This window comes from Spiroplasma endosymbiont of Phycita roborella (assembly GCF_964031195.1).
Taxonomy (GTDB): Bacteria; Bacillota_I; Bacilli_A; order Mycoplasmatales; family VBWQ01; genus Spiroplasma_E; species Spiroplasma_E ixodetis_A.
Genome location: NZ_CAXIQJ010000005.1, coordinates 230,686 through 288,356 on the forward strand (window position 1 = coordinate 230,686; position 57,671 = coordinate 288,356).

Sequence of the window (57,671 nt, forward strand, 5' to 3'; positions counted from 1 at the left end):
TATTTGGCAGTATGTGATAATGGAAAAATAATTATTCAGCCGCAATTAGTAGATGAAAATGCTAAAATTGGTATTATTAGTGATTTACTAGATTATAAAATAATTGAAAATTTAGAAAAGTGTAATATTGTGGAAAATTTTCAAAAGTTGTCATCATATTTTATCGAAGTAAAAAAAATGGAAGATTTGCAACCATATTATATTAATGATCCATTTTCATCACATAATTAAAAAATAATAATATTTAAATATTTTACATTAGTTTAAAAAGGAGTTTTTACATGCTTATCAATGATAATTTTTGATCTAGAGTATCAAAGGAAGAAAATAATTTCACAAAAAAAGAAAAAGTTCTTATTAACTATATTAATAAGAATAGTCAAAAAATGGATCAAGTTACTATTAGTTCTTTGGCTAAAGAAAATACTGTTGGTTATAGTGTTGTTTATAATTTAATTAAGAAGTTGGGATTTAAAGGTTATCGTGAATTTATCATTAGTTTAGCTGCGCAAGAAACTACTTTCAAAGCTTTAAATCGTGAGTTTTTTGGTGATCGTAGTGTTTTAAAAGAACATTATAAAAAACTGATGGATTTAAATGATTCAACAATTAATTATGAGGAATTACAAAGATTTATTAATTGAATAGATGATAATCGTAAAGCTTGTATTTATTTAGCAGGCATTGGTCATTCTGGTTTAGGTGCGGAGGATTTATCAAATAAATTATATCGGTTTGGTTTACGATCAATCTGTTTAAATAAAGATGATGATAGTATTTTAATGCATGCTTCTTTAATTATTCCAGAAGATGTAATAATTCTTTTTTCATTATCAGGTAAAACCACTACTATTGTTGAAGCAGCTAAACTTGCTAAAAAGAATAATGCTAAAATTGCAGTTGTTACATCACAAGATAAAACTGAATTAGTGACTTATGCTGATTGAACATTTAATATTGTTTCTTCAGGACTTTATGAAGCACAAGAAATATTTATTTCTCCATTATTTGCTATTACTTATTTTAATGATTTAGTAACAACATATTTATTAAAATCAAAGCATAAAGATTGATATTTAGAAAATAGAATTAAAACTAATAAAGTAATTAAAAAATTTTTGGGAGCGTGTCGAAGATGTCGATAACTAAAAAGTTTTAAAAATAGCTCCTTTCTTTTTTAAACCCTTGAATTAAAAATAAATGACAAAAGACGAGAATAAAATTCTTGTCTTTTTTTTGTAATTGTAAAATTTTAAAATTTTTATTTGGAATGGCAACCCTTTTTAGGACTATTTTTTGGTAGACATTTGTTTTTGATAACTAATTGGAGTTAGGTAGTTTAGAGTACTGTGAATTCTTATGTTGTTATATCAATTGATGTAATCAAATAATTCTAATTTTAATTGGATTAATGATGTAAAATTTTTATCATTAATAAATTCAATTTTGAAAGTTTTAAAAGTTGCTTCAGCAACAGCATTGTCATAAGGACATCCTTTTTTGCTTAAAGATCGAGTTATGTTGAAAGCTAATAAAAGTTTATCAATAGTTTTATTATTGAATTCATTACCGCGATCAGTATGAAATATTTCAATATCTTTTAAACAGTGATTTGATTGCATAAATGCTTGATATACTAATGATGCATCTTTTTTAACTCCAACACTATGTCCAATAATTTCGCGGTTAAATAGGTCGATTAATAGGCAAATATAGTTTCATTTACCATTAACTTGAACATAAGTTAAATCACTAACAATAACTTCATTTTTAATTCTATTATTAAAGTTTCTATTAACAAGATTGGTTATTTGACTATCATTGACTTTATTATGATAATTTTTGAATGATAATTTAGTGTATTTTGATATTAAATTATGCTTATTCATAATTTCTTTAATTTTTCTGCGTGATAAATAAATTTCTTGGTTTGCTAGTATGACTTTTAATCTTCTAGTACCATAAACTTCTTTATTTTCTTTAAAAGCACTAATAACAGCTTGTTCATAAATATTATTTTGAATTTTATTTTTTTTCTTTAAATTAAAATAATATGTTGATTTAGAGAGTTTTAAAAAATGACACATTGTGCGAATTTTATATTTAGATTTATTATTTGCAATAATCTCTACTTTCTGCCTATTATTAGTGCTGCTTGCTTTAAAATATCAATTTCCATTCGTAACTGTTTTAATTCTTTATTTGCTTGAATTAATTGTTTTTCTAAATCTGAAAGATTATCTTTAGTTTTAAAACTACCTGAATTAGTAAATTGCTTAATTCAATTGTAAGTAGCTGCTCTTGTAACATTGTATTCTTTAACAAGGCAAGATACTGATTTGCCACTTTGATATAAAGCTACTATTTGTTTTTTAAATTCATCTGAATATGAGTTAATAGTGACCATAATTATAATTCCTTTCTTTTAACTAATTTGTTCACTTGTCTATGTAATTAGTGTCCAATAAAGTGTAACCCATCCAAGTGACTATATAATTAATTGACAAATCATTATGGTTATATGGATTATTTAGTTTAAAACCTTTTCTGTTTTCTTCTCATGTAACATTATATTTAAAACAAGGATTAGTAATCTTTGTTTTACTATCAGTTATTTCACCAATAAATCAACTATTATGCTGTTCATAAAATGTTAATGGTTCAAGTTTTATATCATTAAGATAATATTCTTTGGGTGTTTCTGGTTTATTAACAGTTATTTTCTGTTCAGAAATATATGGTTCTAATAATTTTGTTAATTCATCACCATTTAATTCTCTTTTAATATTTTCAGAATTAAAAACCCAATATGTGTAATTATTATCAACAATAAAAGAATTATTTTTAATCATTCATTTTGGAAGTGATTGGATGACTTATAAAGAACAAATACAAAATAAAAATATTTTAAATATTGGAACTATTTACTATGACAATAGAAATAAAAAATTTAGTGGTGGAGGTAATTCCTATCCTGAACGTGGAAAAATTAATTTAATTGGTGATATACAAGAAATATATCAATATCAAGGAATAGATACACCAACTGAATTTATAACAGAAGAAAGTACTGAACATGATTATTACACAAAACTAGAAACTAATAATTTATTAGATAAAAAGCAAAATATCAATGATGATGCTTTACAAACAGTTTCTAAACAAATCGTTCCTGCAATTAATGAAATCAATAATAAAATTCCTAATTTATCTGATTATTATAAAAAAGAAGAAGTAGATAAAAAATTAGAAGATGTAAAATCACAATTTCCTATTGCATTTCAAATAAATGCTATTAGTGCAGAAATTCCTAATTTAGAAACTACTGATAAAACTATTGCCGGTGCTATTAATGAATTAAAAGAAAAAATAAAAGATAAAAAATTTTCAAATGATTATTTTAAATATAAAACTGAAACAAATGAAATTGCATTAAATGATGAAGAAAATTCATTACTTTGTAAAGATTTATTAGAAAATAATGAATATAAATTATTAAAAACTCAAAATAAAAAATTATTACAAGCAATTAATGAAATATTAGAAAAACAACCACAACCCAGTCCAAGTGGTTCAAATTGAAAAGAAGTAGGTAAAGTCGTAGTAGATAAAAATAATATTACACATATAGAATATATATTTAAAGATAAAACACATTATAGAATATATTATAGTTTTGGTGATTATACTAGTAAAGAAAATAATAAAAATTATAGTGTCAATATCGAGTGAAAATTTCCCAAAAATATTTTTTAAAAAATAAATTATTTTGAAAAGTTATACTGTTAAATAAACATAAATTCCAAATAAATTCTTTTCTAGATAAAAATAGAAATAAAGTTTTTTAATTTTTTAAAATTTTTTGTATAATTAATTTATACAAAAAATTATATAAGTTTTTAACTCATTTATTTTAAGATAAAATAAATGAGTTTTTTTATTATTTATTCAAAGGAGAAAATAAAAAATGTTTAAAGTTAAACCTAATTCACCAGTTTATGAATTTTATTATTCTGAAATAAAAAAATTAGAGGGTAAAATTAAAGATAATAAAGAATTAGATAATATAATAAATACTGAAAAAAATCTTAAAGAAGAAATAGAAAAACTAGAAATATATCTAAAAACATTAAATGAAAATTTAAAAAAGAAATATAAAATAATTCCATATATTGAAAAATTAAATATATATGATTTAGAAGATAAAATCGAATCAAAAGGACAAAAAAGGGTTGATAATGTAGGAAAATATTTAAAATTAAAATCAAGTTTAGATTATGATTTTGATTCAATTTTTGAACAATGAAAACGCAGTGCAAACAGTGAAAATCAACCTTTAACAAGTGGATATAAACCAAGCTCACCACAGATGTAAAAGGGGAAGATATTGCATTTGCAATATCTTTATATCTTTAAAATTGATTTTAAGACACCAAATTTGCTCATATACAAATGTTTTAAAATTTTATATGGTTTAGTATTAATAAAATAAATCTCTTCTAAAATATGTTTTTTTACTTTTAATTAAAAATTATTGATATCCATATCTTCAAGGATGGTCTTTATTTGGTATATAAACTTTTTTAGTTTTTATCAAATCTTCTTTAATAATTGGTTTTAATGCTATTTCTTTTAGTTCATATATTTTATTATTATAACTAAGATAGAATTCATTAATAAATGATTTAAGTACAATTACATCAGTTCTAGGTTGTATATATTGAACTTTGTTATTTTTATAAGGAAAATATTTTTTACCATAATATGTTATAGTTGAACCACTATCTGTTTTTCTTTTACAAAATCTTGAAAGATAAACATTTATTTCATTTTGTGTAGGAGCTTTAACCATAGCAGATTTATTATCATCAATAGGAAAAGCAAACTGATTATTAAAAATGTTTATATATGTTTTAAGAAATTTATTACCATCTTCTAAATTTTTAATTTTATTAAGTCGTAATTCACTAATTAAACGACTTTGAAGTGTTCCAAATAATCGTTCAATTCTGCCTTTAGCTTGTGGAATTGAGGTTCTAATTACTTCAACACCTAAATCATTACAGCATTTTTGAAATTGAGTATAAGTGTCATTTTCTGTGTTTATTTTACCTGAATCAATTTTTTTCTTATATCCAAAAACTGTTCTATTATCAGTATAAAATATCTTTGGTATGCCATATTTAGTTAAAATTTGATAAAAAACATTATAATAACCATCTAATGTCTCTTGGTGATCAAATCATAGTCCAACAATATTTCCTGTAGCATCATCAATTGCAGCATGTAAAAATGCTTTTGGTTTATCGTTACCAAATCAATGATGATTACTTGCATCCATTTGAATTAATTCACCAAAATTTGTTCTACGATTTCTTGTGGGATGCAAGTTATTTTTTTTATTCTTATGTCTTTTTGGTGAAGTGATTTTTTCTTGAATTAATAGATTATAAACTGTACTATATGCAATTTTAGTGTTTTCTTCATTAATTAATTTTTCCTGAAAATGTTGAAAATTAAAATTATAATATTTTGTTTTATATAAGTTTATAATTTTATTTTTAATTTCTATTTTTGTTGCCTTATTAGAAATTTTATTGCGAGATTTATGAATAAAACCAACTTTACCTTCTTTATTAAAAATTTGAATTAATTGGTTAATTCTTCTAATAGTTAGGTTAAGTTTATTTTTGGCTTGATGTTTAGATAATTTATTAATAACAATGTCATTTATAATTTTGTATTTATATTTTTCTTTCATAGTCATGCTTCTTTCCATTTTTATCACCAAGTATATTTAACTTCACTTTTTGAGAAATTTTCACTCGATAACTAATAGGAAATTATCACTAAATAATGACAAAAATAAAAATTATAGTTGACAAATAATTAATTTTTATTATCAATTAGATACAAATGTTTTAAAAAGTAGTTTATGAATATCAAATAATAATGTTAATGCGGATACTGAAATTAATATTTATAATAATAGAATAATGTGGGGTATGGGTAGAGATTATATTTTTAAAAAATTAGAAGAATTACAGGAATAATATTATGTTTTTTAAAATTATAAAAATTATTTTAGGTTTAATAGGAGTAATTTTATCATCAGCAACAGCAGGTTTAATTATATTTATTATTATAAAAATTGTATTAAAAATTAATCAAATATTTTAAAAAAAGGTGGTGAATATTATGTTAAGTCTATTTAAAAGAAAAGAAAAAAGTAATATTAGTGATAATCAAAATGAAAAAGTAAAATTTTTAACTAATAAAAATAAAAGTACTCATGCTTCAATTTTAAATTATTTTGGTTTTAATGATTTTAACCATGAAACTTATTTCACTGATTTTGTAGCAGAAAATAATGCTAATTTATATAATGCTCCATTAGATATTAATAATGAAACTATTAAACAATATTTAATTCAACAAGAATTTTACAGAAAAAATTGAAATTCAATTTTTAAATTAAGTAAATTAGGAATTAGTGCTTATTTAATTTATATTGCTAATGATGACTTATATTTTCAAGTAGTAGATATACAACAAAGAGTTTATGATATTAGTGGTAAATTAATTGAATGTACTATTTTTTATGATAGTTATGAACAAAATGCACAAATGGTAAGATTATTTGAAGTTTATACATTAAATAATGAACAAATAACTATTAATCGTGCAATTTATAGTATTAGTGATAATAAAAAACAATTTCCATTAGATTTTAAATCATTCATTAATAACCCTAATTTAGCACAAGAACAAACACTAAATATTAACTATATACCAATAGCAATTATGAGAAATAAAGCAAATGAGCTAGCAGATTGTAATAAAGTAATGGATAAAATTAAAGCATTAGATGTTATTTATGAACAAATTGTTTTAGATACTATTTTAAACTCACCTAAATTTATATTTAGTCAAACTTATGGCAATGTTCAATCTTTAATAGAAGACGCAGTAAGAACATTAGTTACTAAAAATTACATATTTAAAAGCGGTAGAGATAATAATGAACAAAACGAAAATATCAATATGACAAATAGTAATTTTAAAGGTAAAAATTTAACTGATATATATGATTGAAATGTTAATGAAATATTTAAACGTTGTGGTATTCATATACCAAGTCAAAAGAAATCAGCACAACAATCAGTTCCCGAAAGTACAGCAGTAAATATTTCAACTATTAATTATATTGAACAAAAATTATGACAATTTAATATTGATATTCTTAAATTTATTCAAATATTAGTAAGTGTAGATAAAGATTTATTAAATAGTAAAACATTTAATATTAATGATGATCAAGAAATTAATAATTTAACAGTTAAATTAAAATTATTTAATCCCGAAAATAACCAATTAATAGGAGAGAACAATGGAAAACAACAACAAACCACAAACGAAATTTCCACAGAAACAAACTAAACTTAATCAAGCAGAATTAGAAAATGATTATTTAATTGATAACATTCCTTATGACTTTACTAATATGATGCGTGCTACTAGTGACCCAGATATTAATAGAGCATATGATGAATTTAAAAAAAGAACGATATATATTTATGAAATTGAACGTTTATTTAAAAATAATGAAAATAATAGTTTAAAATTTTCAGCAAATACTATTAAAATAGGTTTTATTGATATTGATAAAGTATTAAAAACTACTGCTGTTGAAACATCTGATTTTACTATGCAATTAAATCAAAGAGCAAGTACTAATATTAATGATAATACAATTGAATATAGTATGACTGATATTAAAAATTTAATATTTCAAGAAATAAATTTATTAAATCAATTTAAGTTATATGCTGTATCTATTAATGAACCTTTAACTGAAAATAATATTGATAATTTATATATCATTAATAATTATTCACAACCTTATCAAAATCCAAAAACAAGAAGTACTAAAAGTATAACTATTATTAAAATTAAAGATTTTAAAACAAGAGATGGTTATCCAATTATTATTAAATTACAAAAACCATTAGATAAAGATACCAAAGTAACTGGTTTAAAAATTAAAGCACCTAGAAGCATGATTTTTGGCAATATAAAGGTACTTGGTGAAGTTGACAATATGGAAGTATACCCAAAGTTATTTGTTAAAGATAAGATAGCATTTCCGCTATTATCAATGCCTATTGAAACTCAACCAAAAGTTAGAATATTACAACAATGATTTAGTGAACAAATATTACCTTGAAACTTAGCAAAACAATTTATTGGAGAAGAAAAATCAGTTTTAGATTTAATTGCTATTGGTGGAGGGACTGAAACAAGAAAAGAAATTATTAATAATGCAAGAGTAACAAATGCTAAATTAGGTTATGATGTTTCTAAAAATTTAAAAGTATGACCATTATCAGATGAAATAGAATTAAAAGATAAAAAATTAGAGTCATGATTTTTAGTAGGTAACTATAATTTATTTATTTCTACAACAAATAAATTTTATGATGTAGAAATTGAAATAAATGATAAACCACCAATTGATAGTTTACAACAGTTATTATTAGATATGCTAAGTTACACATATAACTATAATAGAAATTTTGATGGCGCAGATTATGATGATAAAAATGAAATAGCAAAATTACGTAATAAATTCTCAGGTCAAAAACCTGATGAAGTTATTACTAATTTATTTAGAAAATGAGAACTTGATTATCCAAATTACATAAATTTGCAACAAGTTAAAATATTTAAACAAGTATTTATTATGTTATCAAAGTATATTTATTCAACATTATCAATAAATAAAGGTCTAAATGATGATAATAAAATTTTATTACCTTATTATTTTGAATTAAAATCAAATCCTATACATTCTAATAAGGATAATAGTTGAAAATATAAAGATGTAAAAGTAATACTAAAATCTGAATATTTTGATTTTACAGATATGAATAATATTAAATTAAAAAATAATGATATTAGTCAAAATGAATTATTTAAACTTGATGATAATCAATTTAATTGATTATCTATTACAAATGAATTAGAAAGCAATAATATTCCGTCATTAATTCCAGCAGATTGAACATTAGGAAATGGCGAATATGGAAAATACTTTACAAGAGTAATTATTAGTAACAATAAAATTGAGAATGCTTTAAATTTATATGGTTCAAATAAATCTCAATTATTTTCTAAATTAGAATTTTATGAAGAGATATTACAAATTGATAATAAAAATGAATTTGAATTGCAAATTAAAAATCCAATTAATAATTTAAATCGGATTGAAATTAGTGGAATATTTGGTGCTGGTAATTATTATTTAATTTTAATAACTGACAAACAAGAAATAAACTTAACTAATATTAATTTATTTGACAAATATAATGAAAATATTTCTTATATTAATTTAGAAATTTAAATGTTATTTATTAAAATAACCATATGGATAATTGCCATCTCATGGTATATCTATTCTTTCAATAGTATCTCCACCATTATAAAATTTTGTTTTTTTAGGATTATCAGCAAAGTATATTTTAAATTCACTTTTTATAGAAACTGAAATACCATGAATGTCAGACATTCATATTTTCTGAACACCCATTATAGGTTTTTTATATGAATTTAAATAATATTTAAGTCCACTAAGATTATGGGTAAGCACCCCCCCATGATTAATCCTATTGTTCCAGTTGTAGCACCAGTTAGTGCTAATGCTAATGTTATTTTACTTAAATTTGCTTTTATTCATGTTTTCATATTAAATTACTCCTTTTTTCCTTGATTTTACTTATAAATTGTACTATTTTTGATTATTTTTACAAGTACGTTTTTAAACGCAAAATAACGCCTAAATAAAAGGCGTTTATTTTGTGATACCTATACTATTAATGATATTGTAGTTGTTTATTATATGGCAAATGTGAAGATGCTTTTTTTTCACAGTAGCATTATTTTTACCCCTAATTACATTTTTATATGGATACAATGCATAAAATAATCCATCATACGGGTCTTGATACATATTTTTATTAGGAATGTTAGTTTTGGTTTGGTCATAACGTAATTCTTCTAAACATTGAGTAGTCTTTGGTAAATCATCTTTATTTGCATAAAAGTTTCCATAACTCATAATGTTTCTCATTCAAACTACTCTATTAGTTAATCTTGCTTCTTGATTTAAATTTGAAGCATGTTTAATAGCAGTTTGTGTGATTAAAATAGTATTATGTTCATCTATTAATTTTTGATTTAATCAATCAATGGCAGTTCGTGCTTTATCATCATAAAAATAAATTGCTTGTTCAAAATTTTCAAAATTATCAATTAATCCTAAAATTTCATTAACATAAGCATTAATTTTTTCATTTTCATTTATAAAATCATTTGGAGTAACTACTAATTCACAAATAATATAAGCATCATAATAACCAGTATTATTATATTCTTTAAAACCCACTACTATAAATACAGTATGGTCTTTATGACCAGTTGCTCAATCCACACCAACTGAATAAAAATCAAATTTATACATATCTTTTTTTGAATTATAAAATTCTTTTAAATCATATGGTTGTCAGCACTTTACAGTTTTTTGAAATGGGAAAATTGTTGCATCACTATCTAAAAATTCAAAACCATAAAAAACAGTATTAAATTCATCAGGATTACTTTTTTTCATTTCTAATAATGTTCTTTTTTGAATATCTGGTAATTTATTTCAAAATGGTTGAATAGTAAATCTTAAAACAAATAAACCTAAACCACTAAACATATCTTGATTTTCATAATAAATTTTGCCATTTTTTTTAAGATTTTCCATCACTTTATCATTTAATGGTAAAAATGGCGTACAGTATTTTAAATAAAATGGATGATATTTATCATAAGGATTACATGTAAAAGTAATAAAGAAACTTTTATAAAAATAGCGAGTAATTTTTTTTCCAAAATTAGGACTATATATATTTTTATCAATAAACGTTCAACTTCATTCTTTAATAGGTTCTTTTGATACTTTAATACGATTACTTCTAAACATAGAGTTTTGTAAACGTTCATATCGATATGTTAATTGCTTTTCTGTTAGTGTTTCTTTTTCTTCTGCCATAATAATTTCATCTGTTCTTGAACCTAAAAAACTTGAACCACCGGCTTCTTTTCCAAAAATCTTATTACCATTAGCATAACCAATAAAGTCAATTTGTTGATTATTAGGAAAAATAATACATCCACCATCCTTAGTTATTTTTCATTTAATACCATGTGGATTATTAGGTAATAAATTAATATTATATGTATCTAATAAAACTTGACAAACATTCATTAAAGCACCAATTGTAGTTTCACTATGAGTATTTTCATATCTTCTTACTTCTTGAACACTACTATCACTAAAATTACAACATATAAATAAATCAAATGCTAAACAATTTCAAGTTTTTCTTGTTCCACGTGCTGTTGGTACAAAACGATAAAAACAATTGGTAGTAAAATATTCTGCTCATTCATCACCAACAAATTCTTTAAAAATATCCCAACTAAAACCATAATTATTATCACTAAAATTAAGATTATATTTTTTATTTAATTGTACATAACTAGTGATAAAAGCCATATTTACTCCTTATTTTTAAAAAAAATTAAACTTAAATTATTAACAAATAAAATTTTGAAAGGAACATTAAAAATGTTTATATTACCATTTGTAAATCATTTTGATTGAGACAAACACAATTTTAATCAAGATAAATTAAATTTACAACAAACAGAAGAATTATTTAAAAAAATAGATGATTATTTATGAAATGCATGTGATAAATCTGTATATAAGTCATATAGATTTAGAAAAAGAAAATTAAAAACAAAAAAAGGTTTATTAACTTATAAACGACGTATTTGTACATATTATAACCCAAAAACACAAAAAATGGAATTTCTTTCATTGTTAGATAATTATCTTGGTGTTAAAAAATATAGTAAACTTGCACCTAATGTTATTAAACAAATTTTGAAATATTTTGCAGATGGTAAAAAGTATCATGATGTTTGTGATACTTTTATTGAAGGTTTAATTGGATGGGTTACACTTTATTGAACACTAATTACATAGACAAGTGAACAAATTAGTTAAAAGAAAGGAATTATAATTATGGTCACTATTAACTCATATTCAGATGAATTTAAAAAACAAATAGTAGCTTTATATCAAAGTGGCAAATCAGTATCTTGCCTTGCTAAAGAATACAATGTTACAAGAGCAGCTACTTACAATTGAATTAAGCAATTTACTAATTCAGGTAGTTTTAAAACTAAAGATAATCTTTCAGATTTAGAAAAACAATTAATTCAAGCAAATAAAGAATTAAAACAGTTACGAATGGAAATTGATATTTTAAAGCAAGCAGCACTAATAATAGGCAGAAAGTAGAGATTATTGCAAATAATAAATCTAAATATAAAATGCGCACAATGTGTCATTTTTTAAAACTCTCTAAATCAACATATTATTTTAATTTAAAGAAAAAAAATAAAATTCAAAATAATATTTATGAACAAGCTGTTATTAGTGCTTTTAAAGAAAATAAAGAAGTTTATGGTACTAGAAGATTAAAAGTCATACTAGCAAACCAAGAAATTTATTTATCACGCAGAAAAATTAAAGAAATTATGAATAAGCATAATTTAATATCAAAATACACTAAATTATCATTCAAAAATCATAATAATAAAGTCAATGATAGTCAAATAACCAATCTTGTTAATAGAAACTTTAATAATAGAATTAAAAATGAAGTTATTGTTAGTGATTTAACTTATGTTCAAGTTAATGGTAAATGAAACTATATTTGCCTATTAATCGACCTATTTAACCGCGAAATTATTGGACATAGTGTTGGAGTTAAAAAAGATGCATCATTAGTATATCAAGCATTTATGCAATCAAATCACTGTTTAAAAGATATTGAAATATTTCATACTGATCGCGGTAATGAATTCAATAATAAAACTATTGATAAACTTTTATTAGCTTTCAACATAACTCGATCTTTAAGCAAAAAAGGATGTCCTTATGACAATGCTGTTGCTGAAGCAACTTTTAAAACTTTCAAAATTGAATTTATTAATGATAAAAATTTTACATCATTAATCCAATTAAAATTAGAATTATTTGATTACATCAATTGATATAACAACATAAGAATTCACAGTACTCTAAACTACCTAACTCCAATTAGTTATCAAAAACAAATGTCTACCAAAAAATAGTCCTAAAAAGGGTTGCCATTCCACTACCTAACTCCAATTAGTTATCAAAAACAAATGTCTACCAAAAAATAGTCCTAAAAAGGGTTGCCATTCCAATTTTTAGTATTATGTTTTTCATTAAACTTAAATTTTCTATGTCCATCATCAATATTTACATATAAATTTTGATATGGTTGTAATGGTATTTTGAGGATATTGGCTTTTGGTAATTGAAACTTTTTATATGTTCTACAAACTGTACTATTACTTATTTGGAATGGCAACCCTTTTTAGGACTATTTTTTGGTAGACATTTGTTTTTGATAACTAATTGGAGTTAGGTAGTTTAGAGTACTGTGAATTCTTATGTTGTTATATCAATTGATGTAATCAAATAATTCTAATTTTAATTGGATTAATGATGTAAAATTTTTATCATTAATAAATTCAATTTTGAAAGTTTTAAAAGTTGCTTCAGCAACAGCATTGTCATAAGGACATCCTTTTTTGCTTAAAGATCGAGTTATGTTGAAAGCTAATAAAAGTTTATCAATAGTTTTATTATTGAATTCATTACCGCGATCAGTATGAAATATTTCAATATCTTTTAAACAGTGATTTGATTGCATAAATGCTTGATATACTAATGATGCATCTTTTTTAACTCCAACACTATGTCCAATAATTTCGCGGTTAAATAGGTCGATTAATAGGCAAATATAGTTTCATTTACCATTAACTTGAACATAAGTTAAATCACTAACAATAACTTCATTTTTAATTCTATTATTAAAGTTTCTATTAACAAGATTGGTTATTTGACTATCATTGACTTTATTATTATGATTTTTGAATGATAATTTAGTGTATTTTGATATTAAATTATGCTTATTCATAATTTCTTTAATTTTTCTGCGTGATAAATAAATTTCTTGGTTTGCTAGTATGACTTTTAATCTTCTAGTACCATAAACTTCTTTATTTTCTTTAAAAGCACTAATAACAGCTTGTTCATAAATATTATTTTGAATTTTATTTTTTTTCTTTAAATTAAAATAATATGTTGATTTAGAGAGTTTTAAAAAATGACACATTGTGCGCATTTTATATTTAGATTTATTATTTGCAATAATCTCTACTTTCTGCCTATTATTAGTGCTGCTTGCTTTAAAATATCAATTTCCATTCGTAACTGTTTTAATTCTTTATTTGCTTGAATTAATTGTTTTTCTAAATCTGAAAGATTATCTTTAGTTTTAAAACTACCTGAATTAGTAAATTGCTTAATTCAATTGTAAGTAGCTGCTCTTGTAACATTGTATTCTTTAGCAAGGCAAGATACTGATTTGCCACTTTGATATAAAGCTACTATTTGTTTTTTAAATTCATCTGAATATGAGTTAATAGTGACCATAATTATAATTCCTTTCTTTTAACTAATTTGTTCACTTGTCTATGTAATTAGTGTTCAATAAAGTGTAACCCATCCAAATTGTAAAAAATGTTCAATGAGATTATTAGTATTTTGTACTGGTAAAAAGAAGAATGGAAAATTAATTAATAAAAGAGCTGTATGTAAAATTAGAGTATCAAAAACAGAAATTGGTGCTGAAAAAACTGCCAAATTAATTGAAAAATATGGTAATTTATTTTTTCAAAATTTTGACCAAGCAAATTTAATAGTTTGTGGAGATAGTTCAAAATGAATTAGAAAAACTGCTACAATTTTAAATGCTAAATTTATTTTAGATAAATTCCATGCTTTTCATGTTTTATTTCTTGGCATAATGGCTGGAAGAAGAAAAAATAAAATTGCTAAATTACACTATCAAAATGCAATAAATTTATTTTCCAAAGGTCAATATTATGAATTAATTGATTTTTTACAATCATTGACTTTACAATATAAAAAATTAAAAGTTGGTTATTTTGTTAATGCAAAAGATGGCTTATTAAATCAAGCATTAGTTGAAAATATTGGTTGCTTTACTGAAACTAATATTAAACAAATTTTAAAGCATATGATTGGTGATAGAACTTATAACATTGATATGTATACCAAAATGGTTAATTTTAAATGTTATCAAATAAATACAGCAATACAATTATTATAAATTAACCATTTCAATTTAAAGATAACTAAAAATAAAATAAAACTTATTAAAGTAAAATTTAATAAGAATTTTTGAGTTATAAAAGTAAGTATTATTGTGTCAATATCGAGTGAAAATTTCCCAAAAATATTTTTTAAAAAATAAATTATTTTGAAAAGTTATACTGTTAAATAAACATAAATTCCAAATAAATTCTTTTCTAGATAAAAATAGAAATAAAGTTTTTTAATTTTTTAAAATTTTTTGTATAATTAATTTATACAAAAAATTATATAAGTTTTTAACTCATTTATTTTAAGATAAAATAAATGAGTTTTTTTATTATTTATTCAAAGGAGAAAATAAAAAATGTTTAAAGTTAAACCTAATTCACCAGTTTATGAATTTTATTATTCTGAAATAAAAAAATTAGAGGGTAAAATTAAAGATAATAAAGAATTAGATAATATAATAAATACTGAAAAAAATCTTAAAGAAGAAATAGAAAAACTAGAAATATATCTAAAAACATTAAATGAAAATTTAAAAAAGAAATATAAAATAATTCCATATATTGAAAAATTAAATATATATGATTTAGAAGATAAAATCGAATCAAAAGGACAAAAAAGGGTTGATAATGTAGGAAAATATTTAAAATTAAAATCAAGTTTAGATTATGATTTTGATTCAATTTTTGAACAATGAAAACGCAGTGCAAACAGTGAAAATCAACCTTTAACAAGTGGATATAAACCAAGCTCACCACAGATGTAAAAGGGGAAGATATTGCATTTGCAATATCTTTATATCTTTAAAATTGATTTTAAGACACCAAATTTGCTGATATACAAATGTTTTAAAATTTTATATGGTTTAGTATTAATAAAATAAATCTCTTCTAAAATATGTTTTTTTACTTTTAATTAAAAATTATTGATATCCATATCTTCAAGGATGGTCTTTATTTGGTATATAAACTTTTTTAGTTTTTATCAAATCTTCTTTAATAATTGGTTTTAATGCTATTTCTTTTAGTTCATATATTTTATTATTATAACTAAGATAGAATTCATTAATAAATGATTTAAGTACAATTACATCAGTTCTAGGTTGTATATATTGAACTTTGTTATTTTTATAAGGAAAATATTTTTTACCATAATATGTTATAGTTGAACCACTATCTGTTTTTATTTTACAAAATCTTGAAAGATAAACATTTATTTCATTTTGTGTAGGAGCTTTAACCATAGCAGATTTATTATCATCAATAGGAAAAGCAAACTGATTATTAAAAATGTTTATATATGTTTTAAGAAATTTATTACCATCTTCTAAATTTTTAATTTTATTAAGTCGTAATTCACTAATTAAGCGACTTTGAAGTGTTCCAAATAATCGTTCAATTCTGCCTTTAGCTTGTGGAATTGAGGTTCTAATTACTTCAACACCTAAATCATTACAGCATTTTTGAAATTGAGTATAAGTGTCATTTTCTGTGTTTATTTTACCTGAATCAATTTTTTTCTTATATCCAAAAACTGTTCTATTATCAGTATAAAATATCTTTGGTATGCCATATTTAGTTAAAATTTGATAAAAAACATTATAATAACCATCTAATGTCTCTTGGTGATCAAATCATAGTCCAACAATATTTCCTGTAGCATCATCAATTGCAGCATGTAAAAATGCTTTTGGTTTATCGTTACCAAATCAATGATGATTACTTGCATCCATTTGAATTAATTCACCAAAATTTGTTCTACGATTTCTTGTGGGATGCAAGTTATTTTTTTTATTCTTATGTCTTTTTGGTGAAGTGATTTTTTCTTGAATTAATAGATTATAAACTGTACTATATGCAATTTTAGTGTTTTCTTCATTAATTAATTTTTCCTGAAAATGTTGAAAATTAAAATTATAATATTTTGTTTTATATAAGTTTATAATTTTATTTTTAATTTCTATTTTTGTTGCCTTATTAGAAATTTTATTGCGAGATTTATGAATAAAACCAACTTTACCTTCTTTATTAAAAATTTGAATTAATTGGTTAATTCTTCTAATAGTTAGGTTAAGTTTATTTTTGGCTTGATGTTTAGATAATTTATTAATAACAATGTCATTTATAATTTTGTATTTATATTTTTCTTTCATAGTCATGCTTCTTTCCATTTTTATCACCAAGTATATTTAACTTCACTTTTTGAGAAATTTTCACTCGATAACTAATAGGAAATTATCACTAAATAATGACAAAAGTATTATTGTTGACTAATATTTTACAAGTGTTAAGATTAACATACAATTGCATATTGAAGTCTAAATTATTCTCGTCTAATCTTATAATTTAAAGACAAATTTGAATATTATTGACAACATCGGTACGCTCCCAATTTTTTAAATAAAAAAACTGTTTTTTTAAAAATAATAATTTAATATTATGTCATGAATATTTATTAAGTAAGGAGATGAAGTATGGTGTCTAAACAAGATGATATTTTGATAGTAGAACATGTTTTTCTTGAATCTGATTGTAAAACACAAGCAGAAGCTTTTCAAGAAATAGCAACTTCTGCTAAAAAATTAGGTTTTTTGAAAAAAAATATTAGTGAAAAATCACTAGTTAATAGTTTTCTACAAAGAGAAGGAGAAGGAACTACTGGTTTTGGTGATGGTGTTGCTGTGCCGCATGCCCGTAATGAAGATATTGTTAAATCAGGAATTTTTATTATGCGTTTTAAACAGCCAATTCCTTGGAAAGCACTAGATGAACAACCCGTTAAAGCAATAATTGCTTTAATTGTGCCACTAAAAAGTGCTGGTAATGAACACTTGGAAATTTTATCAAAAGTGGCACAAAGATTAACAAAACCGGAATTTCAATCAATATTATTTAATTCAAAAGATAAAAAAGCAATTATTCAATCACTAAATATTAATAATAAACCTAATGTTGAAACTAGTAGTAAAACTATTAGTGAAGATATGAAAGGTTCTTCAAAAAAAACTAAAAATATTATAGCAATTACTGCTTGTCCAGTTGGGGTAGCACATACTTATATTGCACAAGATAAATTAGAAATTGCTGCAAAAAATTTAGGCTATAATATTAAAGTTGAAACTCATGGTAGTATTGGTATTAAAGGTGCTTTTACAGCAACTGATATTGCCAATGCTGATTTAGTTATTATTGCAGTATCAGCCGGTGTTGCAGATTTAAAATTAGAACGTTTTAATAATAAACCATTATATAAAGTAGAAATTAGCAAAGTTATTAAAAATCCTGAAAGTATTGTTAATGATGCTTTTGCTAACGCAAAACCTTATGAAATAAACAAGTCAGAATCGGGACAAAAAGCGGAAAAAGAAAATAAATCAAATGATTTATTTACTACTGATAAACAAGGAATTATGAAACATATTATGGCTGGTGTTGGCTATATGGTTCCATTTGTTGTTTTTGGTGGAATTATGTTAGCATTATCAATTGGTATTGCTAAAGCAGTTTATGGTGCTGACTTTGATATTTCCAAGTTACCACACAATCATTTTCTTTATTTTATGAATCAAGCCGGAAGTATTGCTTTTACATTAATGATTCCAATTTTAGCTGGTTTTATCGCTAATTCAATTGCAGGACGTGCTGCCTTGGTTCCGGCAATGGTAAGTGCATATGTTGCTAATACAGCAGGATTAGTTTATCCAATTGCTGGTTTAGAGCCAAAGGTTTCTGCTGGATTTTTAGGAGCATTATTAATTGGTCCAAGTGTTGGATATTTAGTAAGATGAATTATTACTTGAAAAGTACCAAAGACTATTGCTCCAATTATGCCAATTTTCTTTATTCCTATTGTAGTAACATTTTTAATTAGTTTCACTTTTATTTATGCAATTGGAGCTCCAATTGGTTGAATAATGGAACAATTTCAAAATGGGTTAACCCACATGCCACGTGAAGCAATGGCAGCAATTGGAATGTTGCTAGGAGCAATGGTTGGATTTGATATGGGTGGTCCAATTAACAAAGTTGCTTTTTTAGCAGCTTCAACAACGATAACTGCTGATCCTAGTTCACAATTATTTATGGGAGCAGTAGCTGCAGCTATTCCTGTTGCACCACTTGGAATGGGTTTAACAACTTTGATTTTTCGTAAATTCTTTAATGAAAGTGAACGTACATTAGGTTTAACAGCTATGTTAATGGGGTGTATTGGTATTTCTGAAGGTGCGATTCCTTTTGCAGTAAGAGATCCAAAACGTGCTATTATTAGTAATATTATTGGTAGTGCTGTTGCTGGTAGTATTGCTGGTACTTTCTTATTAACTGATGCTGCGGGTCATGGTGGTCCTATTGTTGCTATCTTAGGTGCAGTTAGTTCAGTTAATTATGTGCTTTGGGTAAGTATTCTTTTATTCTTTTTAGCCATTATTGTTGGAAGTATTGTTACTTGTTTAGTATATGGTGGATTATTAATTATTCAATCACGTAATATTAAGGTTTTTAAATTAATGAATGAAAGAATCATGAAAATATTTAATAGTAAAAAATCTAAATCTAAAAATAGTAAAAATAAAGTTTAATTGAACAAATAATCAAAGTTTAGGAGAATGAATATGAATAATAGCACATCACAAATAATTTTTTTAAAACCTGCTTTTATTCGCAAATTATGAGGTAGTCAAAAATTAGCACACAAATTTAATTTTGATTTACCTAAAAATACACCAATTGGTGAAGCATGATTAGTTAGTGCTCATCCCAATGGAATGAGTTATGTTTTAAATGGCGAGTATAAGGGATTAAGTTTAGCAGAATTGTTTAAACAGCAACCCAGTTTATTTGCTAATCTTGATAGTTCAGGTAATGTGATTAATAAAGAATATCCGTTGTTAACAAAAATTTTAGACGCAAATGATAGTTTAAGCGTTCAAATTCACCCTGATGATAAATTCGCAGAAAAAAATCATCAATGTTTAGGAAAAACTGAATGTTGGTATATATTAGAATGTTTACCCAAAGGTAAAGTTATCTTGGGTCATAATGCTAAAACCAAAGATCAGTTTAATCAATGATTGGTAAAACAACAATGACATAAACTATTAAAATATATTCCAATTAAAAAAGATCAATTTATTTATGTTCCTTCTCTAAAAATTCATGGCTTATTGGCACATACTATGGTTTTTGAACTACAACAATCATCAGATATTACATATCGTTTATATGATTATGGTCGTAAAGATGAACTTGGTAATTTACGAAATTTGCATTTGAAAGAAGCATCAACTATTGTTTTAGCTCCTGATTTAAATAGTAGTGAAGCTAATGCTCATGATAATTATTTAGTTGATAATAAGTTTTTTAAGTTAATTAAATTAATTAATGAGGGAATTAAGCATTATAGTTATCGTAATACTAGATGATTGCAAATCTCAGTATTGGATGGTAATGGTATAATTGATGATACTAGTATTAAAAAAGGTGACTCATTTATTTTACCAAATGGTTATACTGATTTTTGTTTAAGTGGAAACATGTTATTGATGGTTGCATATTGCTAATAATTTATAATTTATTTTTAAAGTTAAGATTTATTTAGAATGTATTTTATTATTGTTTTAAGTATAAAATATTTAGAATTTTGAGAAAAGTGTGAAATTGTAGTAAGAATATTAAATTGGAAAGTGTAGTAATGTATCATTAAAAATGATATTAGTTCATTTTACTAATATCATTATTATATGAATAAAACTTTTTAAATTTTAAAGTACTTTTTCTAAATAAATCTTGATTTAATTTTATAGTTAAAAATTTATATATGCAATAAAAAAATAAAATTAGAAAAATTATTTTAAATAAGCAATTGCTTCAATTTCAATTAATGCATCTTTGGGAATTCTAGCAACTTGAACTGCTGCTCTTGCTGGAGCGTGTGCACCAAATATTTCTCCATAAACTTTATTCATTTCAACAAAGTGATTTAAGTCTTTTAAGAAAATATTAACTTTTACAATATTATTTAAAGTAATATTAGCAGCTTCACAAATTGCTTTAATATTTAATAAACTTTGTTTAGTTTGTGAAGAAATGTCAGTGCCAATAAATTCACCTGTTTTACTATTAATTGGTAATTGCCCAGAAATATATAAAAAGTCACCTGCAATTATTGCTTGACTATATGGCCCAATGGCAGCAGGAGCATTAGGAGTATGAATAATATTTTTCATAGTTTATCACTCTTTCTAAAATTATTATGTTTTGCATCATTGAATATATTAGTAAAATGTAGCGTTATTTTTAAGTTATTTAGGTGATATTAAATAATTAATAGTAATATAAAATTAGCATCATTAATTATTAAAACTTGAACAACTATAAATATATTTTACATGATTTTCTTTTCTTTTTTTTAATTAATTATTTTTCACTTTAATAATTTTTTTCATTTTAATTTTAATAAAATATTTATTTAATATTTTATTATCAGTATTGAAAATTAAATTTTATTTTTATTTTTTAACCTTTATAAGTGTAAAAAAATATTATTTAAAGTAATTTTATCATTTTTTTAGAAAAAAAATATATTTTATGGTTCACTTTATAAAATGTTACTATATAATTTGATTACAGACCAGTAACATTTTTAAATTGGTTTGAAGATAACGTAGTTATAATAATATCTATAATAGACATTATAATTATAATTCTTAAAACATTAGGAGGAAATCTTTTATGGCAAAAAGTAATTCTAAAACAAAGACAGAAATTATTAAGATAGTGGCGCAAAAGTCTGACGTCACAATTGCCTTAGCGACTAATATTATTGATTTATTTTTTGAAGAGATAAAAGTTGAAGTTGCAAATGGTGGTAAAATTAATATACCAAAATTTGGAATATTTGAAACTATTATTCGTGAAGCAAGAACAGGTCGTAATCCCCAAACTGGTGAATCTATTGTAATTAGTGCTTCTAAAGCACCTAAATTTAAAGCTAGTTCTGAATTTAAAAAACATACTAATCAACAAACAGAAACTTTAGTTTCTTAAATTAAAAATTTTAAAAAATCAAGATAAAATGGATATATAATTTCTAATTTATATCCATTTTGTTCTATTTTTTTATATGTCAGTGCTTTTTTTGAACTTTTAAAAATTTTAATTTTTCTCAAAAAACTAAGAAAAAGGCATTATGTTGTGAAAAATAAATAATAACAAAACTAATAGCATTAAGATAAAAAGCATTTTCTAAGTATTCAAGTTGATATTTTTTAAAATTATTTCATGGTAATGTTAAAGACTTAGTACTTTTTGCTTCAAAACACAAATATTTACCATGATAAACTCCATGATAATCAACATTACTTTTTTCTTTAAAAATTTTATTGTTTTGATATAAACTTGGTGGATTTTGTTTAAAAATTAGTGCTTGTTTTTCATTATTTATAATTTCAATAGTATAATTAATTATAGTTTCAAGAAACATTCCGCGGTTAGCATAAAACATTATTTTAATTCCCCCTTACATATAGAATATTACTAACTTTGGAATAGTTTTCCTTTTAATTAAAGGAGGTATAAATATGAATATTTGTAAAAAGGATATTATAGATAAAGAATTTACTGTTGATTATAAAGGCTATGATTCTAAAGAAGTAGATTTATTTCTTGATTTAGTAGCTACTAATTATGAAATACTAGAAGAATTTGTAAATAAACTAAAAAAGCAAAATGCAATTTTAGAAAATAATAATTACAAGTTACTTAAAGAAATTGATATTTTAAAAACACAAATTTTAGTTTTAAAACAAGAAAAACAAAAATTAGAAGAAAAAGGTGTAGAAAATGTTGATATTATTACGAGATTAAGCAAATTAGAAAGTATTGTACATGAAGAATAAATATGTTATAATTTTCTTCTAAAAGAATAAAAAATGAGCTAATCGCTGCATTAGTATGTAGAGGAAAGTCCACGCTCGCACTTTCTGTGATGAAAGTAATGTTTGTGTTAGAGAAAACGATAACTCTAAGCAGTAATTCTGACGGCTGACAAAAACCTAAGTTTTTTATTAAATAAGGTTCTAGTCTATAAAAGTGTCATAGAGACGAGTTTTAAGGAAACTTAAAAGCTGGAACGAGATAAACCCCACAAGCGAGAAACCCAAATTTAGGTAGGGGCATTGGTTTATTAGAAATGAATAATAAACCGAACTATTGTTTACAATAGTAGATAAATGGTTAGCACTTGCAAGAAGCAAGAACAGAACGTGGCTTATGATTTTTTTATTCTTTTTTTGTATTGTAAATTATTTGATTGAAGGTTTGAAAATGACTGAACTTTTAGTTTTATTAGATAAATTTAATTTTAGAATTAGTTGTTGTGAAAGTATTACTGGTGGACTTTTTGCTCAAGAGATTACTAGTATTGCTGGTGCTTCTAAATATTTTAGTGGTGGTTTTATAACGTATACTAATGAATCAAAAATCAATATTGTTAAAATTAAAAAAACAACCATTGAAAAATATGGTGTAATAAGTAAACAATGTGCTATAGAAATGGCTTTAAATACACAAAAAATTTTAAAAACAAATATTGCTATTAGTTTTACTGGAAATGCAGGACCTAATGCTCTAGAAAATAAACCGGTTGGTTTAGTATATGTAGGTATTGTTATCAATGATAATGTTTGATGTGAAGTGTTAAATATTTCAGGTAATAGAAACGAAATTAGATCAACTATAGTAGCAAAAGCAGTAGTTATTTTAAAAAAAATTTTATTAAGTTTTTAAAATTTAAAAAGGAATTATCTTACAGAGTTATTAATATTTTGTAGGGTGATTTTATGGAAATAAACATTAAAGAAAAAGAGCAATTATTAGAAAAGGCCATTAAGCAAATTGAAAAAGAATTTGGCAAAGGTGCTATTATGTTACTAAGTGATAGTGGTATTGGCGATATTGAAGTTATTAGTTCAGGAAGTATATTATTAGATGATATTTTAGGTGTTAAAGGTTTTCCAAAAGGTCGTATTATTGAAGTTTATGGACCAGAATCTGCAGGTAAAACTACATTAGCATTAATGGCTTTAGCAGAAGTTCAAAAACAAAATGGTAGAATAGCATTTATAGATGCTGAACATGCATTAGATCGTCAATATAGTCAAAAATTAGGTGTTGATATTAGTCGTTTATTAATTACACAACCAGATTCAGGAGAACAAGCATTAGAAATACTAGATATTCTTGTTAAATCAGAGGCTTTAGATATGATTGTTGTTGATTCAGTAACTGCATTAGTTCCACAAATTGAACTTGATGGTGATATGAATGATCAAACAATTGGTGCTCAAGCGCGATTAATGTCTAAGGCATTACGAAAAATTAGTGGAAATATCGCAAAAACTAATTGTATTGTTTTATTTATTAATCAAATTCGAGAAAAAGTTGGTATTATATATGGTAATCCTGAAATAACACCCGGAGGAAAAGCATTACATTTTTATAGTACAATTAGACTAGAAGTACGTAAAGGTGAACAATTAATCAAAAGTAATCAAATAATTGGTCATAAAATAAAAATAAAAGTTGTAAAAAATAAAGTAGCACCACCATTTAAAACAACAAGTCTTGATTTTTGTTTTGAAGAAGGATTTTCAAAAATTAGTGAAATCATTACAATTGCTGTTGAGAAAGAAGTTATTAATAAATCTGGTGGCTGATACACTTATGAAGATGTAAAATTACGACAAGGAAAAATAAAAGCAAAAGAAAGTTTAGAAGCAAATACTTTTCTTTTAGAACAAATTAAGGAACGAATCAAGTTTTAAATATTAATATTTAAAACATGCTAAAATTAATGTAGGATTATTATCCTACTTATTTGTGTGTAGATATTAAAGAAGAAAAATATAAAATTTTAATTTTATTTAAGTTTTTGAGTGTAATGATTCTTTTTCTTGTAGGTGTTTTACAGCAAGGAGAGAAATATAAATGGAAAAAAATATGTTAGCTATATTATCAAATATAAGTAGTCAACAGTTTGGAATGTGAGTAGGTATATCAATTTTTCTAGCAATGATAGTAGGGATAATTGCTGGATTTCTAATTAGAAAAATGTATTTAAAAATTAAAGAACAACAAAGTTTTACTAATATTTTAAAGAGAAAAAAAGAATCTCAAAAATTAATTCAATCCTCAAGAGCCGATGCAAAAATTGAAATAAGTAAAATGAAAAAAGATTTGTATTTAGAGATTGAATATCGTAAAGAACAAAATTTAGAATATGAGAAACTTTTAAATAAAAGAGAACGCAAATTAAGTGAACGTGAAGAAATAATTGAAACACAAACACAAAATCTTTATCATCAACGTGAAATTGTAAAAAATGTTAAATTAGAATATCATCAAAAAATTGATCAAATTATTATGGAATTAGAAAAAATTTCTGGTATGAGTCGAAATGAAGCAAAAGATGAATTGTTTAGTAAATTAAAAGAAAAATTATCATTAGAATTTAATAAAATTATTAAAAATCATGAATATAATATTAAACTTCAATCTAAAGAGTTAGCCAATAATATTGTTAGTGAAGCAATAGAACGTTATGCAAGTAATTTTATTGTTGATAAGTCAGTATCATACGTTAAGTTGCCTAATGAAGAAATGAAAGGCAGAATTATTGGTAAAGAGGGTAGAAATATTAAATCTTTTGAGTTAACAGCAGGTGTAGATATTATCATTGATGATACGCCAGAAACAATTCAAATTTCTTCATTTAATCCGATCAGAAGAGAAATTGCAACTAGAGCTTTAGAAGATTTAGTTAAAGATGGAAGAATTCATCCAATTAGAATTGAAGAAATCTTGAGATTTCATGAGCAGGAATTAAATGAAGGTTTTAAAGTTGATGGTAAAAAAATTATTGATGAGTTAAAATTAACTGGTTTTGAACCAGAGTTAGTATCTTATATTGGAAGATTAAAATATCGTACAAGTTATGGTCAAAATGTTTTATTGCATTCCTTTGAAGTTGCCAAACTTGCAGGAGCAATGGCAGCTGAATTGGGTTTAGATGTTAATATTGCAAAACGTGCTGGTTTATTACATGATATTGGTAAAGCCGCTGATTATGAATTAGAAGGTTCACATGTTTATAATGGTGTGATTTTAGCAAAAAAATATGGTGAAAGTGATATTATTATTAATGCTATTCATTCTCATCATGCTGATGTTGCAAAAGATAATGTTTACTCTTCTTTAGTTTCAGCTGCTGATACATTATCAGCAGCTAGACCTGGTTCAAGAAATAATTCATTAGAAGAATTTATAACTAGAATTAAAGAAATTGAAGATTTGTGTAAATCTGTTAAAGGCGTAGAAAAAGCATATGCTGTTCAGGCCGGAAGACAAATTAGAGTTATTGTTGATCCTAAAGTTATTAATGATTTTGATGCTCATATATTAGCAAGAAACTTAAAACAAAAATTAGAACAAATGATTACAATACCAGGCGATATTCATATTACTGTTATTCGTGAAGTAAGAGCAACAGAATTAATTAATTAAAAAATTAATTAATTGTTTTTTAGAGAACCCTTAGGTTCTCTTTTAACTTTATAAAATATATAATTTGTTAATTCAAATATTTATTTTTTATGCTTAATTTATTTTTTCATTATTATTTTAGTGTTAAAATAATATAGTCTTAAAAATAGAGGAGAATATAAATATGAGTTTTGCTGACATTATGTCAAAAAAAGTACAAAAAACATTAGAAAAAAATTTAAGTAAAAAAACTTTAACCATGGAAAATATGGAAGCAACAATTAAAGAATTCAGATTAATTTTGTTAGAGGCTGATGTTAATTTTAGGGTGGTTAAAACTTTAACTAATGAAATTATTAATAAAGCAAAAGGTGAATTTATTAAAGAAGGCTTAGATCAAAAAGAAATGTTAATTAAAATTATTCATGATGAATTAACAAAGATTATGGGTACTAAGAATGTTGAATTAGATTTATCTACTAATCCTACTGTTATTATGATAGTTGGTTTACAAGGTTCTGGTAAAACAACAACAATATCTAAACTAGCAAAGTTGTTAACAGATAAATATCAAAAAAAATGTTTACTAGTTGCAGGAGATATTTATCGTCCAGCTGCTGTTGAACAATTAAAAGTTTTAGGAAAACAATTGAATATTGAAGTTTTTTCCCAAAAAAATGAAACTCCTACTAATATTGTTAAAAATGCTCAAATATATGCTAATAAAAATAAGTTTGATGTAATATTAATTGATACAGCTGGAAGATTACACATTGATGAAAAATTAATGCAAGAACTAGCAGAAATAAGAAAAATTACTTCACCAAAAGAAGTTTTACTTGTTTGTGATGGTATGGCAGGACAAGATATAATTAATGTTGCTATTGAGTTTAATAATACTATTCCTATTACTGGAAGCATAATCACTAAATTAGATGGTACTGCTAAGGGTGGTTCAGCTCTTTCAATTTCTTATTTAACAAAGATTCCTGTTAAGTTCTTAGGAATGGGTGAAAAGGTAACTGATTTAGAGGTTTTTTATCCAGAAAGAATGGCAGAACGTATTTTAGGAATGGGTGATCTTACTACATTAATGGAGAAGGCCGAAAGTATAGTTTCAACTCGTGATGTTGAAGAAACTATGAATAGAATGATGTTAGGTCAATTTGATTTGAATGACCTTGTTAATCAAATGAAGCAAATTCAAAAAATGGGTAAATTGGGATCACTTGTAAAAATGATTCCTGGTATGTCTGCTAAAATTAGTGATGCTAAAATTAGTGATACTGAAACTGATTTAAAAATAGCAGAATATATTATTGCTTCAACAACTGCTCAAGAACGTGAAAAGCCACAAATTTTACGTTATCCAACTAGAAAAGCAAGAGTATTAAAAGGCTCAGGTCGTTCAGAAAAAGAATTAAATAAAGTTTTAAACCAATTTGAAAAAACTAAAAAAGTTATGGATCAAATTGCTGGTCAGATTAAAAAAGGAGAAATGCCAAATATTCCAGGATTAGATAAGTTAATAAAAAGTTAGAAAAATAAAAAAAATTTGTTATTTTTTGTTAATTTGTTAAAATTTATTTAACTCAAGAAATGTATAAAACTTTGATTTCTTGAGTTTTTATAGATATTATTTTATTAAAATTTTTTTAAATTTTCTTCTTTGTTTTTAAAAATTTAATTTATTTTTTAAAGTAAAACTAGATTTTAAAAAGAAAATAGTGTTTAAATAGTGGGTTATTTTAAATTAAAAATATAACAAAAATTTATTTTTTCTTTTTCAGTTGCTTAATAATATTTAGGGAACAAGATAACTTTGAATTGTGTTTAGTAAACAAATTAAATTCAGTTAGGAGACAATGATTATGAAAGATACGTATACATCTGTTCGATTAGCTCAAAAGCCACAAAATTCTTTTGCTTGCTATCGATGTGGTAGAGTAATTTTGATAGCTGATTACTTAGAAGGAATAAATATTCAAGTTAATTGCAGTCGTTGTGGCTTTAAGAAGCGTGTTAATAGTATAAAGATAGAGAAAATAAACAGTAAACCAAATTCAGCGCTAAATTCTAATGAAATTTCAAAAGAAAAGATAAATGAAATTTTTAATTCCTAAAACTATTAAATTTGTAAAATTACAAATTTGGAGAAGTGTTGGTTTAATTGATTTATTAATTATTTTAATGGTAGTTGGATTTGCTTCAATTATTATTTTATTGTTGCAAATTGATATTATTTTTAAAATATTAGCTGTTATTTTAGTTGGTTGTGCTACTATTTCGCTTACTTTTTATTGACAGACAAGAAAAAAAGGATGAGAAATTATTTTATTATGATTTAAATTTCATAGTAAAAATCGTTATTATAAATCTGAAAAAAATTCACAAATATTAGTACCATTTAAAAAAATTATTAGTAAGAATGTGATGCAATTAAATGTGAAAAATACAAATTATACTAGAGCTTTATTATTGGAGGGTTTTAATATTACATTATTATCTAATGAAGAAGCCTCAAATAAAATTAAAGATTTAGCTGCAGCTTTTAAAATTATTAATATTTCTATGTCTTTAATAAAGATTGATATGCCTTTAGATGTAACTGTACAAACTAATTTTTATAAAGAACAACTCGAAAAAATTGATTTAGAAAATATTAGTGAAAAAGCAAAATTAGCAAGAAAATTTCAAATGATATCAGCAATTAATGCTAATAATGAAATTCAAAATCAAAATGAAATGACGCAACCATTTTTTTACTTATTTTTTTATTCATCAAATCAAGAAAAATTAAAAGAAGAAGTAAATGCTTTTAAAAATTATATCAGTCGTAGTGGTGTTAAAGCTAGTGATATTAATTGTTTTGAAATGATGGTTGTTTATAGTAAATTAATAAATTCTAATGAAAATGCTTCCTTAGAAGAAATGTTTACTACAAAAAAAGAAGAAACTGTTAAAAGTAAAGATTTAACTAATAATTTGGCGATTAAAGAATTATTAGTTCATAAGAATAATTTAGAATTTGCTAATTGTTTTCAAACTGTTTATAACATATATGATTATCCATTTGAAGTTTCAGCAGTCTGATTAGCAAATTTAGTAAATATTCCTAATACTAGTTTAATCTTTACTTTTAATAGTATCAGTGAAGAAAGTGCTAAAAAACAATTGAATAAAGCTATGCAAAATTTAGCAACTTTAAATTTTATGACAAAATCATTATCAGAACGAAGAGATTATGATTATCATTATCAATCATTAAATGAATTATTAGATCAAATTGCTGGTGGTGGTGAAAAAATATTTAATACTAATATGTATTTGTTAATTAATGGTGCTGATCGTAAGCAACTTAAACAAAATATTAGTACTGCCGAATACGAAATAAAAAATAATAATATGAAGTTTGATAAATTATATTATCGTCAATTAGAAGCTTTTTTATCAGTAATGCCAGATAGTGCTGATTGATTTAAAGAAACAGGTCACGAAATGCCATGTTTAACAATAGGTGCTAGTTTTCCTTTTTTAAATCAAGAATTAAATGATAAACAAGGATTATTTCTTGGATTTAATGAAAGTGGTAATAAAGTATTTTTTGATCAAAGAACTAAAAGTAGTACTCGTAAAAATCATAATCAACTAATTATTGGTACTAGTGGTTCAGGAAAATCTTATACTTCTAAAAAAGAAGTAAATTATCAAATTATGCTTGGTCATAAAGTAATTGTTATTGATCCTGAACGTGAATATCGCGATTTATGTAATTATCATGATGGAAGTTGAATTGATGTTGGTGATGGTTCTTGTGGCAATATTAATCCATTTCAAATTACATTGGCACTGAGTGATGATAATACTAATGATAATAATACTCGTGATATTTTAGCACCACATATGCAATTCTTAGAACAATTTTTAAACGTTGCTACTGGTGGATTAACGAGAAATGAATCAAGTTTATTAATGATTTATGTAAATTTAATGTATGAAAAATTTGGTATTACTTCTCGAACAAAAATTCATTTATTAAAACCAAATCAATTTCCAATTTTTCAAGATTTATATGATATTATTGAATCTGATATGGTTAAAGAAGAAGAGATTAGAAGTAAAAATGAATTAAAAAATTTACTAATTATATTATCAAGATTTGCAACTGGTGGTACTGATGCTAATTTATGAAATGCTCATACTAATATTAATAGCAGTAGTTTATTACAAGTTTATGATTTATATACTTTAACGCAATCAGGGAATAAACGTTTAGTTAACGCTCAAATGTTTTTAATTTTGAAATATATTGAAAATGAAGTACGAAAGAATAAAAATGATAATGAAATTAATAATAAACAACAATGAATTTCAATTACTATTGATGAAGCCCATTTACTTATTGATAAAGAATTTCCAGCAGCATTATTATTTATGTATCAAATTGTTAAGAGAATTCGTAAGTATACAGGTATGATAAATATTATTACACAAAATATTAACGATTTTCTTGGTTCTGAAGAAATTAAAAAATATACTACTGCTATTATTAACTCAAGTCAATATTTAAAAGTATTAAACTTACAACCTCATGATTTAGCAGCATTAAATGAATTGTATTCTTCATATGGTGGCATTTCTGCTAATGAAACTGATTTTATTGCTCGTGCTAAAGTTGGTGAATGTCTTTTTGCTATTTCTAGTTTATATCGTATGTGTTTAAATATTAATGTTAGTGATGCTGAAAAACAAGCAATTAAAAATATAAAAAATAAAGAAATTGAAAATTAGTATATTTTTTATACATTATCGATTTCATCAATAATTGTTAATTTATTTTTAAATTAAATAAAGATACTTTCATATTAATAAAACTTATAAGTTTTATTAATATGATTTTATTTAAATAATAAATTTTATAAAATAATAAAAAATAAGTTGATAAAATTGAAAATTTTTATTTACTTTATTTTAAAACCAACTATAATTAATGTGTATCAACATTATTTATAACATATGAATTTGACTGTAAGTCCTAATTTATCTCTTTAAGGAGTAAAATAGGGTTTATTATATTATTAGATAAATTCATGCTTTATAAGCAATTTTGATTAGTAAATAATTTTATTTTTTTATTATTTAAGGAGAAAAAACTTATGATTTTTAATTATCTATCAGATGGACCTGATATAAATAAAATCATTGATGTAGCAAAACCTTATGTTTCGGCAGTTGCAGGATTGCTAATTGCTGCTTTAATTGCATTTAGTGTTTTTAAAATAATTATATTGGCAAAAGATTTAGCGGCTGCTGGTGATGATCCACAACGTAGAAGTGAGATTAAAAAAGCGTTTATGTATACATTAATTGCACCAATTATTGGTATTACTGCATCAGCAATAATAATTGCTCTTGTGCAAGCCTTTGGTGGTAATCCAAATATTCTTCCTACTAACTAAAGAAAGTTATATATTAACTTGATATTAAGTTATGAAGAGAAAAGAGATGAAAATATGGATTGACTAACAGATATTATACTAGGAGCTTTATTATTTATACCTTGACTTATTTTCATTCAAGGACCATTATATTTAATTGACATTTTATTGAGATCACCTAATCATGGTCATGGCGGCATATTTGATTATTTAACAACTGATGCGATAACTAATTTAGTTTTTGGAGATTTTACTAAAAACCCACTTAATAGTAAAAATTTACCAGTATTTTTTTCAGCATTAGCAATTGTTTCAATTGGCGTAATACTTATTATGTTTATTATGCAATTAATTATTATCCAATTTACTGAAACACATACAATTAGAGAAAAATTAGGTAAGGCTATAAAAAATACATTTTTAGCTTTTTTAGTAATTGTTTTCATTCCATTTTTTATGAGTACTATAAATTATTTAATAACAGGATTATTGGCAGTTTTACAAATTACAGCTTTAGGAAAAAATGCTAGTTTAGCTGATTTATTATGAGGTATTGGTGCACCCGATGCTAATGCTGCTCAGCATGATCCTAGTGTTTATTCAATGCCATCTATTTCTCAATTAAAACATTGAAACTTTATTCTTGAAATTATTGCGGTGTGATTTACTTTATATGTATTATTTGTTGCATCAATGACATTGGTTGAAAGAATTATTGATTTATTACTTTTATTTTCAATATCACCAATTGTTGCTTCTATGATGCCTGTTGATCAAGGAAAAAGATTGGGTGTTTGAAAAGAAATGGTAATAGGTAAGTTTATTATTGGTCCAGGAACGATGTTACCTATTTATATATTCCTTGAAATATTACCAAAAGCAATAGTAGATATTACTAATAATACTAATTTTAGTTGACTTGAAAAACAAGTTTTATATACATTATTTTGTACAGCCGGTGCTATTAGTTGTTTAAGAACTCAAAAAATTATTAATCACTTAGTAACACAAAACTTAGGTGTACAAAGTGCTATTGATTCTAATGGAGCAGCTATTGCTGGAAATATTATGGGTAAAGCTCGGACTTTTGCTAGCCTTGCAGCCGGTGGTGCTGGTGCATTAAAACTTGGAAAACAAATTGCATTTGGTGGTGCTAAAGATGGAAGAAATCCTGATGGTAGCGAAAAGAAAGCAAATGGACTATTAAAAAATGGTATCGCGGGTTATTTAGGTAAAGGTACTAAAGGAGTTGCTAAAGGAATTGGTAAATTTCAAAATTCTAATGATCATGGTACTAAATGACAAGATACAAAAAATAATTTAAAAAGTCCTTTCGTTGGATTAAAAAATATGGCTAATGCTGCTTTTAAGGAACCTGTTGTAAATTTAAATAATATTAGAAAGAATGCAAGAAGAGGAGATTCTGATGAATAAAAAAGTAAAATATTAAAATCTTGGAGAAATAATCATGAAATTTAAAAAAACAAAAAATGAATTTAAAAAGAAAAAAAGTTATCGTTGAAGACGTAATGTAACTATTGGTATTTTATTATTAATAATATCAGGTATTGCTGGTGTTATTTCCCAATATGGGTAAAATATAAATTATTATAAAATATATAAAAAATAAAGGAACATAAAAATGAAATTTATTCGTCAAAAAAAATGAGTACTACCAGCAGTAATTATAATTGTTATAGCCTTTTTAGTATTAATAAATACTTTATTAGTTTATGCTTTAGTCTTTGTTCGTAACATGTTTTCTCATAGTGGGGATAATCAACAACCATTTACACTTAAATTTTTAATACAGGATGTTATTAATTATTGATTAATATTTTTAATTCTATTTCTTATTGAATTTTCAGTTTTATTATCTTACTTTATGATTCATAAATATAAAATTTATCGTGAAACTCATAATAAAAGTCGCTTTTTACGTGATTCAAAAAATAAAGTGTATGGATCTGCTGCTTGATTAACACCCACTGAAATTGCTAATACCTTTCCTTTATCAAAAACTGTTGAAAATGATTACGGTATTGTTGTTCAAACAACAAAGACTAAAATTGGTGGTGTCCAATTTAATATTAAGTCTGATGCTCATAATATTGTAATTGGGGGAACAGGAAGTGGTAAAACTCAAAAATTAGTTATTCCAACTATATATTTAAATGCCCAATCAAAAATTAAACCATCAATGGTTATTACTGACCCAAAAGGAGAATTATTTCAAAATCATTCTAAAATATTAAAAGATAATGGTTACGATGTTTATGTTATTAATTTACGTGATACATCAGTATCTAATTCATGAAATCCTTTTGTTAAAGTATATGATTTTTATGTAGAATCAATGCGTTTAAAAAAAGAAAATAATCCTTTAAATGAATCAATTACTTATGAATCAATGGCATTATCATGAATTAATGATATTGTTGAAGCCTTATTTCCTGAATCAGATCCAAAACAAAAATTTTGAAATCAATCAGCGATGCAAGTTGTTAAATCAATTATGTTATTTATGCTAGAACAACTTGAAGATCAACCTGATGTTCCGTTAAAATACTTTAGTATGTCAAATGCTGCTATTGTTGCTACTAATCGTCAACGATATGTTGAAATTCTAAAAAAAATGCCAACTCATAGTTTAGCTCGTCAAATTGGTTTAGGTGCATTAGAAGGTGCTGAAGAAACTGCGGGATCAATTAGTCAAATGGTTGCTAATGGATTACGTTTATTTACTGATCCAGTGACACGAAATATTAGTTGTAGTAATGATATAAATTTAGATGAAATTGTAAAAAAACCAAGTGCTGTTTTCTTAGTTGTACCTGATGAAAGTAATGAACGTAATGCTTTTGTATCAATGTTTATTGCACAGTTATATAAAAATACAATTCGTTATGCAAGTACTTTGCCTGATATTAAATTACCACGTCCTTTATACTTTTTATTTGATGAGTTTGGTAATATACCAACGATTGCTAGTATGGCACAAATGATTACTGTTGCACGAAGTCGTAATATTTTTTTCATGATGATTATGCAAGATTTACAACAATTAACACAAAAATATGGTAAAGAAACAGCAGAAACTATTTTTAATAACTGTATTTTGCATACTTTTTTGCAAACTATGGATTTACAAACTGCTAATAAATATTCAGATATGTTCGGTGAAAAAACAATTATTAATTATAGCCATTCTGGTAATAAAGATAAAAAAGCTGATAATATTAATTCATCATTACAAGGTAAAAAATTAATTACAGGTAGTGAGTTAATGAAATTAGATTTTGATACTGCTGTTATTTTTTTAGCAAAACATAATCCAGCAAAAACACGTTTAATTCCGTTTTATGAATGAGGAAGTAAACCGGCAGGACAAGCAACTGTTACAAATGTTTCACGTTTAATTGATTTTAATAAAGATTATTATTTAAGTTATATTGGCTTATTCTATTATATTGAGAAAAGAAAAAATCCACAAGCTGCTGCCGAAAGAGAAAAATCAGAAAAATAAAAAACAAACAATAGTTAAGAAATTGTATATAAAAGAATATTTATTTTAATATATAAATGTATATTATTGATAGATATAGAAAATAACGATATACTTATTTCATGAATAGATCAAAAATATAAGTTTTACTTTTTATAAATTATGCTAAAAAAGGTAAGTACATAATAATGTTAAATATTATAAATAAACTTATATGAAAGGATTTTAAATATGAATGTTCCCAATATTATTTCTTTAATAAGATTAATATTAGTTCCAATTATTGTTAGTTTAATGATTATCGGTCCAATAGATAATGATAATTTTTATCATCTTTGAATAACAAGTATTAATATTAATAATTATAGTTTACCAATTAGTTGGTTAATAGCAGCAATTTTATTTATTATTGCTGCCATTAGTGATTTTATTGATGGATGATGAGCAAGAAAATTTAATCAGGTAACAACTTTTGGTAAATTTTTTGATGCAATTGCAGATAAACTTTTAACTAATGGTGTTTTAATTGTAATGGCATGTGGTACTATAATTCCGGTTTGAATGGTAGTTATTTTGGTATTACGTGATTTTATTATTGATGTAGTTCGTCAAATTTTGGCTACTAAAGGCACAGTAATGGCTGCTGATAAATATGGTAGAATAAAGGCAGCAGTACAAATGTTAGGAATTACAATTTTATTTTTTATTAATTGACGATTTTTAAATGGTAGTGTTAATGGTCATAGTAATAATGATCAATATGATTTAATTAATCAATTAGTAATGATACCAATGTACGTTGCTACAGTATTAAGTATTTTTAGTGCTTATAATTATATTAGTTCAAATAGTAAAAAAATGTTTAATATCTAAAAATAAAAGGAGTATTAATATAAATGATAAATAAAGTAATTGTTTTGAATCAGTGAGCAGTAGTTACAGGAGCGTCTAAAGGATTGGGATATTATTACTGTCAAGCATTATTAGCACAAGGTTATCACGTATTAGGGGTATCACGTGATAGTAAAAAAATATTAGAATTAGCAGATAAGTATCCACACTTACAAGTTAAAAATTATGATTTAGATTTATCTGATTTAAAAAATATTTATAAATTATTTGAGTTATCAAAAGAATTAAATGTAACAGTAGTTATTAATAATGCTGGTTATGGTGTTTGAGGAACATTTGCAGATAGCATGTTAGAACAAGAATTAAATATGATTAATTTAAATATTTCTTGTTTACATATTTTAACAAAGTTATTTGTTCAACGTTTTAGTAAAAATAATTATGGTCGTGTTATTAATATTGGAAGTATGGCAGCTTTTAGTCCAGGGCCTGTTTTTGCTAGTTATTATGCTTCTAAATCATATGTTTGAAGTTTAGGTGTTGCAGTTAATTATGAATTAAAAAGAGCAAAAAGTAAAGTAAGAGTAATTACAATTTGTCCAGGTCCATTAAAAACTGAATTTTGAAATCGTAGTAGTAATGGTAAAGGAAATAAAGAACATTATAGTTCATTATTACCAGTTTTAGATACTGAAACTTATGCTAAAAAGTCTTTACAAACAGCCTTAAAAACAAAAAGAAAAAGTTTTATTATTACAGGAATTTCTAATAAAATTACAAGAACTATTATTAGAATATTACCTTTAAAAACAGTACTTAAATTAGTATATAATTATCAAAAAAATCGCTAATAATGAATTTCATTTTTTATTTTAATCGTAAAAATTATTAAAAAACATTTATAATAAATGTTTTTTATTGTTTTTTTAAAAGAAAGGTTTATGATGTATCCAACTTCTTAAGATTTTAAGAAGTTATTAAAAAAGAGGTGTTATTTATGAAAAAATATTTATCAATGTTAACAACAGCAGCATTATCAGCAGCATCAATATTTTCAACTTCTTCGATATTAAATTCATATGTAAAAAATTCCAATTTAATAAATGTTGATAATTTACATGATGTAATACAACAAATTGATATTGTTGAATACCCTATTTTTGCTGATAATGGAGAAACTACAACTAAAACTTTTGAAAAAAATGTTATTGTTCTTTTTAGTGATCCTTCAAAATTAAAATATATAGAATTAACTGATATAAAAAGTCATGTCGATTTTCATATAAATGGAAAAGATTATTATTATAATGATCAAAGTAAGAATTCAGTTATTGTATCTAGTGATACAAAGTTTATTGATAATAGTATTTCACATGAAGGAAATATGAATAAAGTTCAACAAACAGTTAGTTACGATTATGATTGAAATCAAAAAGCATTTATTTTTAAATTTGTTAGTGTTGAAACAGTTACAGCAAATAATGAAAAAGATACTCAGTTTGTAAGAGGTTATTTTACTACTAGTTTAAAGTTAAATTTGCATGAATTTTAATTTATAGTTTAAAATATTATTTTTTTAACTTAATTAGAGAAATTATATTATAAAAGTAGTACTTAAGTACTACTTTTATTTATTTTTTTGTTTTTTAAAATAAAATAATTATAATAAAATAAATAATATTTATATTATAAAATTAATTAAAGCATTAATAATAATTTATAATAATGATTAATCAAAATATATTATATACAGTATGAGATTCTATTGTAATTTGGTTTAAATTTGTTATTATTATATTTGTCCTAAAACTTTAGGACAAAACATCAGTTTAATTAATTTAAAATTGTAAATTTGGCTTTATGCCCTTATATGAGTAATTTTCATGTAAGGGTTTTGTATTTTAATTTATTGATATGAGTCTTTAATTTAGTTTAAAAACTCAATTTAATATCTATTCCAATTTCATAAATTAATATTCCCACTTACCCTTAAACCAAAATTTATACAGACTAATAATTAAAAACATTTTAAAATTTATATAATTATAATTTAAAAGTATTAAGTTTAAAGTCAAATTTACTCTTTTATGGTAATTAAGTTTGTTTATAGTAAAAGTATTATTAAAACTTTAGAAAATGAGGTTTATTAAATGCATAATATTATAAATTGTGGCATTTATTTTGCCAATGTGCCATTAACAAAAACAACTAACGAAACTAGATGTGAAAATATAAATTGTAATTATCAATATTGTAATGGTTGCAAACTTGAAACGGTTATCATTTGAACACAAACTCCTGATCAAAAATGTTTAATAATTCCTATTATTAGAAATTCAATTGAACAACATGAGCAAAGCCTAGGCTTATTAGGTGATAACTTATCTATTATTAAATTGAAAAAATCTAATAATAATTCTATTTTAAGTTTTCGCGAGGAAGATATTAGTTATGCTGATCTTAATCGTGCAACTTGAATTAAAAACTTTAGAATTGGTGATGAATACTTAATCAATGGAGAACTTCGTGTCTTAAATGAAACTGAAATTCATGATTTATCTTTTAGAGTAAAAACATTACCAATATCAAGTATTAATACAATTGCCAATATTGGTATTAATAAAAATTTAAATTTAAATAATAAAATTGTAAGTTATAGTGACAATACTTTGAAAGAATAATTTCTTAAAACAATTAAAAATATAAAAATTCTTAATATTAAATTTCTCTCTCTTTTAAAATTAAAAAATAATAAAGAATTGTCTAAAGTATTTTAAAATTCAAAAATTAGATAAATATTCTTTATTTTTTTATTTTTACATTATTTCATTGGTTGGTCTAATAATAATTTCATTTCAAGTAGCATCAGCAGGTAATTCAATTGCTTGTTTTATTGTTAGTGCTATTCGTTCGGCAGATATGCTATAAGTTTTATAATATTCTTTAAATTCAGAACTAAATTCTTTATCAGTTACTCTATTCAATAATTCAGTATTGATTGCTCCAGGTGAAATTACTGTAATTCTAATATTAGTTTTATCCTTTGCTACTTCTTCTCTTAATGATTCACTAATTGCTCTAACTGCTCATTTTGTTGCTGAGTAAACTGCTTCACCAGCATGAGCAAAATGACCAGCAATTGATGAAATATTAATGATATGACCTGAATTTTGTTGATACATTAATGGTAATGATGCAGCAATACCATAAAGTGTTCCTTTAATATTGACATCAATTGTTTCATCTCAGTCTTTAATGTTTTTTTGTTTTAAAGATGTTAGTATCATAATTCCTGCATTATTAATTCAAACATCAATTTTATTAAATGTTTTAATTGCAAATTGTGCTAGTTTTTCTACCTCATGATGTTTGGTGACATCAGTTACTAAATAATTTGCTTCACCATTTTTATTTTTAATACTAGTAACTAATGCCTTAAGTTTTTCTTCTCTTCTTGCAGCTAAAATTAATTTATGACCGGCGCTTGCTAATAACTTAGCTGTTTCCATACCAATACCACTAGAAGCCCCCTGTGATTACGATAACTTTTGATTTCATGTGTATTCACCTCTAAACTATTGATCAACAATGATCATTTTTTTTATTTTTAATAATTAATGCAATTAAAATTGTTTTTAACAGAAATGTTTAATAAATGTATGTATAATTAATGAATATTAAATTAAAGAAAAAATAATGATTTACAAAACTAAGTAATTGTAAATTCTCTGCTTAAGAAAATAAAAAAGAAACGGTGGTAAAAAATGGTAAATTATAAAAAAATTAATTGATTTATTTTAGCAATTATTATTCTTGGGTTTTTATTTATGATAATTGGATTAAGTTTACTTACTAGCAAAGTGTTAATAGGAAGTCATACAGAATTAGTCACTAATGGTTTTGGATTAATCGCAGGAAAATATAAAGAGTATTCTCATTTAAATGGAATTTTAGATGTATTTAATAATAATTTAAATGATTGATTTAACATTTCAAATGTAAGATGTGGTGTTGTTTTTACAATATTTTTAACTCCTATATTTTTATCTATAAGTATAATTTGTTTTTTATATAATTATTATATTTTTAAATTTCCTAAAAAGTAAAATAACAATAACATTATTTTTGATAAATATTTATTAGAATTTATGTATTTTTATTTAGTTAATTAATGAATCTAATCATTATTATTAAAATCAGCAATTTTGACAGTATATTCAAAAGTTTCACTTGAAGTTACATCAACAACTTTGCCTTCAATCATTACCTTTATTGTTATTGGATAATTCATTTTGTAGTTTAAAAATTGATCACCTACTGAAATTGCTTCTATTCTGCATTTTTCTAAATGTTCTTTAAATGAATTTGTTAAATTTGGAATAGTAACATTGTTTAAATCATTAATGAATCATTCTCAGGTTTTATTAATACTGGCTTGGTTATAAGCTGCTTGAAACAAATTACGCATATAATCTAATGTTACTTGTTCGGCGATAATGTTATATTTTTTTCTGTTGTTTTTCTATCCCTTACTGCAAACATTCCACTTGGATAGTCATTATTTTTTAATAAGAATATTCTAGTGAGTGGTGATAAGTCTAAAAGTTGAGTAATATAAATAGTCATACTATTTAAGTTTTCTTTAATTTGATTAACATCATTAAAATCAAAAACAGGTACTTTATATCTTACCGTTTCATAATTATTATTAGTGTTATTTTTATTTTTATTTTTTTCTTCGTTATTGGTTATTTTTGTTTTCATTATAATTTTAATTTTTTCATTGATATTTTTATTGTTCATTAGTACTTCTCCTTTTATTTAATAATATAACCTAGGTTATTTAGTAATACTAAATTGACCTAGGTACTAAGAAAATATAAAAAATATTATATTTTATGAATTACTAAAATTATTTAATTACGCTTTTTTAACTGCTTTAACAGTAAAGTGGAATTTAACTGATGAACTAGCAGTTACTTGTGGCGCATTAGGTACGGTTGCTACAACTTTATAAATGAAATCCATTTTATAATCTAGTTCATCTCCTGAAGCTATATATGCATTTAAACATTTTTTTGTATGTTCTTCAAATTGATTTTCTAAATCGTTAATAGAAACATCTGTTTGACTAGCAATTGATCATCCTCATTGTTGACCTTGTGCTAATATATATGCTTTTGGAGCTGTTTCTTGAAGTCTAGTAAGTAAATATTGTGGTACAATTGGTGTTATACCAGCACTTGTTACTAATACGAATGTTCCATTTGGATATTGTTCATCTTTTAAAAACGCAACTTTTTCTGTAGCTGGTAAAGCTTCTAATATTTGATTAATATATGGAACCATACTGTTTAAGTTAGCTTGCACACTAATAGGATCAACGTTATCTAGTACATTAATATTATTACTATCAGTATTTCCAGTAGTAGTTGTATGTTCAATTTTTAAATGCCCTAAAATAAATGTAGTTTTTTGCATATTTTATTCTCCTTTGTTACTAAAATAAATTATTATTTTTAGTTTTAGTTTATTTTAAGATTAAGATTTACCTAATGTAATATTTTTTTATTTTTAATATCGATAATAGTAAGATATTTATAATAATGTGAAAGTGATATTAGATAAAAATATTTTTTGTAAATCTTAATTTAAGTCTATAATTGAAAAAATGAATATACAATAAAAAAATAATGCTTGCATAAAAATATAAATTTTTCTAATATTTTATTTTAATAATGTTTAAAACAAAACTAAGCAAAAACAATTATTTTTTAAAATATTATCAATATTATCAATAGTTAAATTTGTATATTATAATGATTTTATATATTTATGTTATAATCAAGAAAATTATTATTACTATTAAAAATAAATCAGTATTGGAATTTTTTAAATATTAATTTGTGGGTGCTTTAATGACAAGAATGGAAAAGTATAAAAGTTTACGTGAACAAATTACTAAAGAAATTAAAGAAAATAGTAAGCTTTGAGAACAAGAACAAAAAATAGAAAATTATTATCAGCAACTAATAAAAATTGATCAATCATATTTTGAGCCAATTTTTCAAAAATTAAATTCTGATTTAAATTTAGTTAATTTTGAAAATTATTTTATTAAAAATAATGAACAACATTTAGATGATAATGATAAATTAATATTGGAAAATATGTTAGAAAATATTAATAATATTTTAAAAAAATATAGTGAAAATATTGATTTTGAAATAGTTGATGTGCCATTAATAAGTACTAACTTGGAATATCAAACGTTAATTAATAGTATGCATAATAAAATAAATGAATTTCAAAAAGACTTAGAAAGTAAAATTCATGATGTCAAAAATTTTGTTAAAAATTTAGAATTTAAATATAAAAAGTATAAAATAAATAATAGTGATCTTAATAAAGGACTAAAAGAAATTAATCAAGAACATAATAATTTTCAAGATGAATTACAAAAAATTAAAATTAAGCATAATTATAAATGAAGTTTAACAATATTTAGTATTATCATTATTTGTTTAATTTTAATAGTCGTGTTAGTATTATCATTAATATTATTTATTAAGTAGAGAATGGAGAAAAACAATGTACCCAAAGATTAATATTGCAATAGATGGTCCAGCAGCTAGTGGTAAATCAGCAGCAGCATATTTGCTTTCTAAAAAAATTGATTATCAATTTATGGATACAGGAATTATGTATCGTAGTTTTACTAATCATTGTTTAAAAAATAAAATTGCTTTTGAAAGTGAAGATTTAATACTTGCAGCACTACAACTTTTTGATATAAGATGAGTTAATGGTCATTTTTTATTTAATGATCAACCACCAACAGAAGAAATTTATGATAAAAATGTTACTAGTAAAGTACCAATAATTGCTTCGTTATCTGAAGTTAGAAAAGTTATGGTTGCTAGAATTCAAGAAATGGTTAGAAGTCAAGGCTTTATTGTCGTTGGCAGAGATATTAGTAGTGTTGTTTTACCTGATGCTCAATTAAAGATTTTTTTAACTTCTAGTTTACACGCTCGTAGTGAAAGAAGATATAAACAGTATATTAAAGAGGGTATTAATATTACGCAAGAACAAGTATATAACGATATGGTAATTCGTGATAATGTTGATAAAACTCGTAGCACTGGCCAACTAGTAATTGTTGAAGATGCAGTTATTTTAGATAATAGTGATTATAATTTACAAACGACCGTTGATAAATTAAAAATTTTATATGATAATTACTTTAGTCATAAAAAATAATATTTTAAATATAAGGATTTGAATAAAATGAATAAGTTACCAAAAGTAGTAATTGTAGGACACCCTAATGTTGGTAAATCTTCAATTTTTAATCGTATATTACAAAAAAAAGTAGCAATAATTGAAGATATGCCTGGAGCAACTAGAGATCGAATTTATGGCATTGGTGAATGATTAACACAAAATTTTGTTATTATTGATACGGGTGGTATTACTAAAACGATTACTAATTTTACTCAACAAATCAATCAACAAGTTAATATTGCTTTAGCTGAGGCTGATATTGTTTTATTTGTTTGTTCTTATCAAGAAGGTCTAACTCACGAAGATGAAGATATTGCCAAATTATTATACAGAACTAAGAAACCGGTTATTATTATTGCAAATAAATATGATAATGTTCAAAAAGATAATGATAAAATTTATGATTATTTAAAAGTTGGCTTTGGCGAACCAATTTTAGTATCTGCTAGTCATGGTGTTGGTTTTGGTGATTTATTAGATATGATAATTACTAAGTTACCAAAAGAGGTTCATACAGAAAAAAAAGAAAATATTAATTTAGCAATTATTGGTCGTCCCAATGTTGGTAAATCAAGTTTAGTTAATACTATTCTTCAAGAGAATAGAGTTATTGTTTCACCAATAGCAGGAACAACAACTGATGCTATTGATAGTAATTTTGTTTATAATAAAAAACAATATTGTGTTATTGATACTGCGGGAATTCGTAGAAAAGGAAAAATTACTGAAGATTTAGAAAAATATAGTTTAATTAGAACTACTAATGCCATTGAACGTAGTGATATTGTTTTGTTTTTATTAGATGGTAGTGTTGAAATTCAAGAACAAGATTTAACAATAGCAGGAATGGCAAAAAATTTAGATAAGCCAGTTATTATTATTGTTAATAAATGAGATTTAGTTAAAAAAAATGAAAAAACTATGCAAGAGTTTACTAAAAAAATTAAAGAAAAATTTAAATATCTTGAGTATTCTTTTGTTGTATATTTATCTGCTTTAGAAAATACTAGAATTCATACTTTATTTGCTACTATTAATGAAGTATTAGTTAATATGAATTTAAGAATTAAAACAAGTATTCTTAATGAAATAATTAATAAAGCTCAATTAATTAATGAGCCGCCTTACTTTAAAGGTGGTAGATTAAAGATATATTACACAACACAGGTTGAAAAAAATCCGCCTACTTTTATTTTAATGGTAAATGATCCACAACGATGTCATTTTTCTTATGAACGTTTTTTAATTAATCAAATTCGTGAACGATTTGGTTTTCAGGGTGTACCAATTAAATTAAGATTTAGAATGCGTAAGTCATTGTATAATAAACAATAAAAAAGTGTAAAATTTTGTGATTATATTTATTTTAAAGAAAATTATTGTATAATAATATTTATTAAGATAAAAAACTAATGATTAGAAAGTGTAAATGATTATGCTAAATTTTTTAACATTAGAATCGCACAATAAAAGTTTATCAACATCGGCAATGTGAATAATGTTTATCATTGGTTTGATTTATGTTGGTATTATTTTTCTTGTGTTTTTTTTATTTAAAAGAAAATTACGTAAAGAAAGGAGCCTGATTAACGAGCAATTTTTATTTAAACCAAAAAAAGTTACATATCAAGTTTTTCATTTTTGAAATAAAGCTCTTTATATATTTTTAATGTTTTGTGCAACAGTTGGTGCCATTGTGCTATTATCAGTTTCAATAAGTTCAATGTTTTAATTTTGAAAAATTAAGAAAAAAGTTTTAGGAAGGGGTTAAAATATGGGTTTAGTTTTCTGAAAAAAACATAAAGAAAAAAATCAAGCAAAAAATAGTAATATTGAATTAAAAACCTCTAAAGAAAAAAGTCCTTGAAATAATGTTTTAAAATTTTTACAAGACTTAGGTAAAGCATTACAGTTTCCAATCGCAGTATTACCATTCGCTGCTATTTTAAACAGATTTGGAGCATTAGGACTTACATTTACTACTACAACTGATGCTGGTGTTATGCATGTTACTAATGAAGTGGGTTATTGAATTTCATATATTATTCAACAACCAGGAAAAATAGTATTTGATAATTTACCATTATTATTTGCTTTGGGTTTAGCATTTGGTTTAGCTAAAGATCATCGTGGTGAAGCTGCATTAGTTGGAGCAGTATTTTATTTAGCAATAGCTGCAATGACGTCAATTGAACACTCATTACCAGAAATGTTATATAAAAATGTTTTAACTTTTACATCAAATAAAGGTGAAAAATTTTCGTCATTATTTTATGTAGAAAAATTTGGAACAGATGGTAAAACTATTATCGGTGGTATTTATGTATTAAACATTGGTGTTTTTGGTGGAATTGTAGCGGGGTGTTTATCTGCAGTTTTATATAATAAATATAAAGAAATCAAACTTCCTCAAGCGTTATCATTCTTTGATGGTAGAAGATTTGCACCAATGGTGGCTTTAGCAATAACTATTCCCACTGCTTTGGCATTTGCTATTGTTTGACCATGAATTCAATTAGTATTAATGAAATTTGGTCAATTAGTTGCTAATCCAAATAATCCAGCAGTTGCTATTCCAGGAACAGCTGTTTATGGAATATTAAATCGTTTATTATTACCTTTTGGATTACATCAAATCTTAAATACTTTTTTTTGATTTCAATTACCAATTAATGGTCAGATAATATCTCCAATTACAGGTGCTGCATCTGGAACAACAGAATGAGTAAATGGAGACATTAATGCTTTTACTAGAGGTATTGAAGGATCTGGATTTTTTCAATCAGGTTTCTTTCCTATTATGATGGGTGGTATTCCCGCTGCTGCCTTAACTATGATTATGGCAGCTAAAAAAGAAAATAGAAAAATGGTATCAGGATTTTTAGGAGGAGTTGCTTTAGTTTCTTTTATTAGTGGAATCACTGAACCCATTGAATTTTCATTTGTATTTATTGCCCCATTATTATTGGTAATTCATGCCTTATTAACAGGGATATTTATTGCAATAACGACAGCATTGCATATCCAAGTTGGTTTTGGTTTTAGTGCTGGAATTATTGACTATTGCATTTCTTTTGCTCAATCATGAGGATTTGCTAATCATGCTACTGGTGCTTATCATATTACTTCAAATCCACTATGAGTATTATTATTAATTGTGGCTGCTGGTGGAGTTTATTTTATTGTATTTTATACATTAATTACTAAAATGAATATTGAAACACCAGGAAGAGAAGAAGATTTTGGTGTTGAAGAAAGTAAAGTAACAACAAAATCAGAGTTAAGCAATAAAAATCTTAAAAGTGATAAATATACACTAATGGCAACAAAATTAATTGAAGCAATTGGTGCAGATAATTTTGTTGAAATTGATAATTGTGCTACTAGGTTACGTTTGATTGTTAAAGATACATCACGTGTTAATTTGGCAAAAGTTAAGGCCGCAGGAGCATTTGGTACTAAAATTTTGAGTAAAGAAGCTTTGCAAATTGTTATTGGTACCGATGTTGAACATGTAGCCAATGCAATAAAGGCACAGTTACAAAATTCAGCAACTTTGAATATTAAAGCTAAAGTTAATCTATAATTGAAAGTGATTATTACAATATAATATTAAAGCTACTAGAGCTCATATAGCTATTAAATAGTTATATGAGCTTTTAATTGATTAAAAAAGATAGGAGTAAAAATAATGTCAGTAGGTAAACATTTAATTACTAACATTTTACAAAAAATAAAATCACAAGTACCAACATTAACTAAAGAAGATATTATTACTGCACTTAATATTATTTATATAACTTGTGCAGAATATAATGCTATTGATAGTTCTATTAGTAATATTGCCAAATATTATCAACAGGAAGATGAAAAATTTGATAGTCAATTGTTTAGAAAAAATTTGCATAGTTCTTTGCAATATATTGATCAAGCCAATTTATACAGTTTGAAAAGTTTGATTTCAATTATTTTAATAATTAATGTTTTTAATCATCCTTTATTATTTAGTGATTTTAGTGATTTTATTAAAAAAGATATTACTAATATTGAATTTATGAAAACGAAAATAGAAATCCTGAAAAATGATAATATTTTTTTTATTAAAAAAATTAGTTCGTGTAAGGACTTAAATAAGCTAAATAAACTAAGAGAGCAATTAAATAATAATTTTGAAATATTAAAACATTTTAAATCAATTTGTGAAAATCATCAATTAGGTGTATTAAATATTTATAACTTTATTGCTAATCAATCAAAATATTTTGTTACTGATGAAGATTGCGATAATAAAATTAGTTTAACAAGCAATGAATATGAAAAAATTAAGGACATAATGTCAAGAGAAAATAAATTTAAGGATATTTTAGTTAAAGATAGTAATTCTGAAATTCCATATAAATTAAATATTGAAGAACTTGATAAAATTTTTAAAAAGGAAATTGTAAATTTATTCGATGAATATGAAAATAAAATTTATGATTTTAAAAATAATAAATCTAAAAAGAATGAATTGAAAATTAAGGGAATTAAATTAAAAATTCAAAATATTTTTGATTTGTCAAAAATTATTTTTGAAATGTTTCAAAAACCAGTTACTTCTCCATTGCCTTTAACGAAAATTGTAAATCAAATTTTTGATGAAAATGATTCAATGCAATATTTAAGCGAGATTGAAAAAAATATTGATAGTAATATTGAAATGATTAAAAAGTTAAAGCAAAAATTGCAAGAAGTTTTAAATGATAATGATGTTTCAAAAAAGGAAACGTTAATGCAAGTAGAAAGTTTTAATAATTCTCATAAAATAGAAACAAAGAAAACAAATGTTAAAAAAAGAAAAAATAAGAAAAAAGACAACAAAAAAAATGAACATTTAAAATTTATTAATACTAATGAAACAGATAATTCAGAATCATCTACAACAAGTAGTTTAACGACTTTACTTGAAAAAGATATTACTAAAATTGATGTTATTTTAGAAGAAAATGACATTAAAGAACAAAGTATAAAACAAGAAAATGATGCAAAAGAAGAAAAAACAGAAATTTTAAGTCAAGATCAAATTTTACAAGCAAAAATTAATGAATTAGAAGCACAATTAAAGCAAACACAAGAAGAATTGGATAAAACAAAAGTTAAATCTGCAGAAGAAACAGCAATATTAGAACAACAATTAATAGCAGAAAAGCAAAAAGTACAACTATTAATTGATGAAACTAAATTTTTAGTTTCTAAAGTTGCTACCTTAGAAAGAGAAAAAACAAAGTTAGAAAAAATTAAGCAACAAAATAGTGTAAAAATAAATCAAATAAGTAATAATTTAGAAAAAGTACAAAAAAAAGTGAGAAATATTCGTGATCAAAAAAATAAAAGTATTGAAAGATTAATAAAAAAGAGTTCGCGTTAGCTTTAGAAAAAGAAAGATTAGAAAGTAGAAATTATAAAAATAACCAAGCTTTAGAAAAATTAAATCAAGAATTATCAAAAACACAACAAACATTAATAACAGTAGAAGATAAAAATCAAAAATTAGTTATGGAAGTTAATCAATTAAAGGAAGAAAAAATAAAACTAGAAACTATTCAACAAGAAAATGGCATGCAAATAAAAGAGAAAGAAAAAAATATTTCTTTACTAGAAGGTAAATTAACAAAAATTGGTAATCAAGCAACTGAAGAAGTTCAAAAACTACTTAAAGAAAAAAAACGATTACTTTTAGAAAAAGAAAAGTTAGAAACTTTAAATAAAAAAGGTAGTCAGAAGTTGACAACTTTAAATAAAAAAATACAAATGTTATCACAGTACAATCAAAATTTAGTGGCATTTACTGATAGTTATGATATAAAATCTTGTATTTATATTAACCCAATTATTGAAAAAAAAATAGTATCAAAAACATTAGTAGTTAGTGAAATGATGGAAGTAGTTGCACCACTATCGGTTTTAGTACCTACAGGTCAACAATTTTCAATTGAGACTGAAAATTGAGAAGACGTTCATATTGTTGATGAATTAACACCAGGATTTTGTTTACAACCAAAATTATTTACAATGTAATTAGTATTATTATTTCGTATAAATAAGAATCATTAAAATTATGTTATAGTTTATATAGAGGTGACCATATAGTGAACAATGAGGTACTAAAAACAATTTTATTCAAGAAAGAAATAACTATCAAAGATAGAATATTATTTAAAACAATTTTTGAGGTTTTAAGTACTCTTTTTACTAATGAAGATGGTGTATCAATATTAAAAAGTGGTTATAAAATAAATGATTATCAACAAGTTTGATTTTTAACGATTACTCCAAATAGCGAAAAAGAAAAAGTAATTAAAACAGGATATGCAAATTTTTTGTCAGAAGATTGAAATGTTATTTATCAATTTAATAGTACTAGTACAAGTGAAAAAAGAAAACAATTGGGTGAAAAATATATTAAAGATAAAGTAGAATTTGTTACTTTTGTAAAAATAAAAGAAAAAATCAAAAGGCATTGGTTATCATTTTATAGGTATATTTGTTTTTGATGATTATCGTAATAAAGATTACAAAACAATGGTTTTTAAAAAAGTTAAAGATAGTTATAAATTAAAAACAAAGAGTTAATAAATATTTATTAACTCTTTTTTATTTATAAAGATATATGTTTAGTTTGATTTTCACTTTCTTCTTCAAAAATAGTAATATTATTAATATTAATTTCTTGTATCTTTTTTTTCAATGGTTTTGAAATAATTTTTCTATTTGAAAAAACTGTGGGCGAATAACAAATTTAACAAATTTTATTCAATATAATATATTATAAAAATAACTTCCTAATTTTTTTAACCCTTGAATTAAAAATAAATGACAAAAGACGAGAATAAAAATCTTGTCTTTTTTTGTAATTGTAAAATTTTAAAATTTTTTATTATTAGCACCCTTTAAATATCTACTACACGCAGTGACCAAGTAGGAGAAAGTTAATAATTAATAACCCTCTTTAACGCTATTATCAACACGTGTTAGGGAACTAAAAAAGTGAACTACAACACAGTTGTTAAAAATAGTAGCTAGAACATGTGGACTTGCATGGATAAATAAAAAGTGGAGTGATACCTAATAAATTATACTAACCATTAATGGTAATTCTTTGGGGTGGGAGCGAATTGGAAACTAGTATATATAGACCTGTTGTAGGGACCTATTGTATTAATTCTATTCTTTATTTAACCAACCTTGCCACTCTCCAGTGAGCAAGTGTTGGTTTTATTTTTTATTTTTTTTGAAAAATTTTTTGGGCGAGAAAATAAATTTCAAACTTGTAAAAAAAATTGAGCGGTGCCGGTTCAATTAAAATATTAATTTGTTAAACACAAATTAAATAAATATTGAATCGAATGCCTCAATGTTTTTTAAAATTTCACAATTTATTTTTGAGCCCAGAATTGCTGAAATGAATAAAACGAATAGTAGTATTATTAATAATCTAAAAATCAAAATATATGTTCTTTATGCTAGAAGCAACAGAACATATTAGGAAAGGATTATTATGCAAATAGAATTTAAAAAAGAACAAATTGTTAAAGATAAACCACAATCTATTCTTATTGATTATGTTGAATATAAATTATTACTTCCAAAATGAATGATTAAAAATAATTCTTTTATTGTTGATAACAGTTACACATATTGAGTTTTTAATTTAGAAAATATTAAAAGAGAATTAAGTGGTAATGAATTAATAAAATTATTAGAACCATATATTAAAGACCAAAAAATAACTGTTAATAAACCAACTGCTCCAAAAGAATATTATCTTAATGATATAAAACTTGAACCATTAAAATTTTATGAACAGCATAATAGTTGATTTATAGATGAAATAACAGATAACAAAACTAAAATTACTAATCCTTGTTTTAAATATAACATTACGTGAGAAGAAAACAGAAAAGGTTTTAAAATAAATAATCCATATAAACATGATGATTTACCAATTAATTATCTAGTTACTTCTTATAAGGAAATTTCAACTCATAATGAAAAAATATTTTTGTTGAACATGTAAACAAAATAAATTAGATTATTTATTTTTTAATACTAATGATATAAAAACAAGAAAATATTTTTTAAGAGATAAAAATAGTAAAGCGATTTGTTATGACTGTATTTTAAATATTAGGTTAAGTAGGAGGTATAAATATGGATAAAGAATATTTAACTAAAAGAGGAACGATTTGCATACCAGACAGTGATGATATTGAATTTAAAATAGGACTAATTAAACTGATTGATGATTTAAAAAAAGATAATTTAGTTTGTGGTCATAAAGAATTTATTGAAGAATGTAAATATTATTGATGTAATTGTGATTTAGAAATTATTAAAACAGTTATTAGAGGTTAACTTAATTAATGCAATATGATTTAATTATTGGAATTGACCCCGCTGGAATTGGTAATAATGGAATTGTTATATATTCAAATGAAACTAATAATATTGTTTTTAATGAAACATTCAATACATTAACTGTTTTATGAACTAAAAATATGTATAAAGAAAAATTTCAATTAATTAAAGAAAAATTTATTGATAAAAAAATATTAGTTATTGTAGAAAATTTCTTTTTAAATTCAAAACAATTACTAACTAATCCATTATCAACGCCTAAAATCATTGGTGCATTAATGGTATTAGTTCAAGATGTTTTCAACTGAGATTATCTAGAAAACCAACCAAAAAATAAAAATAAAATAACAAATTATAAAGGAAATATAAAATTAACAAAACATGAACAAGATGCTTATAAGCATATTCAATATTATTTAAAAAATCATAAAAAAATATTAATTTTTGATAATTATTTAAGGAAATTATAAACATGAAAGATAAAGCAAATTATGTCAAATTAACAGTAAAACTAAGTAATACTATTGAAGCAAAATATTACGAAAAAGGTAATAAAGAATTATATTATAGTGTTAGAGGTCAATGAAATGGATTAAACTATGTTACTTTAATTTTTAACAACCCAAAATTTTATAGACGCTGTATTTTATTAAACAAAAACGATGAAATTATAGTAACTGGTCAAATTTTTAACACTTTAAATATTCCTAAAAATCGTGCATTTTGTTCAATAAATGTTAAATGATTTAAAAAATGAAAAGAGTAAAAAATGATATTATGAAAAATTTTATTAATAGTACCAATATTAATAACAAGCATAACACTAATAATATTTTTAATATTTATTATTAAAGAATTAAAAAATGAATATAAAGTATTAAAAATATTAAGTGAAATTTCTAATCAAATTAAAACTAAGGAGAAATAATAATGAATAAAGAAGAGTTAGAACAATGAGTATTTAATGAAATAGGTAAAATTGAAAGTATTAAAGAAGATAAATTATTACATGAAAATTGTATTAATAAAGAAAAATTAGTATCTTTTTTATCTGAATTTTATAATAATTTTAATCAAGTTGAAGACAAATGATTTCAATCAAAAGCAGATACTTATGCAAATATATTAGAATATTTAGAAAGTAATGAATTTTATAATGATAATAAAAATTAAAAAGAATAATAAATGTGGTTATGGTAGAGTTTTTGCTCATAAATGTAATAACTTATGTAAACAAAAACAAAATAAAAGAGTTAGGAAAGAAAGGTTAAATTATGAATAAAGAAAAATTAATTAAATATTTAAAAACTTTATTTATGGAAACTGATAATTGAGAAAAACAAACAATTATTGCAACGAATTTAATAATACGTGAAGAACTGATTAAAAAAATAGAAAATGGAGAATTTGAATAATGATAATATTACCTACTTTGTTTGAAAATAAAGATGAAATTGAAATATTATCACCATTTCCAAAAGCAATTCATACAAGTAATGATATTAGAACAATTATTTTAAGACAATACCCAAATGTTAAATCAAAACACATAATTGTTTCTGACCCAGAAAGTAATGTTGCATTAATAGTTGGTGATAATGATGTTTATCAAGGTTGAATTAAAGTAACAGTTAAAAAATTAGAAATTAAAGGAGAATAAAAATGGAAACAAATAATGGAATGGCAAGAAATGTTTAGTAATCTGTGTAACTTACAAAAATAACTATGTTTAATTAATTCTAGTAAATATAATTAAATGACTAGAAAGAGTGAGTTACAGATGGCTAAAAAAGATAACTTTAATAATAATGATCCAATATCAAAAGCAGTAGATTTATTACTAGAAAATACTGAAGATTTAACAACAGTTTTTAAACCTGGCGGTTTATATAAAGAATTAACAAAAAGATTAGTTGAAAAAATGTTGAATTCTGAAATGCAAAATTATTTAGGATATGAAAAAAATCAACATAGTACTACTGAAAATGCTCGTAATGGTACAAGTTCAAAAAAATTAATAACTCAACAAGGTAAAATTGAAATTGATGTACCAAGAGATCGCAATAGTAATTTTACTCCTGTAATAGTTCCTAAAAGGCAAAGAAGATTTGATGGTTTTGATCAACAAGTTCTTTCCTTGTATGCAAAAGGAATGACATTATCTGACATTAGAATGCAGTTGCAAGAGTTATATCATGGTGCTGATATTAGTGAAAGTGTTATTAGTCAAATTACTGATGATGTTATTGATGATGTTAAAGCATGACAAAATCGACCATTAGAAAGTATTTATCCCATTGTTTATTTTGATTGTATAGTAGTTAAAGTACGACAAGATAAACGGATTATTAACAAATCAGTTTATATAGCATTAGGAGTTGATTTAGAAGGCAAAAAAGATGTTTTAGGATTATGAATTAGTGAAAATGAAGGTTCTAAGTTTTGATTATCTAATTTCACAGAAATGAAAAATCGTGGCTTAAATGATATTCTTATTGCTTGTAGTGATAATTTAACAGGCATGTCAGAAGCAATACAATCAGTTTATCCTAAAACAGAACATCAATTATGCATTGTTCATCAAATTAGAAATAGTTTAAAATATGTTTCATACAAACATCGAAAAGGTTTAATTGCAGATTTAAAACCAATTTATAGTGCATGTAGTGAAGAACAAGCAATGCAAGCTTTAGAATCGTTTGAAAGTAAATGAAATAAACAATATCCTCAAATTACTAAATCTTGATATAAAAATTGAGATAAGGAAATGGTTTTTATTAGTTATCCAGTAGAAATCAAAAGAGTGATTTATACTACAAATGCTATTGAATCTGTTAATAGTCAATTACGAAAAATCATCAGAAATAAAAAAGTTTTTCCTAATGATATGGCAGTTTTCAAAATATTTTACTTGGCAATTGAAAATATAACAAAAAAATGAACATTGCCTATTCAAAATTGAAATACAGCAATTGCTCATTTTATGATAAAATTTGAAGACAGAATTAATCTAAATTAGTAACTTTTTAAAACAAAGATACACAGATTATTAAAAAGCCTCGTTTTTTTAACTCCAATTGCTGTTCTTGTTGGTCTAATAATTGCTTTTACTCTTTTATTTTGTACTTTATGATTAATATTATCTGTATATGTTGTTATTAATCTCATAGAGTGTTTTATACCTTTACGTTTAAAATCTCAAAACTTTCGATGTCCATCATCAATTGCTACAAAAATAGGTTGATTTTTTTCTAATTTTACTTTTACTGGATTTGCTTCAATTACTTCTAAATTTTTAAAAACTCTATGAACAGTACTAACACTAATACCTGCTTTTTTACAAATAGCACAAATATCATGATATCTTTTTCCATCAGCAAAATATTCAATAATAGTTTGTTCAACATCTTCACCAATTCTTTTATATTTAGGTAATTCTAGTCATTCATCAACTAAACAAACACGAACTCATTTTTGTAATTTTTCATCAAAATATTCATAAATTCTTCTTTTATAAGTTACTAATCCATACATTATTTTTCTTGTTCGATATTGATAATCAACAATTTTATATTTCTTTTTATCTCTTGTATTTTTTATTCTTCAATCTCATTTTTCTCATTTCTTTGTTATATGTTCTAAAACTAATTTATCAATTTTTGCACTTTGTTCTCTAAAATTTCATTTATAATTAAAACTCATATTTTACTCTCCTAATCTTTTTTATACTAATTATTAATTTTAATTTACATAAATTTAAAGTGTTAAAATACGATAAATTATATTAATAATTTGTTTTTATTCATTTTATCCGCCTTAATCTACATAAAAACGTAATTTTAAATAAAATAATGCTACTGTGAAAAAAAGTACTTTCATATTTGCAATATAATAAATAAGTGCAATACTATTAATAGTATAGGTCTCACAAAATAAACGCCTTTAATTTAGGCGTTATTTTGCATTTAAAAGCATACTTGTAAAAATATCAAAAAATAAGTACAATTTAAAAGTAAAATTAAGAAAAAAGGAGCATTTATGAAAAAAATAATTAAATGTTTTATAAAAAAATGTCAGAATGACATAATATCTGTTACTAATGAGCCTACTATTTTTTGTAGTGAACATGATATTAAGTTTTCAAATTTTCTTGATGACCAATTAATTTCAGATGAAATAGTAGAAGAATGAAAAGAAAATCCTAAATTATATGAACAGTTTATTGATGTAGTAACAATACAATTTATTTATCAAGAAAATGAAAAAAATAAATAGTATAATTCCAAAAAAAGTTAAATAAATTTTAAAAAAAGGAGAAATTTATTATGAAAACATGAATAAAAACAAATTTGCAAAAAATAGCATTATCATTTGCTGTAATAACTGGTGTTACCGGTTTAATCTTAGGAATAGTTTCATATAATAAAACTAATCAATTAACATATTTTTTTGATTATGACCATGAAGCGCACTGGGGGGGCAATAATTTGAGCAAGACCAGTAAGTAATAAACATAAAATTACTCTTTACTGAGCATCAAATAAATTAACTGATGATGCAGTAAAATGAGATGGTATTTATCCAGTTGGATATTTTGATAATTAAATTTCTAAATTTATATAAGAAATATTTTCGTTATATTTATCAAATAAATTAATATTAGTTAAATTTATTTCTTGTTTATCAGTTATTAAAATTAAATCATAATTTCCAGCACCAAATATACCACTGATTTCAACCCGATTTAAGTTATTAATCGGGTTTTTGATTTGTAACTCAAATTCACTATTATTATCAATTTGTGAAATTTCTTTATAAAATTCTAATTTAGAAAATAATTGTGATTTATTTGAACCATATAAATTTAATGCGTTTTCAATTTTATTTTTATCAATAATTGCTCTTGTAAAATATTTCCCATATTCACCATTTCCTAATGTTCAATCTGCCGGAATTAATGACGGAATATTATTGCTTTCTAATTCATTTGTAATAGATAATCAATTAAATTGATTATCATCTAATTTCAATAATTCATTTTGACTAATGTCATTGTTTTTTATTTTAATATTATTGATATCTGTAAAATCAAAATATGCAGATTTTAATACTACTTTTACATCTTTAAATTCTCAAACCTTATCGGGTGTAGAATGTATAGGATTTGATTTTAATTCAAAATAATAAGGTAATAATAATTTATAGTCATCATTTAAACCATTATTAATAGACATGGTTGAATAAATATTTTTTGATAGCATTATAACTATTTGTTTTAATATTTTAACTTGTGGTAAATTTGTATAGTTAGGATA

The 57,671-nt window shown here is 23.8% G+C and carries 66 protein-coding genes and 1 other RNA gene (2 of these 67 only partly in view); 50 read left to right on the forward strand and 17 right to left on the reverse strand.

What is annotated here, in order from left to right; translation table 4 throughout:
- Both tsaB and AAHM95_RS07135 read left to right on the forward strand, forming a co-directional pair.
- Positions 1 to 231, forward strand: partial view of a tRNA (adenosine(37)-N6)-threonylcarbamoyltransferase complex dimerization subunit type 1 TsaB gene (gene tsaB, locus AAHM95_RS07130; protein ID WP_342274505.1) — the 3' portion only. 351 nt of this gene lie to the left of the window's left edge; 231 of the gene's 582 nt are visible here — the last part of the coding sequence; its start codon lies beyond the left edge, outside the window; the stop codon is at positions 229 to 231.
- A 50-nt stretch (positions 232 to 281) separates the two neighbouring features.
- Positions 282 to 1,145, forward strand: a complete 864-nt coding sequence (locus tag AAHM95_RS07135) for a MurR/RpiR family transcriptional regulator (protein WP_342274506.1) — start codon at positions 282 to 284, stop codon at positions 1,143 to 1,145.
- A 144-nt stretch (positions 1,146 to 1,289) separates the two neighbouring features.
- Here the strand turns inward: AAHM95_RS07135 and AAHM95_RS07140 are convergent.
- Positions 1,290 to 2,407 (reverse strand): IS3 family transposase gene (locus AAHM95_RS07140; protein ID WP_338975281.1). Its coding sequence is split into 2 segments (ribosomal slippage): positions 1,290 to 2,137 and positions 2,137 to 2,407, totalling 1,119 coding nucleotides; the frame shifts between segments, so codons are not numbered across the junction.
- Between the two features lie 22 nt (positions 2,408 to 2,429).
- Complete coding sequence (locus AAHM95_RS07145; RefSeq protein WP_342274507.1) at positions 2,430 to 2,852, reverse strand: hypothetical protein; 423 nt, start codon at positions 2,850 to 2,852, stop codon at positions 2,430 to 2,432.
- Between the two features lie 19 nt (positions 2,853 to 2,871).
- On the opposite strand from AAHM95_RS07145, the gene AAHM95_RS07150 reads away from it, so the two are divergent.
- Positions 2,872 to 3,756 (forward strand): hypothetical protein, encoded by an 885-nt coding sequence (locus AAHM95_RS07150; RefSeq protein ID WP_342274508.1) that lies wholly within the window; start codon positions 2,872 to 2,874, stop codon positions 3,754 to 3,756.
- A 211-nt stretch (positions 3,757 to 3,967) separates the two neighbouring features.
- The gene (locus AAHM95_RS07155; RefSeq protein ID WP_342273977.1) at positions 3,968 to 4,375 is read left to right on the forward strand and encodes a hypothetical protein; all 408 of its coding nucleotides are present in this window, start codon (positions 3,968 to 3,970) and stop codon (positions 4,373 to 4,375) included.
- 156 nt (positions 4,376 to 4,531) lie between these two features.
- Here AAHM95_RS07155 and AAHM95_RS07160 read toward each other — a convergent pair whose 3' ends face one another.
- Positions 4,532 to 5,779, reverse strand: a complete 1,248-nt coding sequence (locus AAHM95_RS07160) for an ISNCY family transposase (RefSeq protein ID WP_342273976.1) — start codon at positions 5,777 to 5,779, stop codon at positions 4,532 to 4,534.
- A gap of 31 nt (positions 5,780 to 5,810) precedes the next feature.
- Here AAHM95_RS07160 and AAHM95_RS07165 point away from each other — a divergent pair, with 31 nt between their 5' ends.
- Genes AAHM95_RS07165 through AAHM95_RS07180 form a run of 4 tightly spaced genes read left to right on the forward strand, consistent with a single transcriptional unit; the run spans position 5,811 to position 9,403 of the window.
- A complete protein-coding gene (locus AAHM95_RS07165) occupies positions 5,811 to 6,053 on the forward strand; it encodes a hypothetical protein (protein WP_342274509.1) in 243 nt (80 codons plus the stop codon).
- A 4-nt stretch (positions 6,054 to 6,057) separates the two neighbouring features.
- A complete protein-coding gene (locus AAHM95_RS07170; RefSeq protein WP_338977759.1) occupies positions 6,058 to 6,180 on the forward strand; it encodes a hypothetical protein in 123 nt (40 codons plus the stop codon).
- 18 nt (positions 6,181 to 6,198) lie between these two features.
- Positions 6,199 to 7,440, forward strand: coding sequence for a hypothetical protein (locus tag AAHM95_RS07175; protein WP_342274510.1), 1,242 nt, complete (start codon positions 6,199 to 6,201; stop codon positions 7,438 to 7,440).
- Positions 7,391 to 9,403 (forward strand): hypothetical protein, encoded by a 2,013-nt coding sequence (locus tag AAHM95_RS07180; protein WP_342274511.1) that lies wholly within the window; start codon positions 7,391 to 7,393, stop codon positions 9,401 to 9,403. The genes AAHM95_RS07175 and AAHM95_RS07180 overlap by 50 nt, the downstream gene beginning before the upstream one ends.
- 3 nt (positions 9,404 to 9,406) lie before the next feature.
- Here AAHM95_RS07180 and AAHM95_RS07185 read toward each other — a convergent pair whose 3' ends face one another.
- The 3 genes from AAHM95_RS07185 to AAHM95_RS07195 all read right to left on the reverse strand — a co-directional run bounded on the left by AAHM95_RS07185 (position 9,407) and on the right by AAHM95_RS07195 (position 11,602).
- Positions 9,407 to 9,649 carry a hypothetical protein gene (locus AAHM95_RS07185; RefSeq protein WP_281749131.1) on the reverse strand — a complete coding sequence of 81 codons (243 nt, stop codon included), beginning with the start codon at positions 9,647 to 9,649 and terminating at the stop codon, positions 9,407 to 9,409.
- The gene (locus AAHM95_RS07190) at positions 9,610 to 9,744 is read right to left on the reverse strand and encodes a hypothetical protein (RefSeq protein ID WP_342273790.1); all 135 of its coding nucleotides are present in this window, start codon (positions 9,742 to 9,744) and stop codon (positions 9,610 to 9,612) included. Before AAHM95_RS07190 ends, AAHM95_RS07185 begins: the two co-directional genes overlap by 40 nt.
- Positions 9,745 to 9,850: 106 nt before the next feature.
- Positions 9,851 to 11,602, reverse strand: coding sequence for a hypothetical protein (locus AAHM95_RS07195; protein ID WP_342274512.1), 1,752 nt, complete (start codon positions 11,600 to 11,602; stop codon positions 9,851 to 9,853).
- 72 nt (positions 11,603 to 11,674) lie between these two features.
- Between AAHM95_RS07195 and AAHM95_RS07200 the strand changes: the two genes are divergently transcribed.
- Together AAHM95_RS07200 and AAHM95_RS07205 are read left to right on the forward strand one after the other, a co-directional pair.
- Positions 11,675 to 12,097: a UPF0236 family transposase-like protein gene (locus tag AAHM95_RS07200; RefSeq protein WP_342274513.1), complete on the forward strand. Its 423-nt coding sequence runs from the start codon at positions 11,675 to 11,677 to the stop codon at positions 12,095 to 12,097.
- A 39-nt stretch (positions 12,098 to 12,136) separates the two neighbouring features.
- Positions 12,137 to 13,254 (forward strand): IS3 family transposase gene (locus AAHM95_RS07205; RefSeq protein WP_342274514.1). Its coding sequence is split into 2 segments (ribosomal slippage): positions 12,137 to 12,407 and positions 12,407 to 13,254, totalling 1,119 coding nucleotides; the frame shifts between segments, so codons are not numbered across the junction.
- Between the two features lie 74 nt (positions 13,255 to 13,328).
- On the opposite strand, the gene AAHM95_RS07210 is transcribed toward AAHM95_RS07205, so the two are convergent.
- Both AAHM95_RS07210 and AAHM95_RS07215 read right to left on the reverse strand, forming a co-directional pair.
- Positions 13,329 to 13,517, reverse strand: a complete 189-nt coding sequence (locus AAHM95_RS07210) for a hypothetical protein (protein ID WP_342274515.1) — start codon at positions 13,515 to 13,517, stop codon at positions 13,329 to 13,331.
- A 12-nt stretch (positions 13,518 to 13,529) separates the two neighbouring features.
- Positions 13,530 to 14,647, reverse strand: a protein-coding gene (locus AAHM95_RS07215; protein ID WP_342274514.1) for an IS3 family transposase whose coding sequence is annotated in 2 segments (ribosomal slippage) — positions 13,530 to 14,377 and positions 14,377 to 14,647 — 1,119 coding nt in all. Because the reading frame shifts where the segments join, the coding sequence is not laid out codon by codon here.
- Positions 14,648 to 14,741: 94 nt separating this feature from the next.
- Here AAHM95_RS07215 and AAHM95_RS07220 point away from each other — a divergent pair.
- The gene (locus tag AAHM95_RS07220) at positions 14,742 to 15,347 is read left to right on the forward strand and encodes a hypothetical protein (RefSeq protein ID WP_342274516.1); all 606 of its coding nucleotides are present in this window, start codon (positions 14,742 to 14,744) and stop codon (positions 15,345 to 15,347) included.
- A gap of 348 nt (positions 15,348 to 15,695) precedes the next feature.
- The gene (locus AAHM95_RS07225) at positions 15,696 to 16,103 is read left to right on the forward strand and encodes a hypothetical protein (protein WP_342273977.1); all 408 of its coding nucleotides are present in this window, start codon (positions 15,696 to 15,698) and stop codon (positions 16,101 to 16,103) included.
- A 156-nt stretch (positions 16,104 to 16,259) separates the two neighbouring features.
- Here AAHM95_RS07225 and AAHM95_RS07230 read toward each other — a convergent pair whose 3' ends face one another.
- Positions 16,260 to 17,507: an ISNCY family transposase gene (locus AAHM95_RS07230; RefSeq protein ID WP_342274517.1), complete on the reverse strand. Its 1,248-nt coding sequence runs from the start codon at positions 17,505 to 17,507 to the stop codon at positions 16,260 to 16,262.
- Between the two features lie 303 nt (positions 17,508 to 17,810).
- On the opposite strand from AAHM95_RS07230, the gene AAHM95_RS07235 reads away from it, so the two are divergent.
- Both AAHM95_RS07235 and AAHM95_RS07240 read left to right on the forward strand, forming a co-directional pair.
- Positions 17,811 to 19,916 carry a PTS fructose transporter subunit IIABC gene (locus tag AAHM95_RS07235; protein ID WP_342274518.1) on the forward strand — a complete coding sequence of 702 codons (2,106 nt, stop codon included), beginning with the start codon at positions 17,811 to 17,813 and terminating at the stop codon, positions 19,914 to 19,916.
- A 33-nt stretch (positions 19,917 to 19,949) separates the two neighbouring features.
- Entirely contained in the window at positions 19,950 to 20,897 is a 948-nt protein-coding gene (locus AAHM95_RS07240; protein ID WP_342274519.1) for a type I phosphomannose isomerase catalytic subunit, read from the forward strand.
- A gap of 285 nt (positions 20,898 to 21,182) precedes the next feature.
- On the opposite strand, the gene AAHM95_RS07245 is transcribed toward AAHM95_RS07240, so the two are convergent.
- Positions 21,183 to 21,563, reverse strand: a complete 381-nt coding sequence (locus tag AAHM95_RS07245) for a RidA family protein (protein WP_174480051.1) — start codon at positions 21,561 to 21,563, stop codon at positions 21,183 to 21,185.
- A 505-nt stretch (positions 21,564 to 22,068) separates the two neighbouring features.
- Here AAHM95_RS07245 and AAHM95_RS07250 point away from each other — a divergent pair.
- Entirely contained in the window at positions 22,069 to 22,383 is a 315-nt protein-coding gene (locus tag AAHM95_RS07250) for an HU family DNA-binding protein (protein WP_281749389.1), read from the forward strand.
- A gap of 64 nt (positions 22,384 to 22,447) precedes the next feature.
- Here the strand turns inward: AAHM95_RS07250 and AAHM95_RS07255 are convergent, their stop codons facing one another.
- The gene (locus AAHM95_RS07255; RefSeq protein ID WP_339042779.1) at positions 22,448 to 22,840 is read right to left on the reverse strand and encodes a Holliday junction resolvase RecU; all 393 of its coding nucleotides are present in this window, start codon (positions 22,838 to 22,840) and stop codon (positions 22,448 to 22,450) included.
- A gap of 76 nt (positions 22,841 to 22,916) precedes the next feature.
- Here AAHM95_RS07255 and AAHM95_RS07260 point away from each other — a divergent pair, with 76 nt between their 5' ends.
- The 16 genes from AAHM95_RS07260 to AAHM95_RS07335 all read left to right on the forward strand — a co-directional run bounded on the left by AAHM95_RS07260 (position 22,917) and on the right by AAHM95_RS07335 (position 39,353).
- Positions 22,917 to 23,234, forward strand: coding sequence for a DivIVA domain-containing protein (locus AAHM95_RS07260; protein ID WP_281749393.1), 318 nt, complete (start codon positions 22,917 to 22,919; stop codon positions 23,232 to 23,234).
- 29 nt (positions 23,235 to 23,263) lie between these two features.
- Positions 23,264 to 23,613, forward strand: an RNA gene (gene rnpB / locus AAHM95_RS07265) — RNase P RNA component class B.
- A gap of 48 nt (positions 23,614 to 23,661) precedes the next feature.
- Positions 23,662 to 24,123: a CinA family protein gene (locus tag AAHM95_RS07270; protein WP_338959371.1), complete on the forward strand. Its 462-nt coding sequence runs from the start codon at positions 23,662 to 23,664 to the stop codon at positions 24,121 to 24,123.
- A gap of 53 nt (positions 24,124 to 24,176) precedes the next feature.
- A complete protein-coding gene (recA, locus tag AAHM95_RS07275) occupies positions 24,177 to 25,160 on the forward strand; it encodes a recombinase RecA (protein WP_342274520.1) in 984 nt (327 codons plus the stop codon).
- A 163-nt stretch (positions 25,161 to 25,323) separates the two neighbouring features.
- On the forward strand, positions 25,324 to 26,898 hold the full coding sequence (gene rny / locus AAHM95_RS07280) for a ribonuclease Y (RefSeq protein ID WP_342274521.1): 1,575 nt from the start codon (positions 25,324 to 25,326) through the stop codon (positions 26,896 to 26,898).
- 163 nt (positions 26,899 to 27,061) lie between these two features.
- Positions 27,062 to 28,417: a signal recognition particle protein gene (gene ffh / locus AAHM95_RS07285; RefSeq protein WP_342274522.1), complete on the forward strand. Its 1,356-nt coding sequence runs from the start codon at positions 27,062 to 27,064 to the stop codon at positions 28,415 to 28,417.
- 331 nt (positions 28,418 to 28,748) lie between these two features.
- The gene (locus AAHM95_RS07290) at positions 28,749 to 29,000 is read left to right on the forward strand and encodes a hypothetical protein (protein ID WP_174480064.1); all 252 of its coding nucleotides are present in this window, start codon (positions 28,749 to 28,751) and stop codon (positions 28,998 to 29,000) included.
- Entirely contained in the window at positions 28,981 to 31,668 is a 2,688-nt protein-coding gene (locus tag AAHM95_RS07295; RefSeq protein WP_342274523.1) for an Mbov_0397 family ICE element conjugal transfer ATPase, read from the forward strand. The genes AAHM95_RS07290 and AAHM95_RS07295 overlap by 20 nt, the downstream gene beginning before the upstream one ends.
- Before the next feature lie 365 nt (positions 31,669 to 32,033).
- Entirely contained in the window at positions 32,034 to 32,336 is a 303-nt protein-coding gene (locus tag AAHM95_RS07300; protein ID WP_338960438.1) for a hypothetical protein, read from the forward strand.
- A gap of 54 nt (positions 32,337 to 32,390) precedes the next feature.
- Complete coding sequence (locus AAHM95_RS07305) at positions 32,391 to 33,749, forward strand: Mbov_0396 family ICE element transmembrane protein (RefSeq protein ID WP_342274524.1); 1,359 nt, start codon at positions 32,391 to 32,393, stop codon at positions 33,747 to 33,749.
- Between the two features lie 34 nt (positions 33,750 to 33,783).
- Positions 33,784 to 33,912, forward strand: coding sequence for a hypothetical protein (locus tag AAHM95_RS07310; RefSeq protein ID WP_255495888.1), 129 nt, complete (start codon positions 33,784 to 33,786; stop codon positions 33,910 to 33,912).
- 45 nt (positions 33,913 to 33,957) lie between these two features.
- The gene (locus tag AAHM95_RS07315; protein ID WP_342274525.1) at positions 33,958 to 35,841 is read left to right on the forward strand and encodes a VirD4-like conjugal transfer protein, CD1115 family; all 1,884 of its coding nucleotides are present in this window, start codon (positions 33,958 to 33,960) and stop codon (positions 35,839 to 35,841) included.
- A 210-nt stretch (positions 35,842 to 36,051) separates the two neighbouring features.
- Complete coding sequence (gene pgsA, locus AAHM95_RS07320) at positions 36,052 to 36,693, forward strand: CDP-diacylglycerol--glycerol-3-phosphate 3-phosphatidyltransferase (protein ID WP_342274526.1); 642 nt, start codon at positions 36,052 to 36,054, stop codon at positions 36,691 to 36,693.
- A gap of 23 nt (positions 36,694 to 36,716) precedes the next feature.
- Positions 36,717 to 37,523 carry an SDR family NAD(P)-dependent oxidoreductase gene (locus AAHM95_RS07325; protein ID WP_252320132.1) on the forward strand — a complete coding sequence of 269 codons (807 nt, stop codon included), beginning with the start codon at positions 36,717 to 36,719 and terminating at the stop codon, positions 37,521 to 37,523.
- Positions 37,524 to 37,669: 146 nt separating this feature from the next.
- Positions 37,670 to 38,224 carry a hypothetical protein gene (locus AAHM95_RS07330; protein ID WP_338973674.1) on the forward strand — a complete coding sequence of 185 codons (555 nt, stop codon included), beginning with the start codon at positions 37,670 to 37,672 and terminating at the stop codon, positions 38,222 to 38,224.
- A gap of 598 nt (positions 38,225 to 38,822) precedes the next feature.
- A complete protein-coding gene (locus AAHM95_RS07335; RefSeq protein WP_342274527.1) occupies positions 38,823 to 39,353 on the forward strand; it encodes a hypothetical protein in 531 nt (176 codons plus the stop codon).
- 135 nt (positions 39,354 to 39,488) lie between these two features.
- Here the strand turns inward: AAHM95_RS07335 and AAHM95_RS07340 are convergent, their stop codons facing one another.
- Positions 39,489 to 40,181: an SDR family oxidoreductase gene (locus tag AAHM95_RS07340; protein WP_425289632.1), complete on the reverse strand. Its 693-nt coding sequence runs from the start codon at positions 40,179 to 40,181 to the stop codon at positions 39,489 to 39,491.
- A 255-nt stretch (positions 40,182 to 40,436) separates the two neighbouring features.
- On the opposite strand from AAHM95_RS07340, the gene AAHM95_RS07345 reads away from it, so the two are divergent.
- Positions 40,437 to 40,778, forward strand: a complete 342-nt coding sequence (locus tag AAHM95_RS07345; RefSeq protein WP_338973668.1) for a hypothetical protein — start codon at positions 40,437 to 40,439, stop codon at positions 40,776 to 40,778.
- A 71-nt stretch (positions 40,779 to 40,849) separates the two neighbouring features.
- Here AAHM95_RS07345 and AAHM95_RS07350 read toward each other — a convergent pair whose 3' ends face one another.
- From AAHM95_RS07350 to AAHM95_RS07360, 3 genes are all read right to left on the reverse strand, one after another.
- Positions 40,850 to 41,140: a hypothetical protein gene (locus tag AAHM95_RS07350; RefSeq protein WP_342274528.1), complete on the reverse strand. Its 291-nt coding sequence runs from the start codon at positions 41,138 to 41,140 to the stop codon at positions 40,850 to 40,852.
- A gap of 11 nt (positions 41,141 to 41,151) precedes the next feature.
- Positions 41,152 to 41,475, reverse strand: a complete 324-nt coding sequence (locus AAHM95_RS07355) for a hypothetical protein (protein ID WP_342274529.1) — start codon at positions 41,473 to 41,475, stop codon at positions 41,152 to 41,154.
- Positions 41,476 to 41,592: 117 nt separating this feature from the next.
- On the reverse strand, positions 41,593 to 42,153 hold the full coding sequence (locus AAHM95_RS07360; RefSeq protein WP_338973665.1) for a hypothetical protein: 561 nt from the start codon (positions 42,151 to 42,153) through the stop codon (positions 41,593 to 41,595).
- A 437-nt stretch (positions 42,154 to 42,590) separates the two neighbouring features.
- On the opposite strand from AAHM95_RS07360, the gene AAHM95_RS07365 reads away from it, so the two are divergent.
- The 16 genes from AAHM95_RS07365 to AAHM95_RS07440 all read left to right on the forward strand — a co-directional run bounded on the left by AAHM95_RS07365 (position 42,591) and on the right by AAHM95_RS07440 (position 55,375).
- Complete coding sequence (locus AAHM95_RS07365) at positions 42,591 to 43,247, forward strand: hypothetical protein (protein WP_342274530.1); 657 nt, start codon at positions 42,591 to 42,593, stop codon at positions 43,245 to 43,247.
- Positions 43,248 to 43,263: 16 nt separating this feature from the next.
- A complete protein-coding gene (gene cmk / locus AAHM95_RS07370) occupies positions 43,264 to 43,935 on the forward strand; it encodes a (d)CMP kinase (RefSeq protein ID WP_342274531.1) in 672 nt (223 codons plus the stop codon).
- Between the two features lie 27 nt (positions 43,936 to 43,962).
- A complete protein-coding gene (gene der, locus AAHM95_RS07375) occupies positions 43,963 to 45,294 on the forward strand; it encodes a ribosome biogenesis GTPase Der (protein WP_342274532.1) in 1,332 nt (443 codons plus the stop codon).
- Between the two features lie 439 nt (positions 45,295 to 45,733).
- A complete protein-coding gene (locus AAHM95_RS07380; protein WP_342274533.1) occupies positions 45,734 to 47,545 on the forward strand; it encodes a PTS transporter subunit EIIC in 1,812 nt (603 codons plus the stop codon).
- A gap of 105 nt (positions 47,546 to 47,650) precedes the next feature.
- Complete coding sequence (locus tag AAHM95_RS07385; RefSeq protein ID WP_342274534.1) at positions 47,651 to 49,366, forward strand: hypothetical protein; 1,716 nt, start codon at positions 47,651 to 47,653, stop codon at positions 49,364 to 49,366.
- A 128-nt stretch (positions 49,367 to 49,494) separates the two neighbouring features.
- Entirely contained in the window at positions 49,495 to 50,016 is a 522-nt protein-coding gene (locus AAHM95_RS07390; protein ID WP_342274535.1) for a hypothetical protein, read from the forward strand.
- Between the two features lie 71 nt (positions 50,017 to 50,087).
- Positions 50,088 to 50,504: a hypothetical protein gene (locus AAHM95_RS07395; protein WP_483151412.1), complete on the forward strand. Its 417-nt coding sequence runs from the start codon at positions 50,088 to 50,090 to the stop codon at positions 50,502 to 50,504.
- Positions 50,505 to 51,496: 992 nt separating this feature from the next.
- Positions 51,497 to 52,015: a hypothetical protein gene (locus AAHM95_RS07400; protein WP_342274536.1), complete on the forward strand. Its 519-nt coding sequence runs from the start codon at positions 51,497 to 51,499 to the stop codon at positions 52,013 to 52,015.
- Between the two features lie 134 nt (positions 52,016 to 52,149).
- Positions 52,150 to 52,353 carry a hypothetical protein gene (locus AAHM95_RS07405; protein ID WP_342274537.1) on the forward strand — a complete coding sequence of 68 codons (204 nt, stop codon included), beginning with the start codon at positions 52,150 to 52,152 and terminating at the stop codon, positions 52,351 to 52,353.
- Positions 52,354 to 52,361: 8 nt separating this feature from the next.
- Positions 52,362 to 52,826 carry a hypothetical protein gene (locus AAHM95_RS07410; protein WP_281748671.1) on the forward strand — a complete coding sequence of 155 codons (465 nt, stop codon included), beginning with the start codon at positions 52,362 to 52,364 and terminating at the stop codon, positions 52,824 to 52,826.
- Positions 52,827 to 52,828: 2 nt separating this feature from the next.
- Entirely contained in the window at positions 52,829 to 53,122 is a 294-nt protein-coding gene (locus AAHM95_RS07415) for a hypothetical protein (protein WP_281748863.1), read from the forward strand.
- Positions 53,123 to 53,125: 3 nt separating this feature from the next.
- Entirely contained in the window at positions 53,126 to 53,284 is a 159-nt protein-coding gene (locus tag AAHM95_RS07420; protein WP_338975867.1) for a hypothetical protein, read from the forward strand.
- Between the two features lie 2 nt (positions 53,285 to 53,286).
- Positions 53,287 to 53,529 (forward strand): hypothetical protein, encoded by a 243-nt coding sequence (locus tag AAHM95_RS07425; RefSeq protein WP_338975868.1) that lies wholly within the window; start codon positions 53,287 to 53,289, stop codon positions 53,527 to 53,529.
- 101 nt (positions 53,530 to 53,630) lie between these two features.
- Entirely contained in the window at positions 53,631 to 53,771 is a 141-nt protein-coding gene (locus tag AAHM95_RS07430; protein WP_281749441.1) for a hypothetical protein, read from the forward strand.
- Positions 53,771 to 54,016, forward strand: a complete 246-nt coding sequence (locus AAHM95_RS07435) for a hypothetical protein (protein ID WP_281747959.1) — start codon at positions 53,771 to 53,773, stop codon at positions 54,014 to 54,016. Before AAHM95_RS07430 ends, AAHM95_RS07435 begins: the two co-directional genes overlap by 1 nt.
- 120 nt (positions 54,017 to 54,136) lie before the next feature.
- Positions 54,137 to 55,375 (forward strand): IS256 family transposase, encoded by a 1,239-nt coding sequence (locus tag AAHM95_RS07440; RefSeq protein ID WP_342274559.1) that lies wholly within the window; start codon positions 54,137 to 54,139, stop codon positions 55,373 to 55,375.
- On the opposite strand, the gene AAHM95_RS07445 is transcribed toward AAHM95_RS07440, so the two are convergent.
- Positions 55,372 to 56,058, reverse strand: coding sequence for a UPF0236 family transposase-like protein (locus AAHM95_RS07445; RefSeq protein ID WP_342274538.1), 687 nt, complete (start codon positions 56,056 to 56,058; stop codon positions 55,372 to 55,374). The two genes, AAHM95_RS07440 and AAHM95_RS07445, sit on opposite strands and share 4 nt — an antisense overlap.
- A 336-nt stretch (positions 56,059 to 56,394) precedes the next feature.
- Between AAHM95_RS07445 and AAHM95_RS07450 the strand changes: the two genes are divergently transcribed.
- Entirely contained in the window at positions 56,395 to 56,631 is a 237-nt protein-coding gene (locus AAHM95_RS07450; protein ID WP_342274539.1) for a hypothetical protein, read from the forward strand.
- Between the two features lie 50 nt (positions 56,632 to 56,681).
- Positions 56,682 to 56,864 (forward strand): hypothetical protein, encoded by a 183-nt coding sequence (locus AAHM95_RS07455; RefSeq protein ID WP_342274540.1) that lies wholly within the window; start codon positions 56,682 to 56,684, stop codon positions 56,862 to 56,864.
- 93 nt (positions 56,865 to 56,957) lie between these two features.
- Here AAHM95_RS07455 and AAHM95_RS07460 read toward each other — a convergent pair whose 3' ends face one another.
- Positions 56,958 to 57,671: the 3' portion of a hypothetical protein gene (locus tag AAHM95_RS07460; RefSeq protein WP_342274541.1), read on the reverse strand. Its footprint extends 180 nt past the window's final position; 714 of the gene's 894 nt are visible here — the last part of the coding sequence; its start codon lies beyond the right edge, outside the window; it ends in the stop codon at positions 56,958 to 56,960.